Annotated in this window: 53 protein-coding genes and 3 pseudogenes; 30 read left to right on the top strand and 26 right to left on the bottom strand. The window is 69.5% G+C overall.

Annotation, left to right across the window (positions count from 1 at the left end):
- Nucleotides 1–743 precede the first annotated feature (743 nt).
- From AB0C78_RS13285 to AB0C78_RS13310, 6 genes are all read left to right on the top strand, one after another.
- Complete coding sequence (locus AB0C78_RS13285) at nt 744–1,175, top strand: ATP-binding protein (RefSeq protein WP_360746370.1); 432 nt, start codon at nt 744–746, stop codon at nt 1,173–1,175.
- Nucleotides 1,176–1,985: 810 nt separating this feature from the next.
- The gene (locus tag AB0C78_RS13290; RefSeq protein ID WP_360746372.1) at nt 1,986–2,984 is read left to right on the top strand and encodes a MarR family transcriptional regulator; all 999 of its coding nucleotides are present in this window, start codon (nt 1,986–1,988) and stop codon (nt 2,982–2,984) included.
- Nucleotides 2,985–3,215: 231 nt separating this feature from the next.
- A complete protein-coding gene (locus AB0C78_RS13295) occupies nt 3,216–4,373 on the top strand; it encodes an AAA family ATPase (RefSeq protein WP_360746375.1) in 1,158 nt (385 codons plus the stop codon).
- A gap of 68 nt (nt 4,374–4,441) precedes the next feature.
- Nucleotides 4,442–6,397, top strand: coding sequence for a hypothetical protein (locus AB0C78_RS13300; RefSeq protein ID WP_360746378.1), 1,956 nt, complete (start codon nt 4,442–4,444; stop codon nt 6,395–6,397).
- A 436-nt stretch (nt 6,398–6,833) separates the two neighbouring features.
- Nucleotides 6,834–7,196, top strand: a complete 363-nt coding sequence (locus AB0C78_RS13305; protein WP_360746382.1) for a hypothetical protein — start codon at nt 6,834–6,836, stop codon at nt 7,194–7,196.
- Nucleotides 7,197–7,274: 78 nt separating this feature from the next.
- Entirely contained in the window at nt 7,275–7,673 is a 399-nt protein-coding gene (locus tag AB0C78_RS13310) for a hypothetical protein (RefSeq protein ID WP_360746384.1), read from the top strand.
- Nucleotides 7,674–7,739: 66 nt separating this feature from the next.
- Here AB0C78_RS13310 and AB0C78_RS13315 read toward each other — a convergent pair whose 3' ends face one another.
- From AB0C78_RS13315 to AB0C78_RS13350, 8 genes are all read right to left on the bottom strand, one after another.
- Entirely contained in the window at nt 7,740–8,456 is a 717-nt protein-coding gene (locus tag AB0C78_RS13315; RefSeq protein WP_360746387.1) for a DUF2637 domain-containing protein, read from the bottom strand.
- Complete coding sequence (locus AB0C78_RS13320; protein ID WP_360746390.1) at nt 8,453–9,364, bottom strand: bifunctional lytic transglycosylase/C40 family peptidase; 912 nt, start codon at nt 9,362–9,364, stop codon at nt 8,453–8,455. Before AB0C78_RS13320 ends, AB0C78_RS13315 begins: the two co-directional genes overlap by 4 nt.
- A 41-nt stretch (nt 9,365–9,405) precedes the next feature.
- Entirely contained in the window at nt 9,406–10,338 is a 933-nt protein-coding gene (locus tag AB0C78_RS13325; protein WP_360746393.1) for a replication-relaxation family protein, read from the bottom strand.
- On the bottom strand, nt 10,335–12,854 hold the full coding sequence (locus tag AB0C78_RS13330) for a DUF87 domain-containing protein (RefSeq protein ID WP_360746746.1): 2,520 nt from the start codon (nt 12,852–12,854) through the stop codon (nt 10,335–10,337). Before AB0C78_RS13330 ends, AB0C78_RS13325 begins: the two co-directional genes overlap by 4 nt.
- Nucleotides 12,854–14,596: an ATP-binding protein gene (locus AB0C78_RS13335; RefSeq protein WP_360746396.1), complete on the bottom strand. Its 1,743-nt coding sequence runs from the start codon at nt 14,594–14,596 to the stop codon at nt 12,854–12,856. Before AB0C78_RS13335 ends, AB0C78_RS13330 begins: the two co-directional genes overlap by 1 nt.
- A 208-nt stretch (nt 14,597–14,804) precedes the next feature.
- Nucleotides 14,805–15,719: a PrgI family protein gene (locus tag AB0C78_RS13340; RefSeq protein ID WP_360746399.1), complete on the bottom strand. Its 915-nt coding sequence runs from the start codon at nt 15,717–15,719 to the stop codon at nt 14,805–14,807.
- Nucleotides 15,716–17,161: a hypothetical protein gene (locus AB0C78_RS13345; protein ID WP_360746402.1), complete on the bottom strand. Its 1,446-nt coding sequence runs from the start codon at nt 17,159–17,161 to the stop codon at nt 15,716–15,718. Before AB0C78_RS13345 ends, AB0C78_RS13340 begins: the two co-directional genes overlap by 4 nt.
- A 386-nt stretch (nt 17,162–17,547) precedes the next feature.
- Entirely contained in the window at nt 17,548–18,009 is a 462-nt protein-coding gene (locus AB0C78_RS13350; protein WP_360746404.1) for a pilin, read from the bottom strand.
- 654 nt (nt 18,010–18,663) lie between these two features.
- Between AB0C78_RS13350 and AB0C78_RS13355 the strand changes: the two genes are divergently transcribed.
- The 4 genes from AB0C78_RS13355 (at nt 18,664) to AB0C78_RS13370 (ending at nt 22,692) form a co-directional block, all read left to right on the top strand.
- Nucleotides 18,664–19,401 carry a hypothetical protein gene (locus tag AB0C78_RS13355; protein WP_360746407.1) on the top strand — a complete coding sequence of 246 codons (738 nt, stop codon included), beginning with the start codon at nt 18,664–18,666 and terminating at the stop codon, nt 19,399–19,401.
- Entirely contained in the window at nt 19,398–20,291 is an 894-nt protein-coding gene (locus tag AB0C78_RS13360; protein WP_360746410.1) for a DNA methyltransferase, read from the top strand. The genes AB0C78_RS13355 and AB0C78_RS13360 overlap by 4 nt, the downstream gene beginning before the upstream one ends.
- Nucleotides 20,292–20,763: 472 nt before the next feature.
- The gene (locus tag AB0C78_RS13365) at nt 20,764–21,015 is read left to right on the top strand and encodes a DNA-binding protein (RefSeq protein WP_360746413.1); all 252 of its coding nucleotides are present in this window, start codon (nt 20,764–20,766) and stop codon (nt 21,013–21,015) included.
- Nucleotides 21,016–22,692 (top strand): tyrosine-type recombinase/integrase, encoded by a 1,677-nt coding sequence (locus tag AB0C78_RS13370; RefSeq protein ID WP_360746416.1) that lies wholly within the window; start codon nt 21,016–21,018, stop codon nt 22,690–22,692.
- A 110-nt stretch (nt 22,693–22,802) separates the two neighbouring features.
- Here AB0C78_RS13370 and AB0C78_RS13375 read toward each other — a convergent pair whose 3' ends face one another.
- From AB0C78_RS13375 to AB0C78_RS13395, 5 genes are read right to left on the bottom strand one after another with little or no spacing between them, the layout of a single operon-like run.
- Nucleotides 22,803–23,768 carry an S-4TM family putative pore-forming effector gene (locus AB0C78_RS13375; RefSeq protein ID WP_360746419.1) on the bottom strand — a complete coding sequence of 322 codons (966 nt, stop codon included), beginning with the start codon at nt 23,766–23,768 and terminating at the stop codon, nt 22,803–22,805.
- On the bottom strand, nt 23,729–24,625 hold the full coding sequence (locus tag AB0C78_RS13380) for a CBASS oligonucleotide cyclase (RefSeq protein WP_360746422.1): 897 nt from the start codon (nt 24,623–24,625) through the stop codon (nt 23,729–23,731). The genes AB0C78_RS13375 and AB0C78_RS13380 overlap by 40 nt, the downstream gene beginning before the upstream one ends.
- Nucleotides 24,625–25,143, bottom strand: coding sequence for an HORMA domain containing protein (locus AB0C78_RS13385; protein WP_360746425.1), 519 nt, complete (start codon nt 25,141–25,143; stop codon nt 24,625–24,627). The genes AB0C78_RS13380 and AB0C78_RS13385 overlap by 1 nt, the downstream gene beginning before the upstream one ends.
- Nucleotides 25,140–25,649 carry a hypothetical protein gene (locus AB0C78_RS13390; protein ID WP_360746428.1) on the bottom strand — a complete coding sequence of 170 codons (510 nt, stop codon included), beginning with the start codon at nt 25,647–25,649 and terminating at the stop codon, nt 25,140–25,142. Before AB0C78_RS13390 ends, AB0C78_RS13385 begins: the two co-directional genes overlap by 4 nt.
- Complete coding sequence (locus AB0C78_RS13395) at nt 25,646–26,554, bottom strand: AAA family ATPase (protein WP_360746431.1); 909 nt, start codon at nt 26,552–26,554, stop codon at nt 25,646–25,648. The genes AB0C78_RS13390 and AB0C78_RS13395 overlap by 4 nt, the downstream gene beginning before the upstream one ends.
- Before the next feature lie 214 nt (nt 26,555–26,768).
- Between AB0C78_RS13395 and AB0C78_RS13400 the strand changes: the two genes are divergently transcribed.
- From AB0C78_RS13400 to AB0C78_RS13420, 5 genes and pseudogenes are all read left to right on the top strand, one after another.
- Complete coding sequence (locus tag AB0C78_RS13400) at nt 26,769–27,245, top strand: helix-turn-helix transcriptional regulator (protein WP_360746433.1); 477 nt, start codon at nt 26,769–26,771, stop codon at nt 27,243–27,245.
- Between the two features lie 2 nt (nt 27,246–27,247).
- Entirely contained in the window at nt 27,248–27,826 is a 579-nt protein-coding gene (locus AB0C78_RS13405) for an ImmA/IrrE family metallo-endopeptidase (RefSeq protein ID WP_360746435.1), read from the top strand.
- 928 nt (nt 27,827–28,754) lie between these two features.
- Complete coding sequence (locus AB0C78_RS13410) at nt 28,755–29,564, top strand: hypothetical protein (protein ID WP_360746438.1); 810 nt, start codon at nt 28,755–28,757, stop codon at nt 29,562–29,564.
- Nucleotides 29,561–29,773: pseudogene (locus AB0C78_RS13415) on the top strand (helix-turn-helix transcriptional regulator); the annotation flags it as partial. The gene AB0C78_RS13410 and the pseudogene AB0C78_RS13415, both read left to right, overlap by 4 nt.
- Before the next feature lie 132 nt (nt 29,774–29,905).
- Nucleotides 29,906–30,766, top strand: coding sequence for an ImmA/IrrE family metallo-endopeptidase (locus AB0C78_RS13420; RefSeq protein WP_360746749.1), 861 nt, complete (start codon nt 29,906–29,908; stop codon nt 30,764–30,766).
- 237 nt (nt 30,767–31,003) lie between these two features.
- Here the strand turns inward: AB0C78_RS13420 and AB0C78_RS13425 are convergent.
- Nucleotides 31,004–31,256: pseudogene (locus tag AB0C78_RS13425) on the bottom strand (leucine zipper domain-containing protein); the annotation flags it as partial.
- A 276-nt stretch (nt 31,257–31,532) separates the two neighbouring features.
- On the bottom strand, nt 31,533–31,925 hold the full coding sequence (locus AB0C78_RS13430) for an STAS domain-containing protein (protein ID WP_360746441.1): 393 nt from the start codon (nt 31,923–31,925) through the stop codon (nt 31,533–31,535).
- Between the two features lie 613 nt (nt 31,926–32,538).
- Here AB0C78_RS13430 and AB0C78_RS13435 point away from each other — a divergent pair.
- From AB0C78_RS13435 to AB0C78_RS13470, 8 genes are all read left to right on the top strand, one after another.
- A complete protein-coding gene (locus AB0C78_RS13435; protein WP_360746444.1) occupies nt 32,539–32,892 on the top strand; it encodes a metalloregulator ArsR/SmtB family transcription factor in 354 nt (117 codons plus the stop codon).
- A gap of 195 nt (nt 32,893–33,087) precedes the next feature.
- The gene (gene nuoB / locus AB0C78_RS13440; RefSeq protein WP_360746447.1) at nt 33,088–33,573 is read left to right on the top strand and encodes an NADH-quinone oxidoreductase subunit NuoB; all 486 of its coding nucleotides are present in this window, start codon (nt 33,088–33,090) and stop codon (nt 33,571–33,573) included.
- On the top strand, nt 33,570–35,669 hold the full coding sequence (locus AB0C78_RS13445) for a proton-conducting transporter membrane subunit (RefSeq protein ID WP_360746450.1): 2,100 nt from the start codon (nt 33,570–33,572) through the stop codon (nt 35,667–35,669). Before nuoB ends, AB0C78_RS13445 begins: the two co-directional genes overlap by 4 nt.
- Complete coding sequence (locus AB0C78_RS13450) at nt 35,666–36,622, top strand: respiratory chain complex I subunit 1 family protein (protein WP_360746453.1); 957 nt, start codon at nt 35,666–35,668, stop codon at nt 36,620–36,622. Before AB0C78_RS13445 ends, AB0C78_RS13450 begins: the two co-directional genes overlap by 4 nt.
- A 14-nt stretch (nt 36,623–36,636) precedes the next feature.
- Nucleotides 36,637–37,290: a hypothetical protein gene (locus AB0C78_RS13455; RefSeq protein ID WP_360746456.1), complete on the top strand. Its 654-nt coding sequence runs from the start codon at nt 36,637–36,639 to the stop codon at nt 37,288–37,290.
- Nucleotides 37,290–38,768, top strand: coding sequence for a proton-conducting transporter membrane subunit (locus AB0C78_RS13460; protein ID WP_360746459.1), 1,479 nt, complete (start codon nt 37,290–37,292; stop codon nt 38,766–38,768). Before AB0C78_RS13455 ends, AB0C78_RS13460 begins: the two co-directional genes overlap by 1 nt.
- The gene (locus AB0C78_RS13465) at nt 38,768–40,360 is read left to right on the top strand and encodes an NADH-quinone oxidoreductase subunit C (protein ID WP_360746462.1); all 1,593 of its coding nucleotides are present in this window, start codon (nt 38,768–38,770) and stop codon (nt 40,358–40,360) included. The genes AB0C78_RS13460 and AB0C78_RS13465 overlap by 1 nt, the downstream gene beginning before the upstream one ends.
- 266 nt (nt 40,361–40,626) lie before the next feature.
- Nucleotides 40,627–40,962 carry an STAS domain-containing protein gene (locus tag AB0C78_RS13470; RefSeq protein ID WP_360746465.1) on the top strand — a complete coding sequence of 112 codons (336 nt, stop codon included), beginning with the start codon at nt 40,627–40,629 and terminating at the stop codon, nt 40,960–40,962.
- Between the two features lie 189 nt (nt 40,963–41,151).
- On the opposite strand, the gene AB0C78_RS13475 is transcribed toward AB0C78_RS13470, so the two are convergent.
- Together AB0C78_RS13475 and AB0C78_RS13480 are read right to left on the bottom strand one after the other, a co-directional pair.
- Entirely contained in the window at nt 41,152–41,802 is a 651-nt protein-coding gene (locus tag AB0C78_RS13475; RefSeq protein WP_360746469.1) for a carbonic anhydrase, read from the bottom strand.
- Between the two features lie 186 nt (nt 41,803–41,988).
- The gene (locus AB0C78_RS13480) at nt 41,989–42,576 is read right to left on the bottom strand and encodes a hypothetical protein (protein ID WP_360746472.1); all 588 of its coding nucleotides are present in this window, start codon (nt 42,574–42,576) and stop codon (nt 41,989–41,991) included.
- A gap of 135 nt (nt 42,577–42,711) precedes the next feature.
- On the opposite strand from AB0C78_RS13480, the gene AB0C78_RS13485 reads away from it, so the two are divergent.
- The 4 genes from AB0C78_RS13485 (at nt 42,712) to AB0C78_RS13500 (ending at nt 44,470) form a co-directional block, all read left to right on the top strand.
- Nucleotides 42,712–42,999: a hypothetical protein gene (locus AB0C78_RS13485; protein ID WP_360746475.1), complete on the top strand. Its 288-nt coding sequence runs from the start codon at nt 42,712–42,714 to the stop codon at nt 42,997–42,999.
- Nucleotides 43,000–43,365 carry a metalloregulator ArsR/SmtB family transcription factor gene (locus tag AB0C78_RS13490; protein ID WP_360746479.1) on the top strand — a complete coding sequence of 122 codons (366 nt, stop codon included), beginning with the start codon at nt 43,000–43,002 and terminating at the stop codon, nt 43,363–43,365.
- 107 nt (nt 43,366–43,472) lie between these two features.
- Nucleotides 43,473–43,760, top strand: a complete 288-nt coding sequence (locus AB0C78_RS13495; RefSeq protein ID WP_360746482.1) for a hypothetical protein — start codon at nt 43,473–43,475, stop codon at nt 43,758–43,760.
- Between the two features lie 587 nt (nt 43,761–44,347).
- A complete protein-coding gene (locus tag AB0C78_RS13500) occupies nt 44,348–44,470 on the top strand; it encodes a hypothetical protein (RefSeq protein ID WP_360746485.1) in 123 nt (40 codons plus the stop codon).
- Nucleotides 44,471–44,545: 75 nt separating this feature from the next.
- Here the strand turns inward: AB0C78_RS13500 and AB0C78_RS13505 are convergent, their stop codons facing one another.
- Together AB0C78_RS13505 and AB0C78_RS13510 are read right to left on the bottom strand one after the other, a co-directional pair.
- Entirely contained in the window at nt 44,546–45,433 is an 888-nt protein-coding gene (locus tag AB0C78_RS13505; protein WP_360746488.1) for a Clp protease N-terminal domain-containing protein, read from the bottom strand.
- Nucleotides 45,434–45,492: 59 nt separating this feature from the next.
- On the bottom strand, nt 45,493–46,479 hold the full coding sequence (locus AB0C78_RS13510) for an alkylmercury lyase family protein (protein WP_360746491.1): 987 nt from the start codon (nt 46,477–46,479) through the stop codon (nt 45,493–45,495).
- A 90-nt stretch (nt 46,480–46,569) separates the two neighbouring features.
- Here AB0C78_RS13510 and AB0C78_RS13515 point away from each other — a divergent pair, with 90 nt between their 5' ends.
- On the top strand, nt 46,570–46,980 hold the full coding sequence (locus AB0C78_RS13515) for a heavy metal-responsive transcriptional regulator (RefSeq protein ID WP_360746752.1): 411 nt from the start codon (nt 46,570–46,572) through the stop codon (nt 46,978–46,980).
- Between the two features lie 285 nt (nt 46,981–47,265).
- Here AB0C78_RS13515 and AB0C78_RS13520 read toward each other — a convergent pair.
- The 4 genes and pseudogenes from AB0C78_RS13520 to AB0C78_RS13535 form a co-directional block, all read right to left on the bottom strand.
- Nucleotides 47,266–47,793 (bottom strand): annotated as a pseudogene (locus tag AB0C78_RS13520) (ankyrin repeat domain-containing protein); the annotation flags it as partial.
- Nucleotides 47,794–47,806: 13 nt separating this feature from the next.
- A complete protein-coding gene (locus AB0C78_RS13525) occupies nt 47,807–48,418 on the bottom strand; it encodes a recombinase family protein (protein ID WP_360746494.1) in 612 nt (203 codons plus the stop codon).
- 356 nt (nt 48,419–48,774) lie between these two features.
- Complete coding sequence (locus AB0C78_RS13530) at nt 48,775–49,203, bottom strand: hypothetical protein (RefSeq protein ID WP_360746497.1); 429 nt, start codon at nt 49,201–49,203, stop codon at nt 48,775–48,777.
- A 368-nt stretch (nt 49,204–49,571) separates the two neighbouring features.
- Nucleotides 49,572–50,912, bottom strand: a complete 1,341-nt coding sequence (locus AB0C78_RS13535) for a lysine 2,3-aminomutase (RefSeq protein WP_360746500.1) — start codon at nt 50,910–50,912, stop codon at nt 49,572–49,574.
- 823 nt (nt 50,913–51,735) lie between these two features.
- Here AB0C78_RS13535 and AB0C78_RS13540 point away from each other — a divergent pair.
- A complete protein-coding gene (locus AB0C78_RS13540; RefSeq protein ID WP_360746503.1) occupies nt 51,736–52,161 on the top strand; it encodes a pyridoxamine 5'-phosphate oxidase family protein in 426 nt (141 codons plus the stop codon).
- 44 nt (nt 52,162–52,205) lie between these two features.
- Here the strand turns inward: AB0C78_RS13540 and AB0C78_RS13545 are convergent, their stop codons facing one another.
- Both AB0C78_RS13545 and AB0C78_RS13550 read right to left on the bottom strand, forming a co-directional pair.
- Complete coding sequence (locus AB0C78_RS13545) at nt 52,206–52,646, bottom strand: hypothetical protein (RefSeq protein ID WP_360746506.1); 441 nt, start codon at nt 52,644–52,646, stop codon at nt 52,206–52,208.
- A gap of 203 nt (nt 52,647–52,849) precedes the next feature.
- Nucleotides 52,850–53,251, bottom strand: a complete 402-nt coding sequence (locus tag AB0C78_RS13550; RefSeq protein ID WP_360746509.1) for an STAS domain-containing protein — start codon at nt 53,249–53,251, stop codon at nt 52,850–52,852.
- Between the two features lie 570 nt (nt 53,252–53,821).
- Here AB0C78_RS13550 and AB0C78_RS13555 point away from each other — a divergent pair.
- Nucleotides 53,822–54,967: an acetyl-CoA C-acetyltransferase gene (locus tag AB0C78_RS13555; RefSeq protein ID WP_360746512.1), complete on the top strand. Its 1,146-nt coding sequence runs from the start codon at nt 53,822–53,824 to the stop codon at nt 54,965–54,967.
- A gap of 478 nt (nt 54,968–55,445) precedes the next feature.
- Here the strand turns inward: AB0C78_RS13555 and AB0C78_RS13560 are convergent, their stop codons facing one another.
- Complete coding sequence (locus AB0C78_RS13560; RefSeq protein WP_360746515.1) at nt 55,446–55,631, bottom strand: hypothetical protein; 186 nt, start codon at nt 55,629–55,631, stop codon at nt 55,446–55,448.
- Nucleotides 55,632–56,241: the final 610 nt, after the last annotated feature.

Here is a 56,241-nt window from a genome sequence, read left to right on the forward strand (position 1 = left end):
CTGGGCCAGATGAGTCCGATCACCTACGAACAGCAGTCACATAAGGTGGCGCAAGCCGCATAGCAACCGGTGTCCACGGTTCGGGGGGAAGACCCTCCATGGTTCGATGCGGCCGCAGTGCGGACCCGCAGGAGAAGGGGACGCCGTTCACGGTGTAGTGGACCGGCCAGAGACCGAGGACGAACGCCAGTGCCAAGAGGGCCAGGCCAGTGAGGGTAAGCAACATCGACAGCATGACCCATGGATCCTCTAGCCGAAGCGCCGTGTCTTGATGCCGCAGGCCAGAACAGGCCACCAGGCCAAGGAGGACATGGGGCCCGCCCCACCCCGACTCCCTTCGGAACTTCAGCCAGGACAGCCGGGCGGTGGGTTGCTGATGGTGGCTGCCGTCTCCGCTGCGTGGGGTGTGCGCCCGCTCCCTGCCGGCGGGAAAACCGTCTGGGCGCTGCTGGCGATCTGACCGTACCAATCGAATCGCTCACCTCTGCCCATCCTCTGGACACGTCAGGTTGATTAATCGGCGTCGCTCCTATTGCCCCTTGCTCGCGGGGTGAGATCACAGAAGGCGCACCCAATAGCGTCGACTTGACGGACAGTAGCGAGCTGAGCACTAATCAATGTCCGCCCGTCTGCCTTGCGGCTGGGAGACGGGAGGGCAACAGCAAAGGCGAGAAGGGAACAACGTGGCAACGAGAAATTGGAACCTGTGCTCGGCAGCAGAATGGATGTGGGGGCCGGAGCCGATGCGGTGGCGTCGAGTGTTCTCGGGCCGGGCAGACCAGGTGAGCTCCGCACGGCAGCTGGCGGCGGCCCTGTTCGCGGGAACCGGGCGCGAGGAGGACGTGGCGGTGGTGGTGGCTGAGCTGGCCAGCAACGCGGTCCGGCACACGCGGTCGGGCTACGACCGGGGCTGGTTCGGGCTAGAGGTCACGCTGCAGGACGTGGCCTACATCGCGGTGACCGACCTGGGGGGCGGCTGCATCCCGACCATCCGCTCGGAGCAGCCGGGCTGCGAGCCGCGAGTGAACGGGCGAGGGCTGCTCATGGTCTCCCGGCTCGCGCTGTCGGTCGGCATCCACGGCAGCCCGGAGACCGGTCACACCGTCTGGGCGGACCTCGACCTGCGCGGCGGCTCCAACGCCTCGCCAGTGCAGGAGACGCCGCTGGCCTCGTGAGGGAGGGCCCAGCCTGGGGTTAGCAGGCTGGCCCCTCGAGGACAGAGTAGAGCAGGCCGTAATGAGGCCGAGGCCTCGTCCGCACACCCGGTGCTTGCCGGGCGGCGGACGAGGCCCGTCCCTCTTCATGGCGCTTCGCCCGCTCCCGCCCCCGCAGCGGCGGTCGAATGGCGTCGCGTCTTTTCGGGGTTCTGTTCGGTCTTCTTCTCGGTCTTCTCCTCGGGGTCCTGGCTATGACAAGAAGGGTCGAGCAGCCGGATTCATGCAGGTCAGCGCGCTGTTGCATCTTCTGTTCGTGAGCCCGACTCGTCACCAGGACGACTCCTGGTAATAGTCCCCGCGGGTGTGGTCGACCGCGTGACGCAGCTTCGTTCCCAGGCTCTCTACCTGCTGATGGGTCGGCCGTCTCCCTCGTCATGCCTGCATGCATGCCGGCTCCCTGGATGCCGGATCTCGGCAGCGCTGGCGCTCGGCCTCACCTCAGTTGCGCGAGTCGCGGGGGTGCGGCGTTCCCGGATGATGTCACCGCGCCGTTCCGCCGCCTTTTATTGAGACGTATTCGCCGGAAGATTGCGGTGCGGCGCGATGATCGGCAACGGGCGCGGTTTCGTATTGTGAAATAAATGTTTGCGGTTGCTTGGGTTTGGGTGCGGGTGGTCGCGATTGGTTACATCGTTCAGCCGTCGAGGTGATTAAAAAAGTGGCCGCAGGTGCTTGCCCATCGTTGCGGTGTCGAGAAATGGTCGAGCTCCCGATGAACGGGAACGGCGCCGAAACACGGTCGCCGGAACGAATGGAATGGGAGTCGAAATGGCCGCGAAGAACATCACCACCGGAACGGCGACCGGGAACGGCGTCATTGGCGCGCAGGGGACGGTTGACAATGTGGCGGGTACGCCCGGCGGGGAGCGTCCGGCGGGGGCGGCTGGCGCGGTGTGGGACGCGCTGACGGCCAACCCGGGGGCGACGGTAGGAACGATCGCGGCGATGGCGGGTGTCAGCCGCGCGACGGTGGCGCGCACGCTGACCGCCCTGGAGGGCGACGGGCGCGCGGTGCGGACGCGCGGCGGTCGCGACGGCGGTAAGCAGCAGCCCGACACCTGGCACGCGACCGACGCCACCGGGCCCGACGACGCCGCGCCCGCGAACACGGAAGCCGACGCGGCGCCGACCGGGCCCGCCCCGGACGTGTCCGCCGACGGGCCGGAGGAGGCCCCGTCCGGCGGGGCTAACGGTGGCGGCGGCACGGACGCCGAGGAGATCGACGAAACCGCCCCTGGCGCTGCGACCACGGACGCGGACGGTGGTGAGGACGCGGAAGCAAAGTTGGACCCGGCGGCGGTCGCGGAGGCGCGGGACGCGCTGACGGCGTTGCGTGACGGGGTCACGGCGGCGCTGGCGGCGCTGGAGGCCGGGGACGGGAACGCGGCGCTGGTGGCGGCTGAGGGCGCCTACAGTGGTTCCGGGCTGGTGCGGCGGTTGGTGCGGGCGGCGGCGCAGGGACCGGTGCGGACGGCGTCGGGGCGGGTGCGGTCGCAGCCGGGGGCGATGCGCGCGAAGGTCGCCGCGCACCTGGACGCGCACCCCGGTACGGCGTTCACGCCGCATGAGGTGGCGAAGGTGATCGGTCATTCGGCGGGGGCGGTGTCCAACGCCTTGGACCGGCTCGCCGAGGCCGGTCATGCCGAGCTGGTGTGCGAACGCCCCCGCCGATTCACCACCACGCACCGTGCCGCGCCGGGCGCCGCCAACTGCGCGCCCCACACCGCCGGGCGCTCTGCGAAGGCCACCGCGTCCGCCGCGCGCTGACCGCCCACCCAACCGCCACGGGGGGCGGGCGCCCCACCGCCTGCCCCCGCACCACCAACCACCGCAGCCAGGAGGTATGTGATGACCACCGTCCCCGCCACCGCGTCCACCACCGCCCCGCCGACCACCGGCCCCGCGTCCACCGCCGCCGTAGCGTCCAGCACTGGCTCCACCGTGCCAGGCGCCGCGCCCGCCGCGCCGCCGTCAGGCGGTCGCCTGGGGCAGGGGGAGTTGCGGCGCCGGGTCGCCGGTGTGCTGGCTGACCGTCCGCAGACCGTGTTCACGCCGGGTGAGATCGCCAAAGAGTTGGGGCGGTCGGCGGGTGCGGTCGCGAATGCGTTGGAGACCCTGGTTGGGCGCGGGCAGGCCGAACAGGTGTCGGGGCGGCCGCGCCGCTACGGCGCCACGTCCACCACCCGGGACGCCCTCACAGGCAGCAACGGCACCGGTGCCGGGACGCGGCGGTCGGCGCGCACCGCGCCGACCGCCCCCGCGACCGTCGCAAGCACCACGACTGGCAGCCCGGCACCCGGTGCCGCGTCCAGCGTCGGTAGCGGTGCGGGGGCGGGTGGGAAAGCGGCGGCGCGGTTCGGGCGGGGGCCGGTGGTGCGTCCGAACGGGCAGACCTACCACCCGCGTGCGCTGGCGGACCTGCCGGACGTGGCGGCGCTGCGGCGGTTGCGTGAGGCGTCGATCGCGGCGCTGCTGTACGGGCCGCCCGGCACCGGGAAGACGTCCCTCGTCGAGGCGGCGTTCCCGGACCTGATCACGGTTGCCGGGGACGGTGACACCGCCGTCGCCGATTTCATCGGCGAGTACACCCAGGCCCCGGGCGGCGGTTACGAGTTCGTCTACGGGCCGCTGGTCACGGCGATGACCGAGGGCCGGTGCCTGTTCATCGACGACGCCACCCTCATCTCGCCGAAGGTGCTGGCGGTGGTGTATCCGGCGATGGACGGGCGCCGCCAGATCATCGTTAAGCCCCACAAGGGCGAGACGATCATCGCCAAAGAGGGCTTCTACGTGGTCGCCGGTCACAACCCGGGCGTGCACGGTGCCGTGCTGACCGAGGCCCTCGCCTCGCGGTTCGCCGCACAGATTCAGGTGTCCACCGACTATGACCTCGCGACCACGCTGAAGATCGAACCCCGCGCTGTGCGCGTCGCGCGGAACCTTTCCCGCCGCCAGGCCTCGGGTGAGATCGGGTGGGCGCCGCAGCTGCGCGAGCTGATCGCCTTCCAGAAGATCACCGAGGTACTCGGGGCCGAGGCGGCGGTTGCCAACCTGCTCGGGGTCGCCCCCGAAGAAGACCGTGACGCGGTCGCCGAGGTCATCAGCTCGGTCTACGGGCGCGCCGTCGCCCCGCTGGCCCTCGGCCGCCAACTCTGACCCGCACCACCCGCCCACGCGTGCCGCGCCCGCCCCGGCACTCATTCACCACCCACCAGGGGGAACACATGACCGCGCACATCGTCACCGCACCCGCTACCGGCCCGACCACCACCGCCACCGGTCCCGCACCCGCCCCGGGCGCGGGCGCCGCCGCCCCGGCGCCCGCCGCCGCGCCCGCCGGGGGCGGGGTGCGCGGGCAGTGGCTGCGGTTGTCGGCGGCGTTCACCGACGCCGTGGCCGACCTCAGCGACCGCGAAGACCTCACCGTGCAGTGTGCGCCCGGGCTAGGGCGCGGCGCGCCGGGGTGTTTCGTGCCCGCGCTGGCCACCATCGAACTGGACGGCGCGCACCTCCGCCAGCGGCCCGAGACGTGCGACCCCACCCGCCCCGCCGACCGGGCCCGGTACGCGGCGCTGTGGGGCGTGCTGGTGCATGAGGCCGCGCATGCCACCCACACCCGCTGGGAACCCCAGACCGGCGCGCCCGCCGCTGCGATCGACGCGGCCATGGCATTGGAGGAGTCGCGGATCGAGGCGGCGCAAGTACGGCGCCGTCCCGCCGACCGGCCCTGGCTGCGCGCCTCAGCCACCCACCTCATCCTCAACGACTTCTTCACTCCCACCACCTCAACCCCCACCCACCCGGCGCCCGCCGCCTCGACCGGTGCGACCGGCACCCCCGGCCCGGCCGCCGCTTCTGCGAGCGCACCGTCCGCTAGTACGCCGTCCGGCGCCGGTGCCGCTGCGGGGGCGACGGTGTCCACGCCAGGGGCCGCGATGACGCCATGGAACGCCGGACGCGCCGCCGCGCTGCTACTGGCCCGCACCGCCGCCGGAATCCTCACCACCGCCGAAACCGCGAAGCTACGCACAGTCGTGGTCGAGGTGCTCGGTGAGTCGCGGCTCAGCGCGCTGTCGGCGCTGTGGCACATCGCCCATACCACCCCCGACACCGACGGCGAGGCGATGCTGGAACTCGGGCGCCGGTGGTGCCGGATCATCGGCACCCGCCCCGACCACCCCGCACCCACTCCGCCACCCGGCACGCCCGGCGCCTCCGGCGACCCCTCACCTCTGGTCAAGGCGGTCGGCGACACTCTGATCGCCGTGCACAACGCGCCCGACACCGCCGCCACCGCACCCGGCACCGCGCCGGAAGTCACCGCTACCGACCGAGGAGAAGAACGCCGGCAAGAGAAGAACGTGCGCGAACAGGCGCAGCGGGCGGCGCGGCGGGTGTTCGCACCCAGCACCACCTCGACCACCCGGCGTGGCGCCACCGCCATCACCGGCACCCGCACCCCCACCCCCGCCGAACAAGCCGCCGCCCGCCGACTGGCCCGGCAACTGCGCGCCGCCGCACACCGCGACCGCGTCACGACCCGCAGCACCTCCCCAACCCCGCCCGGACGCCTCAGCATGCGCGGCGCCCTCGCAGCCGACGCGCAGCGCGCCGCCGGGGCCACCCCGACCGCCGAACCCTTCACCCAGACGATCCGGCGCCACGTGCCCGCCCCGCCGCTACGAGTCGGGATCGCCTGCGACGTGTCCGGATCCATGAACGCCTTCGCCGCTCCCGTCGCCTCTGCCGCCTGGATCATCTCCCGTGCCGCCGCACACGTCTCCGACGCCGTGTCCGCCTCCGTCATCTTCGGCGCCCGCGTACGGGCCCTCACTCACCCTGGACGTGCCGCCGCCGCGGTCCCGGTATTCGCCGCCAACGACCCGCGAGAGGACTTCACCACCGCCATAGACGCCCTCGACGCCGCCCTGGACCTGACACGTCCCGGCGCCGCCCGCCTGCTGGTGATCGTCTCGGACGGCCGTTTCAAAGACGACCACCCCGCCTTCGGGCAGAAACGCCTCGACCGGCTCACCGCCTCAGGGTGCGCTGTGCTGTGGCTCGCCCCCGACCAGCACCCCACCGTCATGCGCGGCGCCCACCGGCTCACCCTCACTGACCCCGCCCAAACAGCCGAAACCATCGGCACCGCCGCCACCCGCGCCCTCCGCAGCACATAGACACCCCGCCGCGTCCCCGCCCGGGTGCGAACCTGGGCGGGGCGCGACCAGCACACCGATCGCACCCCGCCGAACCGCACACCTGCACGGAGATTCCAAGGCCGACCACACGGCGCACATGGCACCCGCGTACACCGACCGGTACCCGGCCGCAGGGCCCGCACAACGCAACCAGGTGACCGCCACAACGTGCGCGTGCGCCCCCGCCTGAATGGAGTTACCGGTGGTCAGCGCAGGTCGCCGCTATGCCAAGGGCCGCGTGGCGCCTGGAAGGCGGCGCGAGCCGACACCCAGCATTGACCCCCACGGATTGGCTCTCCAAGGATTCACCGCCCGGAATAACTCGACGGCAGCACCACAGGCCAGCAGGCGGCTCAGCCGAAGGACGAGTTGGCCTTGCCGCCGTCGACCTCACCGATCAATGAAGGGATTACCGATGGACACCACCCCGACTACCGCCTACGGCCCCGAACCCCACTCACTTCTCGACCACCTTGAACTGTTGGGCGAAGCCCTGCAGCGCGTAGTGATCACCGACCGTGCCCGGCACCCGAACGCCTATCGGCAGATCAGCGACGAGCTGATCGTCGCCGTCCGCAACACGCTGGGCGCCGCCGAGCCGATTCTGGGCGCTCGAGACGTCCTGGCCGCCGCACTGCGGGATACCGCCGCGCGCCAAAGGGCGGCCCGACACTGCCCCCACACCGGCACGGCTCCTTGTTGCCACCACGCGCACCGGGTCTCGACGTCCCCGCTGGACATCGCCACCCGCGCCCTGGTCGGAGACGACAGTGCGTGAGCTGAACCACCGGGCTCGTGCAGGCCAGACGCTGACATCACGCACGACCCATCGCATCACCACGGAAGACAGACACCGATGACCAAGACCCTCAAGGACATGGCCCGCGCCCTGGCCGGCGACTTCGACTTCGATCATGTCGACTACGGATGGGATGACAAGCGCGAACGGAACGAGCTGACCATCGTGGTGGCGGGAAACAAGTACGAGGTGCTGCTGCAGTACGTCGTTGCGGCCCGCGCTGACCCGCCGCCGGTGCTCGGCGATGAACTCGCCTCGTCCGGAAGCAGCGAGTTCGCCTACGAGGTGTTCGCCGATTGGAACGACCAGGGCCGCCGTGGATACAAGCGCGTCGCCCTGTGCGACGACGACACAACGGTCCTAGCGCTGCTCCGGGGGCTCCGCGCCGAGTACGCCGCTCGCGAGGGCTTCCCGCTCAACGTGCCTGAGCAACCGGGCTGGGCAACAGACGGCTAGAGCCGGAGCAGAAGGGAAGAGCGTCGGCGGCCCGAGCAGGCCCTGCGCCGCGGGGCGGGTCCTTGATCATGGTGAAGTCTGCAACGGGCCGTCGCTCGAAGACGAATCGACTGGGGATGGGCTGTTCTCGGCGCTGATGATCTGCTTGACCTTGCGGCGGTCGAGGCAGTACTTCTCAGCCAGATACCGCTGCGACAGAGGGCGGCCGGGGCCGTTGAGGCTTGCCTGGTATTCGGCCAGTACCGCTTGCTCCACGGTCTGCTCCACTTCGGCGCGCCCGGGAACCAGTTGCTCCGGCGTGGTGCACTGCTGGGGTTCGGCATCGGCACGCGGTCGTATCGCGTTGCGGATAAGGATCATCAGGAGTTTGAAGGAGCCGATGAGGGCGAGCGCGGGCCATGCGCTGATCAGGGCACCGATGACGCCGTGCGCGGCGCCGTGTACCACGTTGGCACCGACGGTCGCCACGATGCCCGCTGCCAGGCTCCACCACGCCAGCGCGGGCGCCGGACGGCTGCGGCGCCCGGCATCCAGCACGACCATCGACGCGGCCCAGATCAGCCCGTCCACGGTGACGGGCACCAGCCGCGCCGTCAGGCCGTCCTCTCCGTGGGAGCGGGTGAGTTCGAGGATGTGCTGGTAGGAGATGACCGCGGCGACGCCCGCGACCGCGATCACGGCGAAGGCCGTGGTGGCCTGCGTCAGACGGTCGGCCCATATCGCCGCCTGCTGTGCCCGCTCGGGGGAGCGTGCCCGGTCTTCTTTGCGGTTGTGTGCGTTCATGAGCGTGTTGCGGTGGGGCGGGTGAAGCCGAGGAGGCTGGGACGGGTGTAGGGCTGGATTTGGACGACGGTGCCGGTGTGGGGTGCGGCGACCATCTTTCCGGCGCCGATGACCAGGCCGACGTGTCCGGGATTGGTGGTGGAGGTGCCTGGTCCGGAGTTGAAGAAGACCAGGTCGCCAGGCTGTTCTTGGCCGTTGGTGATGTGGTGGCCTTGGCGCCACTGGTCGCCGGAGACGCGCGGGAGGGTGACGCTGGCGGCGCGGTAGGCGGCATAGACCAGGCCGGAGCAGTCGAAGGCGTTCGGGCCTTCGGCGCCCCACCTGTACGGTTTGCCGAGTTGCCCACGGGCGAAAGCGATCGCCGCAGCGGCCGCCTTCCCCGGCGGCATCGCCGCGAAGGCTCCAGGGATGGCGCATCTGCCGCCAGCCGTCTCGTCTCCTTGTGCCGCGTAGGCGCTGGCTTGGCGGAGGACGAGGTCGACGTACTGGTCGGAGTGGTTGTACTGGAAGAGCGCGGCGCGGACTTTTCCGGGTGCGCCGTTGTGCTTGAGGTAACGGGCAGCGGCCGGGATCGCGTCGGCCGGGTCGTAGATGTTCGTTCGTCCGTCTTTGTTGCCGTCGACCCCGAATGCTTTCCAGGTCCCGGCGAGGAACTGCATGGGTCCTGCGGCGCCCGCCGGGTTGGTGCCCGAGCGGATGCCCGAGCCGGGCCCGCGACCGTGGTCGGACTCGACCTTTCCGACGGCGGCCAGCACGTTCCAGCCGATTCCGTACTCGGCTCCGGCCTTGCGGTAGAGGACCAGATACGCAGGCGGAATCGCGGCGGCGGAGCTACCTGGTGGAGGCTGACAGACGGTCTGTCCGGAGCTGGGGATGACGGCGCTGATCACCGCGACGAGCATGCCCATCAGTACGAGGACGCCGACAAGTGCTCCGATTGCCAGGGGCATCAGTGGCCCGCCGGGTCATCGTTGTTGGGTCGGGGTTGGTCGCGCCGGGTGATGATCGTCCACAGATCCGCCAGGTCGACAAGGCGGTATCGGGGACCGGTGGCGTCGGCGGGCTGCCAGACGGCCCCGGCGGGCCCGTTGACCGAGGTCGTGGGTGTGTGAACAGCGGTGGCGACCGGTACCTCGGGTGTGCCGAGAAGGCGCCGGAAGTTGGCTTCTCGTTTTGGTGAGGGAAGCCAGAACAGGACGGGTGTAGTGGTGCCGGTGGCTTCGGCGAGGTCGGCGTAGCTGCCGAGCTTGGCCGCCACCCGGGCGAGGGTTTCGGTGCCGGTGTCGTGCTCAAGGAAGAAGTCCAGCGTGCTCGATACGCCGTCGGCGCGGGTCTGGGTCCAGCGGCCGAAGGCATCTGGCCGGGCGAGATCGCCCCACAGGGCCGCGCAGCGTTGTTCCGACCACCACTGCTCCACAGCGCCGGCTTGGTGCCGGGCGCAGACATGGAGCGAGACGAAGAACTCGTTCACGCCGATCTGGTGTGCGAGGCGCGGCGAGACGGCAATGGCGGTGGCGGTGTCCTGCCGGTATCCGAACTCGGTGATGTTCTGGCCGTGCTCGACGGCCAGGACGTGCGCGCCGACGGGCCCGAGGACCCAATGCCAGGGTTTGGAGCCGACGGGCGTCCAGGGACGGAACCGCAGGAGTGCGTGGTGGCGGTGCAGGTGGTTAAGGCGCTGCCGTGCCCGCTCCGGGGTGGGAAAGAACAGCCGGGTGAGTTGCCCGGTGGTCAGGACGCGGTGTTCCCAGACCAGGGTCAGCACCTCCCGGTCGCGGGCGGTCAGCCGATAGGCCAGCTCCGCGACCACCTCTGCGGAAACACGTGGCGCACGGATTTGGCTTCCGCGCAGCCGAGTGCTCGTCGTGTGCGGTCGGGTCATCGCCGCTCCTCCGCAGGCGGTATGACACGCGCGGTCACTGTGGCCGCTCCATCAGGCAGTTCAGGGGAAGCGGACGGTGCGAGCGTTGAGGCGTCCAGGTCCCGCAATCCGACTTCAGGGATCGAGCGTGCGGTGTGCTGCGGTGAGAATCGTTCGCGGGATGCGTGGCGGACGGCGGTTGCTCGTCCGGGGATGGGGTCGGGGAGCGGGCGGGTGCGGAAGGTGAAGGCCGGGGTTGGGGCGTTGCCGTCCATGAGTCGGGCGGCGGCTTGGTAGGCGCCCAGGTGGGAGAGGTCGTGCGGGGACAGTAATGGCGTGGTGTGGCGGGCGAGGTCGGCAGCGTCTTCGGGCGAGGCGGCGAAGTAAATCTTGTTGCGGGCGTCGGCGGAGACGGCTTCGCGGAGATCTTTAGGGAGCTGGGAGAGGTGTTGGTGGGCGATGGTGAGGCTGAATCGGTAGGCGCGGGCTTCGGCGAGGATGTCGCTGATCGAGCCGGGCAGGTTGAGGAAGTTGTGGGCTTCGTCGATGTAGGCGGCGGCGTCGGGGCGGTCGTGCTCGGCTTGGATGGAGCGGGGCGTGATGGCCTGCCAGGTGTGGGCTAGCAGCAGCGAGCCGAAAAGGCGGACGGCGTCCTCGCCAAGGACGCCTTTGGGGAGGCGGGCGAGGATGAGGCCGCCGGAGGCGAGGGTGTCTGCAAGGTCGACGGTCGACGCGCTGCCCGAGAGGGTGTCGCGGATGAAGGGGCGAAGCAGGACGGCGCGGAGTTTGTTCATGACTGGGCTGATCATCGAGGCGCGTGCGGCTGGGGTGAGTTCGTCGTAGGCGGCCCAGAAGCCGCGGAGGAGTTCGTCGGTGAGGCGTGAGGTGACACGGGCGCGGTAGGCGATATCGGTCAGCAGGGTGGGGATGTCGCCGAGGGTGGCCCGGGTCCCGTTGACGCGGGTGAGGGTGAGGCAGGCGGAGCGGAGCAGGTCGTCCAGGCGGGGTCCCCAGGCGGAGGTGAAGCAGCGGCGGAAGGTGGTGACGATCGACTCGGCCGCGAACGCGGCATCGTGGCCGGCGAGGACGTTCAGGCATGGTGGCCGTCCTGGTGCGGCGGGGTCGAAGACCGCGGTTCGGCCGATGGCGCGTTCGGGGAGGCGTTGGAGGACCTCGGCGATCAGGTCGCCCTTGGGGTCGATCACCAGAGCGCCGCGTCCGGCGGTGGCGTCGGAGAGGATGAGGTTGGCCAGGAAGGTGGATTTGCCGACGCCGGTCTGGCCGAGGACGTGCAGGTGCTGGCGGGCGCCTTCCACGGTGAGTCCGACCGGCCGCGGTGCACCGGCCTCGGAGTCACCCAGGATGCGGACGCCATTGCCGGAGACAGGGACGGCCGGTGAGGGCGCGACCGGGCGAGCACCGGCCCGGGTGACGCCGGGTGCCGCCAGGTCGTAGGGCAGGTGCGCCATCGCGGCGAGTTCGTCGACCGACAGCAGGTAGCCGCGGTGCAGGCGCCGCTCGGCCAGCCGTGCGGCCGGGTTGTGGAGTCGGCGGCGGCGCAGGTACTGGTGGCCGGAGGTGAACAGCGCGAAGGTCGAGGCGGTCTCATGAGCATGCGCGCGCAGCCATCCGTTGTCGATCTGGTCGGGGTGGCGGCTGGCGACGCCGTACAGGATCTGCACCTCGAAGCGGGGCCGGGTGGCTTTGCCGAGGATGGCGCGCACTTGTTCGGCGCGTTCGGGATGCTGGCGGGTGAGTTCGCTGGGGTTGCGATGTCCGGACATTCCGGGCGTGAGCAGGTCGAACAGGTGACCTTGCGGCGCGGTGGACCGTGCACCGCGCAGCGCCGAGGCGGCCCGGTAGGCCTTGGTGAGGCGGTGGCCAGTGGCGGGGCGGGCCAGGATCTGCACAGCCAGGTGCTCGCCCTCGGCCAGCCCGGACGCGGCGCCGAGGAGCCCTCGTAGCGGGTCGGCATCGTGGTCGCTGGCGAGCGGGAAATGCTCGGGCCGGGCTAGTACCAGACGCCCGCCTGCTGCCTTGTGCTCCTGGTCGCGTGGGAGTGGCGAGGTAGCCGGCTGGGTGGTGAGTGTGGCGCCGGGCCAGGACGCCCGGATGGTCTTCTCGACCAGACCAGGCGGGATGACGCCGGGAACCCAGACGTGGAAGCGGACACCGTTGTGGTCGGCGCGATACTCGAACGCCAGGTGCGGCTGCCCGAAGACCAGGCGCTTCCAACAGGGCAAGGTGAGGCCGATGAGGCGGGCCCACCAAGCGGCGGCGCTGGCCGGCTCCACCTTCGGTGGCACTGCCACCTCGACCAACCGCGCGCCCGGGGCGAACCTGCTGTTGCGCCAGTCCCACAACAGCCAGCGGGCACTTGTCCAAGCGGCGGCAGCTCCCACGATGCCCAGCGCGGCGATGGGGCCGTACTCGGCCGCCAGCTCGACGAGCCTGTGCGGCGGGTCTGCGAGGTCCGAGAGCAGCCTGTACACGCCGGTACCGCTGGTGGCGTCCGGCAGGATTGCCGTTCGGATCATCACTGGTCGGCCTCCGTGTTCATGGCTGCAGGGGTCTTGTCGTGTTCGGTGCGCATGGCGAGCTCAGCGGGGTCGGTGGTGACGAGCCGGTGTTCGTTCGGACTGGCGATAGCGGTGAAAGCGGCCCGGTCTGATCCGGCACCGGTGCCGCACAGCAGTCCCTGGCCTCGGTCGGCGGACAGCAGAAAGGTCTTCTCACCGTCAGTGAGGTCGAAGGCGTCGGTGATCTGGTCGATGGCCTGGGGTGCTTGGCGGAGCAGGATCTGGGTGGCGGAGTTGGCGATCACGGCACGCCCCAGGTCGGAGGAGAGGAGGTCGCCGGCGTCCTGCGTGACGACGGCGAGTCCTGCCCAGTGTTTGCGGGCGGACTTGGCGAGCCGGTACAGGAACCGTGCGCCCTCGGTCTCGCGCATGAGCGTCCAGGCTTCGTCGACCACAACCAAGCGGCGCCGCCGGTCGTCGGGGTTGGCGACGGCCCGCCAGATCGCATCCAGAGCCAGCAGCATCCCGACGGTGCGGACCTCGTCGGGCAGGTCGCGCAGCGAGAACACCACCAGGTGCCCGGCGGGGCGGGTGGTGGTGGGGCCGGCGAACAAGCCGCGGTAGGAGCCGGTGACGAACGGCACCAGCCGCGCCGACAGATCGGCTGCCGCGCCCGCGTCCGGCGTCTCCGTACGGGCGAGGACGTCGAGCTGGGTGGTGAGGTCACTCAGCACGGGTGCGGGGCGCACCCAGGTGCGGGGGTCGGAGTTGATGCCGCGGGCTCGATAGGCGGCAAGGACCGCGCGGTCCAGCACCGCCCGCGCCACCGGGGTGAGCGGCTCTGCCAGCATGGCCGCGATGAGGGTCTGCAGAAACAGGGCGCGGCGGATGAGAGTGTCGTCGTCCTGGTCCTGCGGGAGGTCGAAGGGGTTGAAGCAGACGCCGGGAGCGCCGAGAGCGATGTGGGTGCCGGCGACGTGGTCGCACAGGCGCCGGTATTCGTCTTCGGGGTCGATGACCGCGACGTGGACGTCCTGGTAGAGCAGCCGGAGGGTTTCGAGTTTGGTGAAGTAGGACTTGCCGGCACCGGAGCGGGCGAGGGTGACGGAGTTGTAGTTGTCCTGGGCGAACCGGTCCCAAAGCAGGACTCCGGCGGAGTAGGCGTTCAGCCCGTACAACACTGGTGTGTCGCCCAGCGCCGGTTGCAGGTCGGGTGAGGTGAAGGGGAAGGAGGCCGCCAGGGCGGCGGTGTCGAAGACCCGCCGCGCCCCGACCGTGTCGCAGGCGAGAGGCAGAGTGGTGGTCCAGCCCTGCAACGCGCGGAAGGTAGTGGGCTGTGCGTCCAACAACAGGGACGCGGCAAGCGCGCGCACCCGCTGCACCTCGCCCTCCAGCACGCCGGCGCCCGGAGCGTGGACGGTGAGGTACAGGCCGACGCGGAAGAGGCGGCCGTGGCCGCGAGCGAGAGAGGCGGCGAGTTCGGCGGCGTCGTCTGCTGCGGCTTCGGCGGCGAAGTCGGCCAGTCGGCCCTGCTGGGCGTTGGCCCGCGACGTCGACTCCAGGCGGGCGAGTTGCCGACGCAGCCGCTGTGCGGCGACCAGCGGTGGAACCGGGTCGATGTGCAGGGAAACGTCGAGGCGTCCGGGGTAGGTGAGCAGCGGTTCCAGCCAGCCCGCGCCGACCTCTCGCGGGTAGCCGGTCACGGCGAATGACGCGCACAAGCCGGCTGGCAGCTCCAGCGACCGGGCGTTGACGCGCACCGCCGACGGACCCACTCTCGGAAGGCTCAGGCCATCTCCATGGCCGTCTTCCACAAGGCCATTTCCGGGGGCGGCCGGGGCGGTGAGGCCGAGCGTGTGTGCGAGTGCGCTGAGTGAAGGTCGCATCATGCCTCCTGCCGGTGAGTGATCACGTCACCCAGAGCGGAGTTATCCACAAGATGGGCCTCTCCTGGGGACAGCGATTCGGTTAGGACGGCGATGGCGCTGTCGGCGTCGAGGACCTCGGCCGGGACGGCAAGGGCGGCCAGGCTTTGCACGGCTTCGGTAGCGCGTCGCAAGGCGACTGCAGCGGCTGAGTCACGTCCCACCGGCGCCGTTCGTGCTGCCGCCACGCCAGGACGGAAGCAGGGGGTGAAGCTGGGACATGGCCGGTGATGACGATGAGGACGTGCCGGATGAGCAGGTCGTGCGTGTCGCCGAGGTCGGTGAGGAACGCGGAATGCTCGAACGCGGCCTGCTCCAGAGCCGGATCCGGAAGGGCAGGTGCGTGCTGGCTGATGTGGTCGGCCAGCCCGGTCAGGTCGACTGGGCTGGCTTGGATGAGGATCTGGACTGGCGCGTCCAGGGAGTTGAGCCAGCGGCCGAACACCGCCACCAGCCCGGCCTGCTCGCGTGGTGTCCGCAACCCGAAGGCGAGCGTGCCGGCGCGGACGATGATTGCGACACCGCCGTCGGCCAGTTCCAGTGCACCGTCTTCGCGGACGGCACGCACGGGTAGCCGCAAGGGTTCGGGCAGGCGTCCGCGCATCCGGCACCAGGCCGGTGGCGGCTGTACCGACTCTGCGGCGGTGACGTGTTCTTTGGAGGCGCGCAGGTGACGTAGGGCGGCCAGGATGTAGCGATCGAGGTTCATGCCGTCGTGGCGGGCGACCGCCAGCACGAATCCGACCGCCGCGACCGGGACCAGCAGCGCCGCTAGCACTGGGAACGGCATCAAGGGGCCGAGGGTGAAGAAGATCCAAAGGGTGGTGGCGGCGGTGCCGGCCAGGATCGCCAGTTGCCGGGTGGTGAGTCCGTAAAGGATCTTGTCGGGCTGGTCGACGTCGGCGGGGATCTTCACGCTCATCGGCGTTTCGGCATATTGCTGGTGGCGAGCGGTCATCGGTGCCTCCGGGACTTCGGCGGGTCGATCCACAAGGTCAGCTGTCGGCGCGGGACAGGCCGTCTGGGCATGCCGGGGATCATCAGCTGTCGCGACCGCGCTGGCGCATTCGACGGCGCTGGCGTGCTCGGAGCGGACTGCCGGGGCACTCGGGTGGCGGGGATCGGCAGAGCCAGTTGCCTCGGCCGACGCGCTCTGGGCGTGGTGGCAGGCGCGGGTTGGGCGGGGATCGGTAGCGCCAGCTGCATCGGGTGGCGGGCTCCTTGCCTATCGCTGTTGGACTCGGGGCCAGACGGTCGTCCTGGTGGCATCGAGATCGCTCCTGGTGGCATCGGGATTGCCCCGCCGGGCAGCGCCAGCGGCTCCACGGAACTCGGTAGCTCCAGCGGTGTGCGTGAAGCACCGGGCAGCGCCAAGGCAGCGCGAGACGGGCTGGGCAAGGCCGGTCCTGGACGAGGGGCCGGCGGCGGGAACGGAGGCGATGGAGGTGGCAGAGTCGGTGGCGGTGTTGGTGGAGCAGGCGATGGGGTTGAGAAGTTGCTCGCGGGGCCGCGGCGGTTCATCAGGGCGCCCAGGCCGCGGTAGAGGATGAGGCTCTTGACTAGTCCGGTGAGCAGGCGCGGCTGGGCCTGCCGCCAGATGGTGCGGGCGACCCAGGCGGGGACGCGGACCATCACCCACAGCAGGCATAGCGCCAGCAGCAGGTCGACGGTGCTGTTGGAGGCCAGGCCCGGGAAGTGGCCGTCGGTTCCCTTGACGCTGGAGAACATCAGCCGAAACGCGGTCGCCAAGATCAGCGACTGGCACACTCCGATGGCCAGCACCCCGGTGATGCTGCGCCACCACAACCGCGCCAGCCCGTCGGTCGCCGGCAGGGCATGGAAAATCAACGCCACCGGTGCGGCGGCGATCAACACCATGGTCAGCGCGACGCGGACGATATAGATGAACCCCACGCACAGCGCCAGCACCACCACGCCCAATCCGATCAGGATCGTGAACGGCTGCGCCGGGACCAGATTGGCGACCACGTATCCGGCGATCACCTTGGCGACCCGGCCGGGGGCGACCGCCTCGGCCCCGGCTTTGAGGAACGCGCCGGCCAAGCCGTTGGCGAACGTGATCCCGTAGCCGATGACGATGAGGCTGAGGTTGGAGGCCAAGAACGCCCCCAGCAGCCGCGCCACCAGTTGCCCGGGCGTGAGCTCGCCGCCGGGCAGCGAATGCCCGGCCATGAGCAGCACTCCGCCGACGGTGATGATCAGCACGTAGCAGGTATTGGCGATGGTCTGCGCCACACCCCACAGGTCCTTGGCGCGCGCCATGTCCGGCGAGTCCAGCGGCGGGGTGGCCAGGACCGTCTCGGCCAGCAGGTTGAAGATCGGCTTTGCGGCACTGGTGACCAGATCAGCGAACCAGCCGTTCACCGCCTGCTTGGCCATGCACCCCATGTCCATGAATCCGCACCCGGAACCGTCCTCGCCGTTGGCCGGGTCCTGACCGCCCGGAGTCGCCGGAGCCGGCGAGCGCCCCGGCGTCGGTGACGGCGCCGGACCGCCGGGCGGCGGAGCAGGCTCGGAAGGCGGCTGCGATGCGGGCGCTGGAGAGTGCGGCGGCGCGGTCTGCGGGGACGGGGACTGTGGCGGCGGGGTCTGTGGTGCATCCGGTGACGGGTTGACCGTCGGATGTGGCGCAGGGTCAGCGGCTCCCAGGGCCGGACAGGCTCCTGCATACACCAGCGCGGCGGCCATCAACACGATCAGCGGCGCCGCCGCCAGGGTGAACGCCGCAGACCTACGCGTCCAGGCGGGTCGGCTAGCGGTTGCGGTCACGAGGGCGTACCGACGATGCTCTGGAGCATCTTCACCAGCAGCGGCGCCAGCACCGCGACCGAGTACCCGATCGCGGCGTACCGCAGGGTCTTCTTGGCCGCCTCCACCTCGCCGGGGTCGCCACCGGCGAGCATGTAGCGGACCCCGCCGATCGTGGCGAACAGTGTCGCCAACCCCACCAGCAACCCCACGATCACATTCCGCAGGTTGTCGATCACCTCCTTCAGCGAAGCCGCTGCGGCGAGGTGCGTGCTGGCATCGGCCACTCCGGGCACCAGCAGCGCGGTCGCCGCGCATCCGGCCGTCCACACCAGCGACGCGGCCACCAGCCGCCGCCGGGATGGTCGGGGCCTGCGTTCGGCACCGGGGGCGATGAATGTTCGGACGGTGGTGGACAGGCCTGCGGCGGGCCGCCGCGGGTGGCGGTCGACCGGCTGTGGGCTTCTGCGGGTGCGCATGGCAGCGTCTCCGGGACGAGTCGGTGCGGATTCGGCTGCCAGCCGGATCACCAGGAGCGGTGCGGCCCTGGGCTTCGGGTGTCCTCCTTGGCTGGACACGAGTGACGGAATGGTGCGGCGGGGACCGGGTTCTGGCCGGCCGCCCGAGGCCCGCACCGTTCACCGGTGATCTCGACTGGCACCCATGAAGCACCGCCCAGCAGCCCAGAATTCAGAGATCGGCCGCATTTCTTGATCAATCTTTGAAGCACTGATAGAGCGGTTCCTTCACCCGGAAACCCCAGCCGACAACAAGTTCACAGCTTCTCGGCGGCCACGCCCCAGCGAGCACACAGCCCAAAAGCCGGTCCCGTCATCTTGACCAGATACTGACGCAGCAGATCCTGAAAACCAGGCTGTTCAGCGGTGCTTCATAAGTGCACGGGGATCGGGTGGCCGCCACGGGTCACCCAGCACATGAACTGCACACCGTCCGACCCGAATCGCTTGCCGAGCAGCAATAACCGCCCGATTCAGCGGCGAATGGTCCCATTGACCGTCTGGCTGTGCTCGGACTCTCCCGAAAACAACCCGACGGCTCGAACCGACGCTCACCCGAAACGGCCCACGTCAGCCACCATCTGCGTCCGGCACCGCCAAGCCGTCGGCCGCGAGTTGGCCCGCCACCTCATCGGCACCTGCACGCGCGAAGGCGACCTGGTCGCCGAGGGCTTCACCACCAGCGAGGCCACCCTGACCGCCGCCGCAGAACTGGACCGCCGCGCCATCGCGCTGGTCCCGCACTTCCCGCTCGCCCAGCACATCGGCACCCGCCTGCGCGCCACCCTGAACACCGCCCAGCTGGGACGCGTGCAGATGCGCCCGACACGGCCCGACCAGATCACCCGCGGGCTGGCCGACCGGCTCGGCGACGTCGCCCTGGTCATCGCCGCGCCACCGCCTTATGAGACCGGCGGACGCCCGCCGCGACAGCCCACCGAACGCGAGTGTGCGGCGTGCCGGGCCGAGCTGTGGATGCTGACCAGCCAGCAGCTCGGGCTGTTCCTGGCCGGAGCGTGGCGAGTCCTGCGGCCCGGTGGCGTCCTGGCGGTCATCACCACACTCCACCACCACGCCGGACGCCTCATCGACCCCGCGCCCCGCATCATCGGTCACGCCCAACGCGTCAGGTTCCGCTACGCCCAGCACGTCATCGCCCTGCGGGTCCCCATTGACGACGACGCCTTGGTCGTCCAGGCCGGCCCCGCCGATCTGGCCCAGCTGCGCGACACCGGTTCGGCGTCGCTGCCGCCCACCGTCAACGTCCACGCCACCGTCTCGCTGTTCACCAAACCACCAAGGACTGCGGAATCGGACGGTCCCGAAGGCCCGAACGGCGGGAGGACGCGATGAACCACCAGCCGACCCGCAACGAGTTGACTCGACGGGAGTTCCTGGCATCGGTGCTGGCGACCGGGCAGCGCCCATCCCGGCTGCAGCGCCACGGCCGCTACACGCCCGAGTCGATGCGTCACCCGGGCAAGATGCTGCCCGCCATCGCCTCCACCGTCATCGACGCCTTCACCCAGCCCGGAGACCTGGTCATCGACCCGATGTGCGGGATCGGCACCACCCTCGTCGAGGCCATCCATCTACGCCGCGACGCCGCCGGCATGGAGTACGAACGCGCCTTCGTCGACCTCACCCTGAACAACCTCCGCCACGCCCACGCGCAGGGCGCCACCGGTCGTTACCAGCTGGCCTGCGGTGACGCCCGCACCATCGCCACCGTCTATAAGGAACTGCGCGGAAAGGCAGCGTTGGTCCTGACCTCACCGCCCTACGGCTCCCACACCCATGGGCACATCCGTTCCAGTCGAGACAACGGCGGTGGCAAGGTCCTCAAACGCCACCACCGCTACTCCACCGACCGCGGAAATCTCGCCCACCAGCCCCTCTCGGGCCTGCTGGACGGCTTCGGGCGCATCCTGGCCGGCAGCGCCCTGCTGTTGCGTCCGTGCGGTGTGGTCGCGGTGACCGTCCGCCCGATCCGGGTCAAGGGCGAGCTGATCGATCTGCCCGGCATGGTGATCGACACCGCCGCCCGCAACGGCCTGATCCTGGCCAGCCGCTACGCGGCGCTGCTGGCCGGGCTGCGCGGAGGCCGACTGGTCAACAGGACCTCGTTCTTCCAGATGCTGGAGACCCGCCGCGCCCGCGACCGCGGTCTTCCCGCCTGCGCCACCGCCCACGAAGACCTGCTGCTCTTCCACCGAGCCGCCGACCTTCAGGGAGACCGGTGATGGCCCGCACAACCGACCACGACCGGAGACCCGATCGGGTCAGCGAAATGCTGGCGGTACTGCAGCTCGGCCTGTGCGCGCGGTGCGGGCGAGCCCGCTACGCCACCCGAACCGATGCCCGCCGGGCCGCCCGAATCGCCGCTCCGGGGACCCGGCTGCGCGCATACCGGTGCGGAAACGCCTGGCACCTCACCTCATCCAATGCGCCGCAGTTCGTCGCTCCTCCCGTCACTGTCGTCCGGGTCTTCGGACCGCGTCGGCAGCGAGGGCTTGACCGGCGACCCGGAGACAAGGGTGCATACCGACGCTCCGGACTGCATGGCCACGGGCGTCCGCAGGATGTCCCGTGCCGCCCTAGCTACCCGGACGACACCGATCCGCTGGAGGACCCACATGCACCCCGCACCGCCGCCAGCCGCCACCAGGGGCGGCGCACCCGCCGCCGGGGCGGCCCGGGTGCCGGTGGTGTGCGGTGAAGGGACTGACGGCGGCGGAGATCCGTTCGCTGCCCGCCACCATCGACCTGGTCACCGCGGGACGGGTGTTCGGGGTCGGACGCACCAAGGCCTACCAGCTCGCCCGCACCGGCCGCTTCCCCTGCCGGGTGCTTCAGGTCGGGCGCAGCTACCGCGTCTGCACCGCCGACCTGCTCACCGTCCTCGGGCTCGCCCACGACCGGCCGATCCCAGGCGGGCCGCCTGCACACCATCAGAAAGAGAACTGAATGACTGCCCAAGGAAGCACGTTCAAGACCTGCGGATGCCGCAACGACGAGGGCAAACGCCTGGGTAAGAACTGCCCGAAGCTCCGGCGCAGCAACGGCCGCTGGAGCAGCACCCACGGAACCTGGAAATACCAGCTGGAACTCCCGCTGACCGCCGCAGGCGTCCGCCGCAACCCGCTCCGGAAAGGTGGATTCGCCCGCCAGGAGGACGCCGAGACCGAACTGAACCGCGCCAAGGAACTCCTGGCCATCGCCGGTGCCGACGAGACCGCGCGAGTGCAGATCGCCGACCTCATCACCGCCACCGTCCGGGCCACCAAACAGCTCCCCGAACCAGAGGAGGTGCGACGTAAGATCCGCACTGGGCAGGACCTGTCGCGGTCGGTGACGGTGGGGGAATACCTAGACCAGTGGCTGGCCGGGCGCCGCAACCTGCGCGAGGGCACCCGCCGCAGCTACGCCCAGCACATCCGCCTCTACCTCAACCCCCACCTCGGGCACATTCCACTGAACCGGCTGCGCGTCGGCGACGTCGACCGGGTCTTCGACGCCATCGACGAACGCAACCAGCAGGTCGCCCGTGCCCGCCAAACCCTCGACCCCAAACTGCGGGCCAAGGTCAAGGGACAGCGGATGGTCGGCGCGGCCACCAAGCACCGCATCCGCGCCACCCTGCGCTCGGCGTTGGCCAAGGCGGTCCGCGAGCGCCTCATCGACATCAATGTCGCCGCCCTGGTCGAACTCCCCTCGGGCAAGGCACCCAAGGCGCTGGTGTGGACCGACGAACGCATCACCCAATGGCAGCACGACTTCGCCGCGCACATCGAGACGATGAACGCCCGCCGTCGGCGCCTGTCCCAACTCGAGCCGCACAAACGGATCGGCCAGAACATCAACCGCCTGGACGCCTACATCGGCGCCCCACGCCCGTCGCGCGTCATGGTGTGGACACCAGCCCTGACCCGTACGTTCCTGGACCGCGCCCGCGGGCACCGGCTGTACGCCCAGTTCCACCTGATCGCCTTCCGCGGGCTGCGGCGCGGGGAATCATGCGGCCTGCGCTGGGCCGACCTCGACCTGACCTCCGGCACCGCGACGATCCGCTGGCAGATCACCCAGATCGGCCCCGACACCTTCGAAGGCAAACCCAAGACCGACGCCGGAGAGGCCACCATCAACCTCGACAAAACCACCATCAAAGAACTCCGCGCCCACAAAGCGAGACAGAACACCGAGCGCCTCGCCGCCGGCGACGCCTGGACCGAGACCGGATTCGTGTTCACCACACCCACCGGCGGCCCGGTCGACCCCAACGAGGTCACCGAGCAGTTCGAGCAACTGTCGATGGAGGCCGGACTGCCGCCGGTCCGGCTGCACGACCTGCGCCACGGCGCCGCCACCTTCCTGCTCGCCGCCGGATACGACCTCAAAGTCGTCCAGCAGACCCTGCGCCTGTCATCCCTGGCCATCGCCGCCGACATCTACACCAGCGTCCTGCCGCAACTCGCGCAGCAATCGGCCGAAGACGCCGCCGCCGTCGTCCTGGGCGCCCACCGTCCGCGCCGTCGGCCCAGCGCCAAGGTCACCGAGATAGCGACACCACCGACCCCAGACCACGAAATGGCCGAGAACGAAGGCGACACCACCGAACCAGCGGCCGCAGCCGACGCGTCCTAACCAGCAACTCGCTGGCCGCCTGGCCGTGGGTGCGCGGGTATTTCGGCTGACGCCGGTCAGCCGAAATACCCGCGCAGCGCCGACACGGAACGCTTCGCCGTCGGTGCCGTTCAGTGGGCGTCGGCGGAGTCATTGAGGATGGCCTGGGTGCCGGCTGCGGTGCTCGCTGACGAACGTTTGCGGCGGATTCTGTAGAAGAAGTTCGGGACTCGTGGCCCGTCCCGCCGCAATAGAAAGGCGGCGTCCTGGATCTGGCGGCACTCGCCTGCGGGGAGCGACGCAGGCGTGCTCCGATAGTGGTCCCATAGGTCGTGGATGTCATTTTCAACCTGCTCACGGGCCACTGCATGGCGCCAGTGCTCGCGGGCGAGTTCGACGGAGTCGAGGAATGCCGGCGAGCTCGGTAGGAAGATCTTGATGAGGTAATCGGCGAGGGTGAGTTCTCCGACGATGGCGATGGTCGCTCCAACGAGAAACCAGCCGAGCCCCACGAGCAGGATGGTGGTGCCGTAGGCCTGATGGTCCCTGCGGCTCCAGACCGCGCTTTGGCGCTGACAGAGAAGCACGTCTGCTGGCCAGGGGGTGTTGCCGAGGTTGACGCTGAACCAGCCCCGATAGAAGGTGTCGTCGCTGATGTGGCTGGCGGCGGCGGCGATGTCATCGGGGACAGGCGGTCGTCCCGCGAGGGCCGTGTTCCACGGTAGGTGGAACAGTTTGGTGTCGTATAACTCGTGGGCGCGGACGGCCTTTCCGACGCCACGGCGTTCCAGCCCGCTCAAAACGGTTCTGCCGAGGACCAGCCATCCCGCGCTGATGGCCGCGAGGATGTCGGTGGTGGCGGGGATGGCGAAAGCGAAGATCGGAGCGGCGATGGCCAGGGTGAACGTGCCCGTAGTCCGGATCCTCCGCCACCATTGGGCATTCTTATACAAGTGGCTGTAGGCCAAGAGTCGCCGGAGGTGCTCGGGCTCGTCTTGGCGCTGGCTGATATGGGCGCTCTCCCCCGAGGGGACGGGCCGCAGGGGCGGAACGGCATTCACGACAAAGGGAACAGAGGGCCGAAGAGGTCCCGCCATGCCTGCAGGGCCGCGCCGGTACGCCCGGCCTGCTCCAAGCGGATCGCGTTCGTGCAGGTCACTTCCGCCTCCTTCAGCGCGAGCATCGCTCCCTCCATCATGGACGAATCGGCGTCGAGGACGCCGGAAATGTCCGGGCCCAGGCCTGCCGGGTCCGGCCAGACATCGGAGATCCGATGGGCGGCGGTGGCGAAGAATCTACGGAGCTCCCGTGGATGGCTGCCCGTCCAAGGCCCGCCGAGCAGTTCCAAGGCCATGACCTCGATCAGGAAGGACGGCTGGATGGGGTGCCCGGCGCCGGCGTTCCACTTCTTGAGCATCTTGACCAGTGGCTTCCACTGCTCGCTGAACTCCTTGTTGGCGGTCACGGCGAGGTCGTAATGGATCTTCGGATTGGTTGCGATCCACTCGCCGGTGACATCGTCGGGGATCAGGTAGTGGTCGCCGCTCCGGAAGGCCGGGACGACGTCGAACGAAACGACTTCGGAGTTCTCGCTGACGTCGTCGACGATCTTGATGCCGAAGTCAACGCGGACCGCGAATCTGTCGCAGGTCACACGGGCCTCTCCGTACAGGGGAGCAAGGATCGCCCGTATCGCGAGCAGGATCTCGCGGGGGTGGAGTTTGAGGTAGGCCGTGTCGTCGATGACGATCATGATGTCGACGTCGCGCAGCGGTTTGGTCTTGGTCTCGCGCCGATACGCGCCGGTGAGGAAGGTGTCGAGGACCTTCAGCGTCCCGGCGGCTTCGACCTGCTGGCGGATCTTGGTCTGGCGGCGGCTGGCGGAGTCGTTCTCGGTCTTGGTGGTCTGGAGGTTTGTGCGGAACTTGTAGAAGGCGTCGTTGGGCGTGAGCATCAGGCGCTCCTGGTGTGGTAGTCCAGGCTGGCTCCGAGGCTCCCGCCGGTCATCGCCGTGCCGATGCTGTGGCGAGTGAAGCCGTCGGTGGAGCGCAGCGTCGTGGTGGACCAGCCGGGCACGTCCGGGCGGCCAGGGGATGTGGTGGCGATGATGTGGTAGTCGCACCGACTGGGGTAGGAGCCGTTCTTCCGGATGGTGAAGTCGACCGCGTCGCTGTCGAGCCACAGGTCCCCGTCACCGTCGGCGTGGTAGCCGTAGTCGATCGTGAAGTCGAACCGACCGACGAGATCGTCTTCGGTCGGGCGGCCCGAGTCGTAGACCTCCAGGACGAGGCCCGTGAGGTGACGAGAACGGAGCCACTGCGTGATGCCGAGTTCCAGGACGTCCCATCGGCGGTTGATGTACGCGGGCTCCAGCCCGGTGCCCCGGATGATCTGGCGCAAGCCTCGAAGCATGCCCGTGGCTACGTGGGTGGCCGCATGGGTGTGCAGGTTGACGTGGACGCCGGTGCTCATGGACGCCTCAGTTCGTTCAGGTTGATGGCCGGTGTCGCCGATGTCGCTCCCGTGGTCACATCGGCGGAGGATGAGGCAGTGAGGCCCTCAGCAGTGAGGCCTTTACTGGTGTCGCGGACGGTGATGGCGGCCGTGTCGGCGAGCGCGGCGGCGGCCTCGTCAAGGTCGTCGGGGCCGCAGGGCAATGAGACTGACCAGCCAGGCTCGTTCAGACGTCCGCCGTACAGGGGTGTCTCGTCGTTGATCGCCTCGATCGCGGCCATTCCGTGGATGGTGTAGACACGGATGCGGGATCCGGACACGGGCTTAATAACGATGGGCGACTCGCGCGTGTACTCCTCACTGATCAGGATGCCTGCGATGCTCGTCACGTCGGTCAGCTCCCGGTGGGCGGCGCTACCGGCCTCTGCGAGGAGCTCGATGATGGCCTGCCACGTCTCGGTCGAGGTGCGGGCCGGGACTGAGGCGATTCGCCGGGCGATCGTGCTCGCCGATTCGTTGATCACAGCTGCTCCCTCGTCCTCTGCAGGGAGGCGTAGAGATCGTCCGCTGTCACCCGCTCGGGATCGCAGGAGTCGTTGGCGCAGGCCGCCGCGACGGCTTTGCGGAGGCGTCGACCGTCGATGCCCTCGGAGATCTGAGCGGCGTGGTCCAAGACCGCACCGCCCAGGAGAGGGGCGGCGCCAGGGAACGCGGCGACGATCGCTGCGATCGTGTGTTCGAGGATCGCGCGCCGGCCGTGACGGTCGGGCACAGGAATCTGAACGACCATGTCGGCGCGAGATGCCAGCGCTGGGTCGATGGCGTCGGCGAAGTTGCTGGTCGCCAGGACGACCACGTCCGGATGGCGGCGAGCGAGCCGATCCAGGCCCACCAGCGCGGCGTCCACGGCCCGGTGGACGTCGATCGGGTTGGCCTCCATTGACAGCGCCGCGCGGTCAGTCAGGAGTGTCTCGACCTCGTCCAGCAGCACGACCAGCGGCCCCTGCCCCGCCTGCTCCTCCAGTAGCTGGCCGAACAGCGCCTCGACGCTCCGCTGGCTACGGCCGAGCGAGGAACTGGCCAGTGCGTGCGGGTCGACCTCGATAAACGCCCAGTGGCCGAGTCCGCCCACCACCCGTGCGATCTTGTCGGCGAGCCCGCGGGCGAGTGTCGTCTTGCCGACCCCCGGACGGCCGGTGAGCAAGACCACCCCGTGAAGGGGCAGAGCCTCGAACGGCACGGTGGCACGGAGCCTGATGTTGGAGGCGACGGTCTGGAGGAGACGATCCTTCAGTTCGTCTGCCAGGAAGACGCTCGACCAGGCGGCTTCAAACGAGTCGTCGGGCAGCACGCGGGCGTCCGCGACGCCAGGCAAACCGGCCTCCGGCAACCTGCGCTTCGCGTGACCAGCATGAATAGAATCGGGCACGGAGCTACACCTCCAGAAAGGACTGTTTTCGCACGTCATGCACCATCAGGTGCGGCCGTTCACCTCGGCCTCACCCGTCATCTTGTATCTGAGCCTAAGGCATGTATCAATCTAGGTACAAGCAGATTGAGTCACCTCGGCTGATCTTCGTGTGCCCCGGTGCGCTACCGTGCCCCGACGATCATGAACCGCCCGCGAGAGGGGGAAGGGACGAGTGGACGAGCCACTCGACATCGACCAGTTGCAGGTCCTGGTGAAGTCCCATCGCGAACAGCTCGGCCTCAGCCTGCGGGCCGCCGCAGAACAATCGGGCGTACCCTTCAACACGCTCGCGCGTGTAGAGAAAGGGCATTTGCCCGACCTGGCCAACTTCCGGCGACTCGTCCTCTGGCTCGGACTGCCGGCAGAACGGTTCTTCCAACCCGCGATGTTCCGGGTGGAGACCACCCCTGAGGTCATCGCAACCAGGCTCGCGCAGGACCCCAACCTCACACCAGCCGCGGCCGAGTCGATCGCCGAGGTCGTCCGCGAGCTCTACGGGACGCTGGCCAAGAAGGACGCGGAGGTGACCGTGCACCTCCGCGCGGCCAAGACCTTCACCCCCCGCGCCGCGAAACTCCTCGGAGACATCCTGTCGGAGATGCAGCACCAGCTCGAATCAGGCTCTCCGCGCCCAGGGCGGGGGGCATAGCGATGCGCCGGGGCTTCAAAGCCGAGGCCGAACGGTTGGCTGACAGGACCAGAAGCGACCTGGGCCTCACGCCCACCACGCCCGTCGATGTCCGTGTACTGGCCCGCCACCTCAACATCGAGGTTGTTCCTGCGGACCAGCTCATCGACATCCGAAAGCTCCAAGAGCTCATCGCCGAACAAGACGGAGCCTTCTCCGCCGCCTCGTTTCACCTTCCCGACGATCGCGTAGTTATCGTCTGCAACCCGCTTAACGACTCGGCACGAACAAACAGCGACATCGCCCACGAGATCGCCCACATCCTGCTGCGCCACGAGGTCAGGGAACTGCAGACCATCGGGGGGAACGTCTTCTTCACCTGTGACCCTGACCAGGAGGAAGAAGCCAACTGGCTGGCAGGCTGCCTCCTCCTCCCGCGCCAGATCCTTCTCCGCGAAGCCTTCGCCAACGCGTCCGCCGACCACATCGCCGCCAAGTACAAGGTCAGTACACAGATGGCCCGATTTCGCCTCAACACCAGCGGTGTGAACCTACAGGTGCGCCGCGCCCAGCAATCGCGATCTCGGAGGCCACGGGCGTAGGCGGCCCATGTCGCGTTTTTGATCATGGCTTCTCTTCGCGACCGGTCTTGCTGGGGAGTGCTCGATGGTGCCGCCTGCGCCGGATGCGAGCCCGCGGACTCACGCCTGCGGAAGTGTGCTGCTGACTGGCTCCGCAGCTCTGGCCGCCGGTTGATCGGGCGACATGACCGGCTTGGGCGGGCGAAGAGTACCCGGTTCGAGGCGCTACCAGGGTGGATGCAGGGCCCGGATCGAGCCGCCGAGCCGCCATCGAGCTGCCAGGGGGACGAACCGGGGCATGTCGGGCGGGCGACAAGCCGGGCAATCTCGCGTTTTCCCTGGTCAGGGGTGGTGGGTCGCGTGGGACTCGAACCCACAACCTACGGATTAAAAGTCCGGAGCCCTGGTGTCAGGGCGGCGCTTTCAGTGTCAACCCGTGCCTACTTGCCCGCATGGCAGCCCGTTCTCGTGCTGCCCTATGCCGCTGCGTGCTGATGCGTTTCGGAACCGCCGAGCCGACAACGAGCCGACATGGGTCGCCGATGATCTTGTGACTTCCTGCTGCCACCTCCCTTGACTTGCCGGACAAAGCTGGGCCGCTCACCGTCGCGCCCGCCGGCAGCTCGAACGTCAGCTTCCAGCCGGTCACGTCGGACGTCCCGAAGTTCCTCGCGAAGTACTTCCCGGTCGTCCCTGGCAGGCTGAACGCCGCCGTCAGCCGCGCCGCCGCGTGTGCGGAGCGGCCGCCAACGCCGCGACGACCTTCGGCATGTTCAGTCGACGTCGTGTCACCATCCGCGCCGCGTGCCCTCCGAGCTCGATCCAGAGCCTTGGAGCCTAGATCTTTTTCTCGGTGCCGGACGCCTCTCCAGGTTCACTTCCAGAAGATCCCTACTGTTACTGGTTCATTCCCGTGCGCTCGCTACTGAGATCGGCTACTATCCTCGGTATGACAGAGAAGGATGATGCTCTGGGGGATCTCGGAGGTGCGGGTGTGCTCGATGCCCTCCGGTGGGCCTGGGAGAGTGCACGGCGGCAGACTCTCCAGGCCTATGACCCGGAGACGGGCCACGATCAGGGATGGGTCGGGTACAGCGCCTTCAAGGTGCTCACCGATCGACTTGATCGTGTCTTCTCGTGCAACAAGTACGCTCTCCGGCCTGGTGACGCTCCCACTGCCGGACAGGACTTCCTGGTGGCGGGGCTTGGGCCCCAGGAGTTCATGACCATGCCGCGTCTCGCGGCGGATCTCGTTGAATATGACGAGCTGAACCAGTCGCCCGGTTGGCGGCACGGGGAGTGGCGGATCCTTCTCCAGTCATATTCCGGCCACCACATCGATCGCATTCCGTGGCGGCAGAAAAGCCGGACCAAGCAGCGTGTTGCCATGCAACCGGACCCGGATCAGCTTATGATCCCCTCTCCAGAGTTGAAGGCTTTCGATGCTCTCTTCGATGCTGAGGAGGGCCAGCAAGAGGGAAGAGCCCCTGTAGTGACGCTGGTTGGCGCTTACGCTCTCGACGGGGCCACTGCGGAGTCGGCTTTCTATCTGGGCCGCCCTAGGCTAGTGAAGGGGCGTCGCGAGGCGGCTTGGTTCTGGCGCGAGTTGCTGACGCGCAACGATGGTGATGGCTCCCGCCTCACCGGTGCGGAACCAGTCGCTCCTCCTTCTCCTGCGCCTACTCGCGGGCAGGTTGAAGATGTGCCGGTGCGCGTCCGGCGAACGCCGCCGGCCCAGTCGCCCGAGAACCGGAAGTGAATGCCTCATCGAGCGCCACTGTACGGGAGGTCGCGCGACTCTTCGCAGGCAGCAGGCTGACGCTGGCGCGCCAGTTGGCTGGACTGCGGAAAGTTGAACTCGCTGCTCGTGTGGGAAAGACGCCGACCGCGGTCGCCGCCTACGAGTCGGGTCGTAAACGGCCGTCGACTTCGACGGTTGCGGAACTCTGCATTGCGCTCGGCGTTGAGCCGTCCTTCTTCCTGCCAAATGCTGGAACAGCTCACTCGGTAGGAATAATTCCTCATTTTCGTTCCTTGCGTTCTACTGCTCAACTCGTTCGCGACCAGGCTCAGGCGTATGGGCGCGTCGTATACGAGGTAGTGGAGGTCTTCGAGCGGCATGTCGAACTTCCGGACCGGGATGTTCCCTCCTACGCGGTGATGAGTATGCACCCCGACCAGTCAGGGGAGCCTATAGACGCGGCCCAATTGCTTCGGAAGCACTGGGATCTCGGGAACGGTCCAGTAGGACATCTAGCCCGAACTGCCGAACTGCACGGGGTGGTGGTAGTGTTCAGCCCTGCGCAAGCGGCTGCGGTCGACGCATATTCCTTCGACACGGATTCCAGGCCGATCGTCATCCTCAATCCTCTTAAGGATGATTATTACAGGCAACGATTCGATCTGGCGCATGAACTTGGCCACTTGGTGATGCATGCCGATGTCGAGCCTGGGAACAGGGTTGTCGAGGAGCAGGCGCATCGTTTTGCGGCAGAGTTCTTGATGCCGGCGGATGAGTTGGCCAAGCAACTTCCCCACCGCGCGAATTGGCCCCTCCTTCAGGAACTGAAGGAGTACTGGGGGGTGAGTCTCCAGGCGCTTCTGTATCGTGCTCGCGAGCTCGGCGTCATGAGTGGCGTGACCTATCGTAACGCTATGGCCCGCATGTCAAAGGAGGGGTGGCGGAGACAGGAGCCGGGGGCTCGCCCGGAGGTGGAGCAGCCATCGCTTCTACCGCGATCACTGAAGGTCCTGGGTGAAATCGGTGTCGATCCTGACTCGCTGGCATCCGAGGCCCGGGTCCCGGCTAAGCTCTTTGAGATTGTGACTGCTCGTACACCGCGACTGCACGTGGAGAGCGGTGATGTGTCCGATGACCGCAAGTCAGTGGAGCAAACGCCGAGACCTTCCGGCGGGCAAGTGATATCTCTCTTCGAGCAAGGGCGCCTTGAGTTGGACTGAGCCTTCCGAGTCGCCGCAAATTCGGTATGCGCATCGAACGGTGCTCGTCGGCCGGCCTCCACCGACCTGTCGCAGTTTGCGAGCTTGCGGATCTGGCCGGAGTTCGGCCTCAAGTCGCACACCGTGCAGCCCCGGAAGCTGTCGACCGATCCGCAGATCGTCGACAAGGTCCGCGACGCGGTCGGCCTGTACCTGAACCCGCTTGAGAGCGTCCTGATCCCGGCCGTCGATGAGAAGGGTCAGGGCGCGGTCCACTGTGGCGAGTTTGGCGTCGAGCAGGTAGCCGATGCTGGCCGGTCCCCAGCGGCGGATCACCCGAACCTTGATGATTCGCCGTCCGGTGCGGGTCGAAGTCCGGCGGTGCCGCGATGCGGCGTGAGGACCGGTCGGTCATGCCCGCCTGACTCAGCTCGCGGTACCGACTGGCCCAGCGTCGGGCCGTGGACCCAGAGACCTGAGACTGCTGAGCCGCCCGACGCGGCAGCCAACCGTTTCCGCGAGCGCGGAGCCCCATCGCCGCTTCCACCTGCGCTTCACTCCCACCGGGTCGTCTTGACGCAACCGGATCGAGCGCTGGTTCGTCTTCCTCATTCCCAGCTCACCCGACGCGGCGTGCTCTCAAAGCGTCCACGCCCTCAAAGGCGACCTCGGCGCTCGGGGCTAGCGGCGGGTCAAGGGGCGCGAGCCCGACGCGTGGACCAAGACTGCGGACAAGATCCTGGACTACCCTCGCCCGATATCCGCAACCGACTTCGGAAACCGAACACTAGGCGGACGCTTGGCCTGCGGTGTTGGTGAGCGAGGCGACTGCTTCTTCCACGCTGGCGTAGTGGGGAAGAAAGCGGGTGACTCCGTAGAAACGCAATCGTTTCATCGGCCGGTCGTGGATGCCGGCGAGGACCACGATGGTGTCCTGCTCCTTGGCTCGGTTGTGGGCTTGGCACAACAGGTACGCGCCCTCCAGCCGGATCTCGAGTACCGCGCTGAGATCGAGCACCAGGGCGCGGTGACCGACCTCAAGCTGGGCGGCTTTGATCGTTTCTCGCACCGCCCCGATCGTTTCCGGGGTGGCTGGGCAGAGCTCTGGGTCCAGTGCCCCGCCGACGGCGACGACCGTTATTCCCTGCTGGACGTGTGTGGTGCTTATCCGCGATCGCATGGCGGACGGTCCCTCCCGTCTCTCCGGTCGTGAACGATGGTGGTTGTGGCGCTTCGTGCCGTTCGGTGGCTGCTTTGGCGCATGCTGCGCCGCACACGGGCCCAGAACTCTAAGCTAAAAGACAGTCGCAGATCGTAGTTGCCAAATGGACGGTTTGCCGCAGGCGAGCAGCGGGATGGATCGTGTCCAGCGCGGTCAGGCAAGAGGCCTCGGGCTCTCCGTTGCCGGCGCTTCGCGGGCGGGGGGTGCGGGAGGGATGCTCGGGGAGAGGGGCTGGCCCTCGCCTGGATCTTTGCTCGGCGCCGCCCGCGGTCGCCAGGCTGGGCGTCGCTATCGTCGCCGCCCCATCCGGCCTATGTTGCTAATATTAGCAATTGCCTATGTAGTTAGGGTGAAGGGGCACTGTAGACTGCGCGATCATTCAGGCTCGCCTCCGTTGAGGCTGTCCATCAAGACGTACCTTGGAGCTTGGGTGACGACGCCTGGGGTGGCCGTTGACCGCGGTAGCGAGCCGCTGGGATGTGGCGTGCCAGCGGGCGGGCAGGAGAGCATGCCGCACTTGGCCGTGTGGTGACGCTGTCGGCTTCGAGCCGGCGAAGGGAGATGGGGCACTGTGAGCGCGCCGCTGTACCAGTTGAAGGCGGAGTTCTTCAAGACGCTGGGGCATCCGGCGCGGATCCGGGTGCTGGAGCTGCTCAGCGAGCGTGACCACGCCGTGTCCGAGATGCTTCCCGAGGTGGGGATCGAGCCGGCGCACCTTTCTCAGCAGCTGGCGGTGTTGCGGCGGGCAGGCCTGGTGGTGTCGCGCAAGGAGGGGTCGACGGTGATCTATTCGTTGACCAGTCCTCGGGTGGCGGAGTTGCTGGCGGTCGCTCGGGCGATCCTGACCGGGGTGTTGTCGGGGCAGGCGGAGTTGCTGGACGATCTGCGGGCCGGTGCCGGCGGCGACGGCTCCAAGCAGGCCTAGGGTGACGGTGCAACTCCGGTGAGATGCCGGTAGTCCGCCGGGTCGGGTTTGCCTCGCCTGGGTGTGATCACCTCTGAAGCGGCAGCCCCGCCTCGGGCGTGGCCGCATATTGTGGAGTTGCCAACGTTGGCAATTGCGCAGGGCGGTAGTCTGCTTGCGGGTTGATGTCATTTGGGGCTCACGTAGAGGAAGTTCGTGAAAGATCTGCTGCGCAAGATCGTTAAGGCCGGCCGGGTGGCGGAGGCCGCGCCTGACCGCCCGGAGGCCGCCTCCTCGGAGCGGGCCCGTGCGCTCGCTGGTTCGGTGCAGGTCCGGCACGTTGACGCGGGGTCGTGCAACGGGTGCGAGGTGGAGATCGCATCGGCGTTCGGGCCGGTGTACGACGCCGAGCGGTACGGGGTGCGGCAGGTGGCCTCGCCGCGGCATGCCGATGCGCTGATGGTGACCGGGCCGGTGACCCGCAACATGGAGATGGCGTTGCGCCGCACCTATGAGGCCGTGCCGGAGCCGAAGTTCGTAATGGCGGTCGGGGACTGCGCCCGGAACTGTGGGGTGTTCGCCGAGGCGTACGGAGTGGTCGGTGCGGTGGGTGAGGTGGTTCCGGTGGACGTTGAGGTGCGTGGGTGTCCGCCGGAGCCGGAGGCGATCGTGGCGGCGCTGCGGGGACTCACCGGCCGATGAGCCTGACGGGTGCCGCGTTCGCGGTGGCGATGGGGGGCAATGCGCTCGCCGCGGTGGCGGGGACGACGCTGCCGCGGCGACCGCGCCGCCTCGCCACCGGCGTGGGCATGGGCGCCGCCGGTGTGGCCGCGGTGGTGGCGGGGGCGGCGGCGATGGCCGGCCGCTCCTGGGGGGTGTGGCTGCCGGACGTGCTGCCGCTGGCGGGGGTGCGGTTGGCGGTCGATCCGCTGAGCGGGCTGTTCTTGGCCGTCACGGGCGCGGTCGCGTTGTGCGCGGCGGTGTACGGGGTCGGGTACGCCCGCCCCGGCCCTGCTGGCCACGACCTCGCAGGTCACGACCCCGCAGGCCATGGCTCGGGCGGGCACGGGCTGGAGGGCCGGATCGCTCAGGCGATGGTGCCGCTGTTCGTGGCGGCGATGCTGCTGGTGCCCGCGGCGGCGAGCGTGAGCACGTTCCTGGTGGCGTGGGAGTTGATGGCGCTGGCCTCGTTGCTGCTGGTGGTGGCCGAGCATCGGCGGCGGGCGGCGGTGGCCGAGGCCGGCTTGTGGTACGCGGTGATGACGCATTTGGGCCTGGTGGTCATCCTCGCCGGTCTGGCCGGGTTCGCCGCCGTGGCGCACGGTGAGACGTTCGCGGCTATGCGGGCGGCCTCTCCGGGGCTGTCGCCGGCGGTCCGCGGGGTGGTGTTCGTGGCGACGTTCGCCGGGTTCGCGTCCAAGGCGGGCATCGTCCCGTTGCACGTGTGGCTGCCGCGCGCTCATCCGGAGGCGCCGAGTCACGTGTCGGCGCTGATGAGCGCGGCGATGGTGAACATGGGCGTGTACGGAATCGTGCGGGTGGGGTTGGACCTGCTGGGCGGCGGACCGGCCTGGTGGTGGCTGCTGGTGCTGGCGGCGGGCGCGGTGTCGGCCCTGTACGGCATCCTCCAGGCGGCGGTGGCCACCGATATCAAGCGGCTACTGGCGTACTCGACCTGCGAGAACATGGGCTTGGTACTGATCGGTGTCGGAGCCTGCGGGTTCTTGGGGTCCTCCGGTGCGCGGGTGCTGGCGGCGCTGGCGTTGACCGCCGCGCTGCTGCATGTGGTCAACCACGCCGGCTTCAAGACGTTGCTGTTCCTGGCGGCGGGATCGGTGCTGCACGCCACCGGGACCCGGGATCTGGACGCCCTGGGCGGGTTGCGGTCGCCGATGCCGGCGACGACCGCGTTGTTCGGGGTAGGGGCGTTGATGGCATCGGCGCTGCCGCCGGGCAACGGGTTCGTCTCCGAATGGCTGCTCCTGCAGAGCCTGATCCACGCCCTACCGTCGGGAGGGACGCTCGCCGCGGTCACGATGCCGGTGGCGGTGGCGGTGGTGGCCTTGTCGGCGGGGTTGGCGATCGCGACGTTCGTCAAGGCGTTCGGGGTGGGGTTTCTGGCTCGTCCGCGCACTCCTGCGGCCGAGCGGGCCCACGAGAGTCCCGCGACGATGGTGACGGGCATGGTGGTGGCGGCGGTCTGCTGTGTCGGGCTGGCGCTGGTCCCCGGCCCGGTGGCCGACGGTCTGTCGCGCGCGGTCGCGGTGGCGGCACCGGGGCCCAAGGCGGTGACCGGCCCGATGGCCGATGCGGGCACGCTGCATGTGGCGGGGTTGCCGAGCACGATGTCCCCGCTGGTGATCGCCGGCGCGTTGCTGGTGGCGGTGGTCGCGCTGGTCGCCGCGCTGCGCGGTGCCGCGTCGCGGCGGGCGCAGCGGCTGGCGCGGAGGCGTGCGCGGTTGTGGGATTGCGGGGCGGGGCCGATGTCGGCGCGGACGGAGTACACCGCGACCTCGTTCGCCGAGCCGCTGCAGCGGGTGTTCGACGATGTGCTGGCCCCCGAGACCGATGTGGACGTCACGCCGGTGGCCGAGTCGGCATATCTGGTGGACAGCGTGACCTACCGGGCCCGGGTCGCCGACCGGGTCGAGCATCGGCTCTACGAGCCGGTGATTGCGGCGGTGGCCTGGGCTGGTCGGGCGGCCCGGCCGCTGGCCAACGGCAGTGTCCACCGTTACGTCGGGTACGGCTTTTCCGCCTTCACCGGCGTTCTGATCGCGTTGGCGGTGCTGCGATGAGCGTGACGGTGGCCGGTACGGTCGGCGCGGCCGCGCAGGTGCTGCTGGTGGGGGTCGGGGCGCCGCTGCTGGTGGGATTGATGCGGCAGGTGCGGGCCCGGTTGGAGGGACGCGCCGGGGGCGGCGTGCTGCAGCCGTGGCGGGATCTGCGCAAGCTGCTGCGCAAGCAGCCGATCACGCCGGAGGGGACGGGGCCGGTGTTCCGGGTCGCGCCGCTGCTGCTGGCCGGGACGGCGCTGGTGATCGCCGCGGTGATCCCGATCGTCACGACGGCGTCGCCGCTGGACGGCGCCGCGGACCTGTTCGCGGTGACGGCGCTGCTGGCGCTGGGCACGGTGGCGCTCGCGCTGGCCGGGCTGGACACCGGCACCGCGTTCGGCGGGATGGGCGCCAGCCGGGAGATGACGGTGATGGCGCTGGTGGAACCCACCATCCTGGTGTCGGTGTTCGCGCTGTCGGTGCGGGTCGGCTCCACCAACCTGGGCGCGATCGTCACCTCCACGCTGCACGAGCCGCAGCGGGTGGTCTCCCCGGTGAGCCTGCTCGCCGCGATCGCGCTGGCGGTGGTGACCATCGCCGAGACCGGCCGGATCCCGGTGGACAATCCCGCCACGCATCTGGAACTGACGATGATCCACGAGGCGATGGTGCTGGAGTACGCGGGCCCGGACCTGGCGCTGGTGGAGTGGGCGTCGGGGATGCGGCTGACGCTCCTGCTCGGTCTGGTCGCCAACCTGTTCGCGCCCTGGGGCATCGCCGGCGCCTCGATCGTGATGCTGCCGGTCGCGGTGGCGGCGTACGCGGCGAAGGTCGCGGTGCTGGGCGGGGTGCTGGCGGCCGGTGAGGTGTTCATGGCTAAGCTGCGCATGTTCCGGGTGCCCGAATTGTTGGCCGGCTCGTTCGTCCTGGCCCTGCTGGCCGTCGCCGCTTCCTTCTTCCTGGTGGGCACGTGAACCACACCCTATATGTGCAGCTTCTGGACCTGGCGTGCGGCGCGTTCCTGCTCGCGGGAGTGCTGGTGCTGTGGCGCCGCGACCTGGCCGCGATCGTGCGGCTGTTCGCCCTCCAGGGCGCCGCGCTGGGCGCGCTCGTCCTCGTCCTCGGAGTCCACGAAGGCGACGCCGAAGTGATCGGCCTTGCGGTGGGTATCGGGCTGCTGCGCGCGGTGCTGCTGCCGTGGCTGCTGCGGCGTGCCCTGGCCGCGAGCGGTGGAGCGGGGGGCGCGAACCGGGAGACCGAGCCGCTGGTGAACGTGGCCGCCTCGCTGGTGGTCGCGGCGCTGCTGGCGCTGCTGGCCTACGCGGTGACCCGTCCGGTGGTGGCGCTGGATCCCTCGCCGGCGGTGCACGCGGTGCCGGTCGCGCTGACGGTGGTGCTGATCGGGTTCTTCGCCCTGGTGACCAGGCGGCGTGCCCTGTCGCAGGTGGTGGGGTTCCTGCTGATGGACAACGGCATCACCGCGGTGGCGTTCCTGACCACCTCGGGAGTGCCGCTGATCGTGGAGGGCGGCGTCTCCTTGGACGTGCTGCTGGCGGTGCTGGTGCTGCAGTTGCTGACGGCCCGGATCCGGGCGGCGTTCGGCGACACCGATCTGGACGACCTGCGGGAGCTGCGGGACTGATGACCGCGATGTTGATCGTCCCGATCGGGGCGCCGGTCCTGGCCGCGGGCGGCTACGCGGCGCTGGGATGGCGGCGCACGACGGCCTGGCTGGGCGCCGTCGCCGCCGCCGTGCTGCTGGCCTCGGGGGCCGCGCTGGCCGGATGGGCCGTCGACCGTCCGCGCACCGGTCTGGGCGGGCTGCTGCGGGCGGACGCGCTGACCGCGTTCATGCTGATCGTGATCGGCGCGGTGGCGCTGCTGGCGATGCTCGCCAGCCCCGGGTACCTGGCCGCCGAACAAGCCGCCGGACATGCCACCGGCCGGGACATGCGCCGCTACGGCGTCCTCACCCAGGGGTTCGTCGCGGCGATGGCGCTGGGCGTGCTGGCCGCAAGTCTCGGCGTGCTGTGGATCGCGGTCGAGGCGACCACGATCTTGACGGCGTTCCTGGTCGGCCACCACCGCACCCGCAACGCCACCGAGGCCGCCTGGAAATACGTGGTGATCTGCTCCACCGGCATCGCGCTGGCGTTCCTGGGCATCGCGCTGCTGCACTTCGCCGCCCAGCACGCCCAAGTGCCCTCGTCGGGGTCCCTGGACTGGACGCAGCTCACCGCACACGCCGAGCGACTGGATCCGGGTGTCACGCGCATCGCCGTCGCGCTGCTGGTTCTGGGATTCGGCGCCAAGGCGGGCCTGGCCCCGTTGCATGCCTGGCTACCCGACGCGCACAGCCAGGCGCCCGCGCCCGTCTCCGCCCTGATGTCGGGTGTGCTGCTGTCGGTGGCCTTCTACGCCGTACTGCGGGTGAAGGTGGTCGCCGACATCGCGCTCGGCGCCGGGTTCGTCCGGGCGCTGCTGCTGATCACCGCGCTGGCCTCGCTCACGCTCGCCGCGGCGCTGCTGCTCGCCCAACGCGACTACAAGCGGATGCTCGCCTACTCCAGCATGGAGCACATGGGCCTGCTGGCGCTCGGCGCCGCGATCGGCTCGCGGCTCGCCGTCGCCGCGGTACTGCTGCACGTCCTCGGGCATGGGCTGGCCAAGTCCGTCGCCTTCCTGGCATCCGGGCAGATCCAGCAGGCCATCGGCGGCAGCCGCATCGACGCCGCCCGCGGCCTGGCCGCCCGCGCCCCGCTGGTGGCCGGCGGGTTCGGTGCGGCCGTCCTGGCGTTGCTGGGCTTCCCTCCGTTCAGCCTGTTCGCCAGCGAGATCGGCATCTTCCGCGCAGGATTCACCGCCGGGCTCGGGTGGGCCGTCGCCGCCGCCCTGGCGTTGCTGCTGCTCATCACCGCCTCCCTGGCCGCCCGGACCGGGCGGATGCTGCTCGGCGCCCCCAAGACCGGCCCCGGCGCCGCCACCGCCCCCTTCCCCCGGGCCGCGGTGATCGCGGCGGTTCTTATCCTGGGACTGGTGGCCTGCGCCATGATCGGCATCACCGACTGGCCGCTGCACACTCTGCTGGACCACGCGGCCGCCATCCTGGAAGCACACTGATGAACTCGCCTGACGACACCCCACCCGACCAGCCCGCCGACCAGCCGGGTGACCGGCCCGCAGGTCCACCGGCCGACCCGGTGGTCGACCGGCCCGAGCGGGTGAAGACCGACGTCGACGCCGGTGTACTGCCCGGCCGGGCCGCCGCGCTGCTGGGGGAAGGGTTCCGCCTGGCTCTGACCGCGGCGCACCAGGACTCCGACGCCCTGCGCGTGGTCTACCTGTTCACCAAGGCAAGGGGCAGCGAAGGCGAGCCCGAGCGCCGCACCGAGCTGCACGTGCGTCTCGATCCGGCCGACCCGGCACTGCCGAGCCTGGCCCGCTTCAGCTTCCCCGCGGGCCGCTTCGAACGCGAGATGCACGACCTGTACGGCATCGTCCCGCAGAACCATCCGCTGCCGCGCCGCCTGGTCCGCCATCATCATTGGCCCCGCGGCTGGTACCCGATGCGCGACGACGCAGGCGCGCCGCCCCGGTTCGGCGACCCGGAAGGGCCTTACCCCTTCGTCCAGGTCGAGGGGCCGGGGGTCTATGAGATACCGGTCGGGCCCGTGCACGCCGGACTGATCGAACCCGGCCACTTCCGGTTCTCGGTCGTCGGCGAGACCATCCTCAAACTCAAGGCCCGCCTGTGGTTCGTCCACAAGGGCCTGGAGAAGCTCTTCCAGGGCAAGTTCCCCGACGACGCCATGCCGATCGCCGAACGCGTCAGCGGCGACACCACCGTCGGTCACACCCTGGCCTTCTGCCTGGCCGTCGAAGACGCCCTCGGCTTGCGGGTCTCCCCGGGCGCGCAGCGCATGCGAGCGATCCTGCTGGAACTCGAACGCCTCTACAACCACGTCACCGACCTGGGCGCCCTGTGTAACGACGTCGGCCACTCCATCCTCAACGCCCAGTTCGGCCGTGTCCGAGAACAACTCCTGCGCTTCAACGCCCGGGCCACCGGCCACCGGCTGCTGCGCGGCGGAGTCATCCTCGGCGGCGCCGTCCTGCGCGCCATCCCCGACCCGCAGGCGCTGCGAGCCCTCGAGGCCGACATCGCCGAACTCGTCGACCTGGCGCTCGGCCACACCGTGGTCGCCGACCGGTTCGCCGGCACCGCCCCGCTGACCGCAGACGCCGCCCGCGACCTGGGCGCCCTCGGTTATGTGGCGCGCGCCAGTGGCATCGACGCCGACGCCCGCCGCGACCACCCCTTCACCGACCTGCGCCCGGCGCTGACCGTCCCGACCGCCGCGACCGGCGACGTGCTGGCCCGCTTCCAGATCCGCGCCCGAGAGATCACCACCTCGATCGCCATCATCAACGACCTGTCCTACGGCATGTACGCCGGCGCGGTCTCCTACTGGCCGGCGCTCACCCCACCGGCCGGGCCCGTGTCCGGTGTCGGCATCGTCGAGGGGTGGCGCGGCACCATCGTCCACCGCGTCGAACTCGCGCCCGGCGGCGCCCTCACCCGCGCCAAGATCGTCGACCCGTCGTTCTTCAACTGGCCTGCCTTGCCGATCGCTCTGACCGGCGTGATCGTTCCCGACTTCCCCCTGGTCAACAAGAGCTTCAACCTCTCCTACGCCGGCAACGACCTGTGAACGACCCATCCAGCGCAGTGGTGATCTTCCGGCTGCGATCTTCCCAAGAGGCGCAGCGCGCTAGTTTAGGAATTACGCAACTACGAACGTAGGCAACACGAAAACCGGGCGAGAGGAGGGCGGTTGCATGTCGCAGACGGACGGATGCGGCATCCACGCTCTCACCGCCAGGTCGGGGAGAGCCGTTGACTCCCGCGAGCCGGACGAAAGGCACATGGGTGAGCTCATCTCAGCTGTCGCACCGCCACCCCGCCGAGGGCGTCACGGTGATCACCGTGACCGGACAGGTCGGTACCGCGCTGGCTGACGACTTGGCCGCCTACATCCAGCAGGTACGCCGCCGGCCCAGCGACCAGCTCGTGTTCGACCTGTCCGATGCCTTGTTCGAGGAAACAGGGGGGGTGCAGGCCCTCATGGAGGTGTCGGCCTGGTCCCAGGAGCACGGTGGTGAGGTACGGCTGGCGGCACCGCCGAGCGATTTCGTGGGCCGGATGCAGGTGGCGAAACTCGATGCCTTCGTCCCCGTCCACGCCACCGTCGACGACGCTGTGCACGCTGCCGCGGCCGGCGCCCGCCAGGTGCCGCCGACCCGCGGTGATTAGCGCCGGGACCGGCAACCACGGCAGGTGCCGATCCTGTCTCGCCTTCGCCACCATCCGGCCCGGCGGCCGGGGAGCCATCACAGCCGGTCGCCCGAGGCGGCTCGACACGGCCGAAGCCGTCCCACGCCGCCCTCCGAGCCGGTCGAACCGGTATCGCGCCGCCCGGCCGGTCACGCGATCGGCAGGCCTTCAGGCGTCCGAGCCTGACGTCACTGCTTCGGCCGGCAGGCCTCGGGCCGTGACAAGCCGGGCGCTTCCGTCGGCCAGCCGGTAGGACAGGCCGACCACGGCCACATGCCCGGCGGCGACCTGGTCCGAGAGCAGCCGGGAGCGGTCCAGGAGAAGGCCGACGGTGTGCCGGATGTGCTCGGCGATGATGTCGTCCTCCTCGGTGAGCCCGGCGGCGCGGGCGGCGAGCACGCTGGGGGTGACACGCTGGATCACGTCGCTCACGTATCCGGTGGCGGCGACGCCGTCGGTCACCGCGGCACGGGCCGCCGCGACCGCGCCGCACCAGTCGTGGCCCAGTACCACCACCAGCGGAGATCCCAGCACGCTGACCGGGTACTCGATACTGCCCAGCACCTCCGGTCCCGTCACGTGGCCGGCGGTGCGGACCACGAACAAGTCCCCGAGGCCTCGGTCGAAGATGATCTCGGCCGCCAGCCGGGAGTCCGAGCATCCGAACAGCGCGGCGAACGGACGCTGGAGGGGAGTGGTCTCAGCGCGACGCACGGCATCCTGATTCGGATGCTGCGGCGCACCGGCCACGAAGCGCTGGTTGCCGGCCAAGAGCAGATGGAAGGCTTCGGACGGAGTCAACGGCGGCGCATCGGTCATGAGGCGCATGCTATGGCCGCGTCCCGCCCGGGGGTGCGGGCGCCCCGCCCTCAGCCGAGGACCTGCTCCGCATCCGAGGCCCCGTGGCGACCGCCCGCCTGCGGCGGGTCTCATTAGGCGGTTTCCCCGCGAGGGGCAGCGGAGGCCACGGTATTGGTGCGGCCGGCGCCCGCGGTCCTGTATCGGTCAAGGCCATGGGGGAGGAGGCCGGTGCCGGGTCGACCAGGGCGGCTCGATCTCGGCCCAGAGGCGCTCCCAACGCTCCGACCGGCGCCGATCAAGCCTCAGCCGTACTGCCCGGCGGACCTCCAACAGCAGGAACCCGATCCCTGCCATCGTGATGAGGCAGTACGAAAGCGCCTGATTCCACGTCTGGGCCCGGGTACGCGGCGGCGCGACCTCGCGGCCGCTCTGGTCGATCCACAACCGTACCGACGAACCGGGACGGTGCCCGCCGTTCACCGGCACCTTCGCCATCCGCCACATCCCGTCCGAGCCCCGCCACCGCGCCACTGCGACCAGGCGCCTGCTCTCACGCCCGCCTTCCTTGACGATCTTCGCCATCACGTGGCGGCGGTCAGCCTCCTGGCTCTGTTCCGCCCGCACCCCGGCACGGAAGGCACATCCTCCGACGGCGGCCGCGGCGAGAGGAGTGAACACGGCGAACACCACCACCAGGATCAGGGTGACCCAGCCCTCGACCCGATCGACCGGACGCCGCAACGGGTGAGCGACCACTCCGCTGCGCCGGAGCGCCCTGATCACGCGGCGCATCACACCACCATCGACTTGAGAAATCCTTCAATTAAGAATGTATGCTAGAGAGCATTCTAAGGCGAGGGTCGTCAGGCCTGTCGCGGCACCAGCACAGCCATACCAGCACAGTCACACCAGCGAGGAGACAGCGTCGTGGGTGATTTGGCCAGCAACCTGCGCCGGCGCGTGCAGCGATCCCGTGAGCTGCTGCGGGCAGCCCGGGAGGCCGACAACGACTACGAGATCGACATCTATTCGGCCGAGTTGGAGGACCTGCTGCGGCGAGCCGCCATGCACGGCGTTCACATCGATGATGCCGAGGACACCCCACTTCAAGCTGAGGATCCCCGGCCGCCGGGGAGGGCCGCTGAGGTGTCCGGCGTGGAAACCGGAACCGCCGAACCTGATTCGGTGCCCAGGGTCCGGCCAGGGCGGGATTAAGTGCCCGCACGCGTGGAGGACGCCAACGCCGAACTGTTCAAGACGTTGGCACATCCGGTACGGATCCGGGTCCTGGAACTGCTTCTGGAGGGCCCGCGCCCGGTCGGGGACCTGCGGGCCGGTGTCGGCGTGGAGGCCTCCAATCTCTCGCACCAGCTGGCCGTGCTACGGCGCTCGGGCCTGGTGAGCATGGCACGCGATAGCGGCAACGTCACCTACACGCTGAGCGCCCCCGTCATCACCGATCTCCTGCAGGCGTCCCGGCGCGTGCTGACCGCGCTGCTGGACGGCCGCACCGGCCTGCTCGCCGAACTGCAGGGCCCACCGCCGCAAGAACGGCGACGGCCGGACTCGCAGCCCGGCTGAGCCCGTCCGGCCGCCGCCGGGCAGGCCCCTTCGTTGGAAGACCTGTTGCGATCGGCTGCGGGCCGGAGGCACGATCGGGCTGGACAGGCTTGGATGAGGGGGCCGGTATGACACGGCACTACCTGGTGGGAGACCTGTCGCGGCTGCTAGGCCGGCTTCAGGCCGCGACCCCTGACGCCGCCCGTGCGCGTCAGGTGGCACGCCTTCGCCAGGAGACCGAGGCCAGGACGCCCGAGGAGTTGGGGCCGGTGGCGCACCGCGCCCTGGACCTGACCGAGGTCATGTGCTGGGAGTCGCTGACGCAGTGCGACCTCGGCGCATTCGAGGAACAGGCCGAGCTGTCAGCCGAGCTGTATGAGCTCGGCGTTTGTGGAGGCCTCCTGGAAGGCGACTGACCTGGCCCGGTCACGAGAAGTCGCACGGGAAGACCAGCTGAGGCGGGGAACACCGCTGCGGGCTCGGGACCGGCCCTCCGTCTATAAGGCGGTGCTCTCGCCGGGTAGCCCCGGTGCATTGCTGCACCCCGGGCCCCCTCAGAACCGTGCGTGCCACTCGTCGCGGCACACGGCTCAAGCAAGCCTCGAAGGGCGGTTCAGGTTCGCTGTGCTGTGCTCCTGCGTTGGCGGACGCGCTGCCCGCGGTGGCAGGAGGCGTGAACAAGGCGGGTTTGGTCACCGTCCGGTGAGCCGGGTCGGCCGTGATGCACGAGATAGTCGGCGACGATCGCGCGCTTGACGACCTGGAGCCACCATCGTTCCCACTGGTGGGGGGATTGCGGTGGTTGCTCGGCGGTCAGCAGATGGTCTCCGCAGAGCGGGCAGCGTGCATCCTGCCTGGTGAGCAGCCGCAACGTATACCGGTCGACGGGAGGTTTGATCCGCTTGCGCCGCGCGGCCCAGTAGTCGGCCTGGGTGGGGTCGTCGGGGGACGCTGCGCCGGGCGCGGTTCGAGCGGTCGTTCGGTGAGCAGGTGGCGGCCCCGGTTGGCGGCCGAGTCCGACCGCCGCGCCCTGCTCCTGTTGTTCTGGTCGCACGCCAACCTTTACGGCACCAGCCAGATCGACATGGACGCCCACCTCGACCGCGGTCTCGGCCTGGCCGCCTGAGACAGCCGCCTGAGTTCGGGGCCCAGGCCGGACGAGTCATCCGCAGGCATCCCGACCGGCGCTGTGCCCGCCGCGTCAGCCGGTGCGCAGACCGCGTGGTTCGGCCCGCAGGATCTCCATCGCGGCTTGGGCGCAGCTACCGCAGATCCAGACTCCGGGGCCGGCCACCAGCGGGCCGAGGTCCTTGCAGCCGCAGAAGGAGCAGGCCCGGCTGGTGTCCTTGGTCCGGCCGATGAGGCGAGGACGTCGGCGCTGGACCGGGGCGATCCACTCCTGGAGTTCCTTCTTGACCCGGGCGGTATCGACGTTGAGATCGTTGAGGACACGGCGGGCCGAAGAACCGGAGTCGGTGGCCAGGCAGTGCAGCAGGTGCTCGGTCCGGCACTGGGATTGGCCGCGGCGGGCGGCCAGCCGCCGTGCCCCGGCGATGGCTTGGTCGCCCTCACCGTCGCCGACGATGCGGCGCTCCTGCCCGTCGCCGTCGATGATCGTGGCGGGTTCGAACAGGCGGGTGTTGGCCTGGCGGACCTTGTCCCGGGTGACGCCGAGCTTATCGAGGATGTTCGCGGCGCCGCCGACGTGCAGGAGCCCGAGCAGCAGGTGCTGGGTGCCGGGCACGCTGTCATCGGCGTCCGCGGCGGCCTGGGCGGCTTGCAGGCACGCGGACAGGCGCGGGGCCATGACCAGCTGATCGGCGGTGTCCCCGATGACGTCGCTGACTTCCAGGCGGTGGGCGAACTTCTGCCTGGCGGCCTGCTTGGACACCCCGAGCCGTTCTCCGATCAACGTCCAGGACACGTTCGCGGCCCGAGCGGCGCCGACGTAGTGCTCGATGACGTCGTCGGCCGCGCCGCTGGTCTCGGTCGCGACGATGACCGCGGTCTCCAGCAGCACCAGCGGGTCGTCGCTGGTGGCTCGTTCCTGTACCGCCTCGACCAGGGCGCGTGCGTTCACTTCGTCCATACGACAACCTTAGATTGTCGATTCAATTTCGACAATGCCGGGTTGTCGAAGGGGCTCGGTTAAGCCTCGGAGGTGAGGGAGGGGCCGAAGGTCTGCGTGCCGAGGTCGAGTGCGGCCTGCTGATCGAGGATCGGGCCGGTCGCCTCGGGGTGGGCTTGGAGCCAGGCGTCCGCGCCGGCGACGGAGGCGAAGAAGTTGATGTGGTCGCAGCACACATCCGCTGCCGCGCGCCGCGCATCGGGTTCCTCGCAGGGGCCGCACCCCGCCTGCTGGCCGACGAGCACCACAGCGGTGACGGGATCCCAGGCCGCGTGAAGGCCGTCGGGCTCGACGACGACGGTGACAATCTGCCCGGTGTGCGGGTCGGTGGAGGTGACGCTGGCGGCGGTGGCCAGCATCGCGGCCATGCCCAGGGCGTCGATCGCGCACATCGCCTGCACGCTGGCCAGCCCGTCCAGGTCGACGGCGTGGGCGGTGGGTGTCACCGAGAACGGGTAGGCGGCCCTGATCCGCCCGGCGTCGTCCAGCCGCAGCAGATCCAGGGCGTGCAGGTCGGCCAGGATCGCACCCGCGGTCCTGCCGAAGGGCGCGGCGACCTCGGCCAGCGCTGCCCGATCAGGGGCGGGGCCGCCGGCGGCCAGGGCGCGCAGGACCTGCTGGTGCACCGCGCGCAGACCCCCCTCGACGGGGGCGATACGGCCCAGCCCGGACCGCCCGACCGCACCGGGAACCGCAGTGCCGTCCTCGGCGGCCTGCAGGGCGCGGCGCAGTCCGGTGATCGTTGGTGCCCCCTCCAACGAGCCGTCGTCGGTCCGGTACATCCGGCAGGACACGCTGAAGGGGGTGCCCGCCGCGGCGAACGGGTCGACGCCGTTGACCAGCAGGGTCGGCGAGCCGCGCATCCCGAACCGGTGGGCGTCGGCCTCCGAGCCGATCTCCATGCGGGTCACGCTCACGCCGTCGCGGCCCGCCAACGCCTGGGCCAGGCGGTCCTCGATCAATGGCCCGTTCGGGCAGTCCGCGACCGTCAGTACCGTCACCTCCACCGAGGCACTCCTCCCGCCAGCAGGTTCGTTGTTCCTCTCGCCACGGTAGGGGTTCTAGTGCACTGGAAGGTCAAGGGTAGAGTCCGCATCATGCGCATCGGGGTCCTAGCAGAGCGGGTCGGCCTCACGGCCAAGACCATCCGTTTCTACGAGGAGGTCGGGCTTGTGCCATCGCCGCCCCGCACCAGCGGCGGGTATCGCGACTACCCCGAAGAGGCGATCACCCGGCTGCGGTTCGTCCACGACGCCCAGGCCGCCGGTCTCAGCCTCGCCGACATCCGCCAGATCCTGGCCGTCCGCGACTCCGGCGCCGCCCCGTGCGGGCACGTCACCCAGTTGATCGAGGTGCACCTGGCCCAGGTGGAGCAGCGCCTGGCCGAGCTCGCCCAAGCCCAGGTGGTGCTCCAGCAGTTGCGGGAGCGAGCGGCCGCGACCGACCCTGCGACCTGCGCGGGCCCGGAGGTATGCACGATCTTGGCGACGCCTCCGGTCGTCAGGTGAGGTCGGCCGTTGAACGTGCCCCTGGGTGCGCAGCCACCTCACGAGGTCGTCGGCGCCGGAGCGCATCGCGGCGTCCAGGGGTGTCAGGTCGTCGTATCCCACCCAGTTGATGTCCCCTCCGCGTTCAAGCAAGAACTGCGCGGTCTCGCGCTGGCCCCCATGGCAGCACGACCACAGGCCATGGGTGATCTCATCAACCGGCGGGCGCCCGGCGGCGAAGTGCTGGGCGATCCGGTCCATCAGCCCGAGCGCGGCCGACTCCCACAGCGTCGTCGTGGCGCCACTTTCGATCAGGCGGCGAGCGGCGTTCCACTGACCGAACGCGCAAGCGTCGGTGATCGCGGTACCGCCGGCGCGCATACACGATCCGGGCGCCTCGATGTCCGCGCCGGCGTCCAGCAGAGCGTCCAGAACACCGACATCGTCGCGGCTGGCCGCCCAGTGCAGCGGAGTCTCGGCATGGCCGCCCTCGAACGGGGCATCAACGTCGGCTCCCGCCGCGACCAGCACCGCCACGCATCTCGGACCATTCTGATAATGGCCGGGCCAGTCAGTCACCACGTGCAGGAGAGTCCGCGACATCCCGCCCTCATCCCCAAGACGGGAGGTCGCCAGCTCCGGATGCTCGCCTAGGAGTCGCCGTAGTTCCTCGGCGTCGCCGTGGTGGATCGCCTGCGCAGCCGCTACGGCGAGGGGATGCCCGGTGTCCAGGTAGGCCATGGCCGCATCCTGCAGGGCCGGACGGGGGGCCAGGGGCAGGGTCTCGCCGAGCTCGCCGGGCTCCTTAAGAAAGGGATCACCGACCAGCGTCATAGCTGTTTGATCGTCAGCGTGGCTCGGTCGGCGAGCGGTGGATGATGCGGTGGATGGTGGAGCGGCCGACGCTGTATTCGGTGGCCAGATCGGCGAGAGACACCTCGCCCTCGGCGTAGCGGCGGCGGATCGACCGCCGCGCCGGCTCGGGCAGCTTGGGCTGCTTGCCCTTGAGCTTGCCGTTCCGCTTGGCCAGCGCCATGCCCTCGCGGGTGCGCAGGCGCCCCAGGTTCGCCTCGAACTCGGCGACCATCGCCAGGGTCTGCAGGAACAGCCGGCCGAACAGGTCGTTCCAGTCGTAGATCGACCCGCCCAGCCCGAACAGCACCTCCAGGTCGGACAGGTCGGTGAGGATCTGGTTGGCCTCGGCCATGTTGCGGGCGAACCGGTCGAACTTGGTCACGGTGAACACGCTGGCCGGCCACACTGCGGCCAGGGCCTGGTCCAGGCCGCCGCGGTTGCGGCGGGAGGTGCCGGAGAAGCCCCGGTCGATGTAGATCCGATCGGCCGGGACGCCGAGAAGGAGAAGCTGCTCGGTCTGGACCACGACGTCCTGCTCGTCGGTGGAGCAGCGGGCGTAGCCGACCCGAACGGTGCCTGGATCCGGGGCGTTCGCGGCGTTCACGCCCTTCGGTGTTCCGGATAGGGGCCCGTCACCGGAACAGTTCGCGGAACACTCTTACGGAACACTCTGACCTGGGGAGCCGTCCGGGCTGGACGGTGTTCCGGTGAGGGATCCCCAAACGGAACGCCCACCCCCACCCTGAACGGCCCTGCGCAACCCAGACACCGACCAGCCAGCTACTTTGGCCCCGGGGGGTCACGTTCGGGAGAACACCCCCTATAAGGATGGGCGCGGAACCGGTGACCTGACCTGTCGGCCTCTACCCCTTCGGCGAATACCTCCACTGGAGATGCTCGGCCTTGCTCTGGACGTAGTGGGCCGCTCCGTCCGGGCGCGGGGGTGTTCGGCCGTGGAGGTCATGGACCTGGCTCCTGGATGAGCGGATGGGGCGGGGCGCCGGCGTCGAGGCTGGTCACCGCCCTCAGTGCGGCGGTGAGGTCGTCGTTCACGGCTATTCCGGTGGACTGCCGCGCTGTCTGCGCCGGCAGGGCCGGCAGGTCTCCCAGTTTGGGCGGTCTGCAGATCGAGACCAGGCGTCCCCTGGTGAGGATGCGGTGGGCGGCGTCCCGCAGGCGGCTCTTGCCGGTGTCGCCCAAGCCGAGCAGATGGGTGAGGTCGATGACGATGGGGCCGCTGCTGCGTGTCAGTGCCCAGTCGACCGCGCCGTCCAACTGCTCGAGGTTCTCCTCGCCGAGATAGCCGCGCAGGTGCAGGATGCCGATGGTGCCCTCGCCCGCGAAGTGCTGGTCCTCAAAGTGCCACTGCATCCTCACCGCTGCGGTCATCTCCTCGAGGTGATCGTGATATTGGTGTCCCCGACCGTCTCGCGGCCGGGCCGGGCCGGCGTTGCTGCTGCGGATGAAGGCCGGTCCCGTAACGGCTGGTCCCCGCGCTCGTTCCGAACTCTTCTCACGACTTGCCGAAATTAGCAATTGCCAATGATTGTAACGGTTGCCGGTGGGGCTCACCAGGTGCTCCGGCGCGGGGGCCCGCGGCGGCAGGGAGGCCCACCGTGCCGCAGCCCGCCGCCTCGGTCGCCGCGCCTGTCCGCTGTGCAGGGAGCGTGGGAGGGCGGCGTGCCGACCGAGGGCGATGTGCCGTCGCCGGTTCGTTGTCGGCGGGCTGGCTTCGTGTGATCGCCGGGGCGCTGCGATCAGCCGCTCGCGGGGGGCATGCCAGCGGTGAGCGCCTCGTGGGGGAATGGGAGCCCGGCGATCGGCTCCAGAGCGGTGGGGGCGACGGCGTCGGGGTCGTAGCGGGCGAAGAACGGCTGTGCGAACAGATCGCGGTCATCGGTGCTGGCGAAGCGCAGCATGAACACCTTCTCCCCTTGGATTTCGGTGATCCCGTCGACGTAGATCACCGTCGAGGCGGTCGTCATGGCGGGGCCGCGGACGGTGCGCGCCAGACCTGACACCTGGGCGTAGGACTGCTGGAACAGTTCGCGGGCGCGGCCGAGCGGGACGGCGAGACGTTCGGTGGGACCGGAGTGGTCCTCGAGCGTCATCAGGAAGGGGATCATGCCCAGGCGCAGTTGCCGGCGCCACAGCCTCGTCCAGTCCTGTACTGAGTCGTTGATCCCGGCCATCAGCGGTCCGCGAGTGCGGATGACCGCGCCGGTGTCGCCGATTCTGCGGCTGGCCTGGCGGACCGGTTCGGGTTCCATCTCACGCGGGTGGCACAGGCGTGCCATGACGGTGAGGTTCTTGCCTGCGGTGGCCACCGTTTCGAAGAGCCGGAGGGTGTCGTCGGCGTCCGCGCCCGGCTGGGTGATCCATCGGTAGGGCCATCTGGCCAGTGCGGCGGTTTCCAGCTGGACCGTCTGGATCTGGTCGAGCGCCGTCACCGTGTCCAGGCAGCGGGCGAGCAGCGGAGCACCCGCCGTCATCGGCTCGTCTCCGTTGATCACGACGCTGGTGACGTGGGGATGCGCCAGCACGTAGGCGGCGAGGTCACGCAGCCCCTGGGGGGTGGCCGCCCACCGCGGCCGGCGGTCGGGGTGCGGGGGAGGTGAGCTTGCGTGGTCGGTCCCGTAGCCCCCGGTCGGCCGGTGAGGGTCGGGCAGCGTCAGCACGACCTCGTCGCCGGCCTGGCCACCGAGGGGTGCAAGCGCTATGGGTGCCGGTGCCGGCCGCTGAGGGGCGCCGGCCCGCTCCCATTCGCGCGCTGCTGCCGTGACCTGTTGGGGCGCAGCGTCCTGAATGAGGAGGTCACATAGCCGTGACACCTGCTCGGCGGGCAGCATGTCCGGCTGGGGAAAGGTGAGCCGGTAGATCGGATCATCGATGCCGGCGGTCCAGTCGATCAGTTCTTCCGCGACGTAACCGGTGATCGCGAACGGGACGACCGTGGCCGCCGCGCGGACGGCGAGCCGCTGATCGGCGGGCAGGCCGGCGCGGGCGGTCAGTTCGTCCAGGTCCGCTGTAGTGTAGAGCCGGAACTCGCGGTCATGGCGGCGGGAACGCGGCAACCGGCGCACCGTGTCATCTGGCACTCTGCTCTCCTTATCCGTCCTTGCGGTGAGAAGCCGCGTCCGCAATCCGACCAGGGCGCCCAGCGCCCCGTGCCCAGCCTCCGTGCCCAGCCTCCGTGCCCAGCCTCCGTGCCCGCCGCGACCGGGTGATCTCTGCATGAATGCCGCGGCCTCACAGGACAGGCGGCGCCTCCACCGGCCGGCCCCTGCCATCGCACGCGCCTAGAACGCCGGCAGGGTGGGCGCCGTCGCGCCTGCCGCTCGTCCGCGCGGTTCCGTATGGCCAGGACCTGCGGCAAGTGGCTGGCTCTTCGCCGCCAGACGACCGAACGAGACTCCTCTTTTCACATGCCTTCTTGCTTAAGTTAGCAAATGGTAAGCTCGTGTGGCTCGGGTATGGGGCACCGGAGCGTTGGGCCGTGTCGAGCGTGGAGTCGGGGTGTCGGTCCCTTGCCCGCTTCACGCTCGACACGCACGCCACCAACAGTCCGCCCAGCATCGGGCGAGTGCCGGGCAGGCGAGGCGAGATCCGCCCGATAGCACTCGCGACGTCGAACCAGATTTGCCGGCACATGCGCAGTCGCCGAAGGAACCGGTGAGCGGGGGGCTGGTGAGGATGGACACGATGCCGCCGGAGGCGTTCGACCAGATCGTCCGACCTCCGCCTCCTCAGGACCGGCCCCTCGGTGCAGGACCGTGTCACGGTGAGCCTGCCCCGGCTGCTGGTGCCCTCGACGCGCACCGTCGGCCCTGTGCAGATCAGGGACGTGTCCGAGGCCGACGCCAGTGTGATCGGGACGTTCGTCCCTGGTCGTCGCCTCGTGGTGTGCCGGATCGTTGAGAGATGCCCAACGATCGCCGTGCGTTCAGCAGCCTGGACGAACAACGGTGCCGAAGCCTCCTGCGCAGCACCCCGGTCGGCCGGATCGTCTACACCAGAGATGCGCTCCCGGCTGCGGTTCCTGTGAACTTCGCCCTCTACCAGGGAGACATCGTCGTGCGCACCGCGCCCGGCTCCGAGCTGCACGCGGCCACCAAGGGGTCGGTTGTCGCCTTCGAGATCGACCAGATCGACATCGGCGCGCGGTCGGGCTGGTCGGTCCTGGTCCTCGGCCGTGCCACCCATGTGACCGACCCCGTCGTGATCACCGAACTGGATCGCCTCGACCTGGCTACGTGGATGCCTGACCGGCGCAACCAGTACGTCCGCATCCGCGCCGAACAGATCACTGGGCGTCTCTTGAACGGACAGCAGCCGCCGCCCTGGTAGAGGGAGTCGAAAGACCGCGCGACGCCCCGGAAGCCGTCCTGGACCTACTGCTCGATGAGTGCTGCTGCCTCGATGGGGGCAAGGATGGCGACCGGGCGATTACCGGATCGCAGGACGCAGGCGCAGCGGTAGCGATGCACGAGCCGGATCAGCTGGGTCAGATGCGCTCGGGCGGCGGCCATTTCCCACTGCTGCCATACGGCAACGATGCTGGAGGGGAACCCGGTGATGTGCACACTCGTCTGGTCCTGGGCGGTGAGGTGCGCGAGATCGGCGACCGCGGCGGGTGGTACGGGGATCAGCGCGGCCCACTCCTGATCACCGCGGTGAACAAGGATCACCTGTCCGCCCTGGGCGGTGGCGACCAGATCACCGAATTCGGCCTTGGCGCGGTCTGCTGGACGGGGCATCCCCCAGCGCGCCACCGCCGAGCGGTACGCGCGTGGCACATCGGGCGGTCCTGAGCCTGTGACCTGCTCGTTCACACCTTCACGATAGCGCGGTCGAGGCCTCCCCTCTCGGATGTGGACCGGTGCGCTCCTGCGATGCCCGCCAGGCGGCTCGGCCACCTGGCGGGATCGCCTACGGTGCCGGCCTTCCACGAGTGACCATTGCAGGCGGGAGCCGACCCGCCCTCACCTCACCGCCCTCCGTGCGGTAGGCCGATCGTTCGGTGTGGCCGTGATCGTCACAGCGAGCGGTCTGTCGACTCGCTCTCGGCGGCGGATGCCGACGGCGGAAGCGCCACCGGAGCGATGCTGGCCGCCTCATCGACGGTCGCAAAGACCGGCATCAGCTTCGTGACGCCGGTGATGCTGGCGGTTCGCTGGATTGACGGCGACGGGCCGGCCAGCGCGATGGTTCCGTGGCGTTCCCGGAGCGTCTTGTAGGTCTGCAGGAGCAGCGCGACGCCGCTGGAGTCCATCAGGGTCAGCCCGCTGAGATCGAAGATCAGGTGAGGGGTGGGGCCGGCAAACGCGCGATTCACGGTGGTTTCGGCGAGATGGACCGTGGAGTAGTCCAGTTCGCCCGCAAGCCTGATCACGGCGAAGGCGCCTCGGACGGCGCAGGCTGTCTCCAGGGGTTTCATCCGCTCCGGCCCTCCCTAGTTAGTTGCTGGATGACAACTACTCTCCCATGATGCACCGTCCTCAAGGTAACGACGGGGGATCGGCCCCAACTCTCGGACGACGCTGCGGCCGCTGATCATCGCGAGGTCTTCGGTGACGGCTCGTGCCAGGTTGACCAAGGCGGCTCGGCACCAGGAGGGAAGGCGGCGCGGCATCAGGAGGGAAGGCGGCGCGGATGTGGGCACCGATGCCGATGATGGTCTTTCCGTCCCCGTCCCCGTCCCCGTCCCCGTCGCGTGGGGTGGCGTGGAGGGCGATGGCGGCCTTTGGAGGCCGCTGCGGCGGGACGGCCCGAGATGCAGGGTGTCGGATGAGGCGATCGAGAACGCGGCGACGCCCATGGGTTGGGCCAGCCGGCGGTGCGCAATGCATCCCAGGAAGATCATTTCCGGCCGCGGGGTGTCGGCCGCGGGCACCGTTGGCGGGGGTGCCCGCCGTGTTGGCATGGAGGTCAGGTAAGTTGTCACTGACAAACCGAATATAGTTCGGTTTTGGGTGGAGGGTCCGCCCTCATGGAGCTTGGAGGCGCAATGGCCGAGGCGTACATCGTCGAAGCGGTCCGTACCCCGGTAGGGAGTAAGAAGGGCGCGCTCGCCGGAGTTCACTCAGCCGACCTCGGCGCCCACGTGCTGGAGAACCTGGTCGAGCGCGCGGGCATCGCCCCGGCCGCCGTCGAGGACGTGATCATGGGCTGTGTCATGCAGGTCGGCATGCAGACCCTCGACCTGGCGCGCACCGCGTGGCTGTCGGCGGGACTGCCCGAGAGCGTGCCCGGCGTCACCATCGACCGCCAGTGCGGCTCTTCCCAGCAGGCGGTTCACTTCGCCGCGCAGGGGGTCCTGTCGGGGACCCAGGACCTGGTCGTCGCGGCGGGCGTGGAGAACATGGCCGCCGTGCCCATGGGCGCGTCCGTTCCGTTCGGCGCCGACGGACCCATCGCGGGCTTTCCCCACGGTGAACGCTGGGGCGCTCGCTACGACCAGGAGATCTCCCAGTTCCGCGGCGCGGAGCTGATGGCCGAGAAGTGGGGTCTGACCAGGCGGCAGCTGGAGGAGTTCTCGCTGGAGTCCAACGTGCGTGCGGGCAAGGCCGTCTCCGCCGGCCGCTTCGACCGCGAGATCGCCCCGCTGGCCGGGCTCGAGCGTGACGAGTGCGCCCGCCCCGACAGCACCCTGGAGAAGATGGCGACGCTGAAGCCCCTGCGTGAGGGCGGCGTCATCACCGCCGCGGTCTCCTCGCAGATCGCGGTCGGTGCCTCCGCGCTGCTCATCGCCTCCGAGGACGCCCTCCGCACCCACGGCCTCACCCCGCGGGCTCGGATCCACACCCTGGCACTGGCGGGCTCGGACCCGGTCTACATGCTGACCGGCCCAATCCCCGCGACCGAGAAGGCCCTGGCCAAGGCCGGGCTGAAGATCGACGACATCGACGTCACCGAGATCAACGAGGCGTTCGCCCCGGTCGTGCTGGCCTGGCAGAACGACCTCGGCGCCGACCCGGCCAAGGTGAACCCGAACGGCGGCGCGATCGCCTTGGGTCACCCGCTCGGCGCGACGGGCGGCATCCTGATGACCAAGCTCCTGCACGAGCTGGAGCGCACCGGCGGCCGCTACGGCCTCCAGACGATGTGCGAGGGCGGCGGCCAGGCCAACGCCACCATCATCGAGCGCCTCTAGACAAGCGGTCGGCGCCCTTCCCGGCGCCCCATCGTGGGACTGGGCCGGAACCCTTCCGAGCCGGTCCTTCGGTCGGAAGGTTCGGTGCCCGCGTGGGCGCCATCTCGTGAGGACCCGCCAAGCGATGACCAGAACGACACGCGGATCCTCCCTCCGGACCATGCGCGGTATCACCATTCCCCGGGTCGCCGCCTGCAGATGCCATGCAAGCCGGCGGAGGTGCGTCCATAAGCACGCCGGCGGGCTGGACACCGTCCCCGGTCACCACCCGGCTCGCTCGATCTAGGTAACCGCTCGGGACACAAGCCGAGGCGGGAGGCTGATCCGGGCTGGTCGTCCACCAGACACCTCAGCCGTGGTCGTCGCGGTCGGGCCGCCACGTGGACGGCTGCGCCTGACCCGGTGCAGCCCACCTCATTCGTTGCCGTGCCCAGGTGCACCGCCCGCTGGCAGCGCCTCGGCGTCAGCCGTATCGGCCCTAGTGCGCCCACCACAGGGCGGTCAGAGCGATCACGTGCGTGACCACCACGACGCCGACTCCGAAGAAGAACAGGAACTTGGCCGGTGCGTGCGGGAAGACCTTGCCGGGCTTGAGTGGACCGAGCTCGCGTTGGCGTGCGGCAATCCGTTCCTCGATGGGCGGGCGTTTGAAGATCATCGACATGACTCCTGGGGGCGTGCCGCTAGGGCGGCAGGTGACCGTGAGGGTTTCGTTGGCGACAGCGAAGTCACCGGCCGAAAGGGCGCGGCCGGCAAGAGGCTCATCGCTGCAACCTCAAGCGCGCGGCCTTACGGTCTCAGATCGGCCGTGACCCCGCGGTGAAGGCAGATCACGAAGGCACCTCAGACCTCGCTCGGCGGATCTGGACACGTGGCGATGGCCCGGGGAGGGGCGGCGTGCATCTGCCGCCTCAGCCGGGACGTACTCGGTCGTTCTCACCCCGATCCGCTCACCCCGATCCGCTCACCGTGAGCACTCGCTCCCCGGCGCATGGACCGTGGAACTCGTGACCAGGCGGTCAGGACGTGGTGAGCCGATCTCTCAACGCCCCCAACCGGCCGCTCGCTGCTCTGTGACAGTTTCGTCCCCCTCTTCGCCATCGATTTGCCAATATTAGCAATTGCCTATCCTGTCAGCGGCCTGGGGGTGCTGCAGTCGAGGGATCCATCGCCTCCTGCCGGCTGCCGCTCCGACGAATCGCATTCGCAGTCGAGGTCGTCCGATCGGAGGCCGGGCCGGGCTCGTTGCGGCAACAGCGGCTGCGGCCTGGAGA

The sequence above is a fragment of the Actinomadura sp. NPDC048394 genome (genome assembly GCF_040651755.1).
Taxonomy (GTDB): Bacteria; Actinomycetota; Actinomycetes; order Streptosporangiales; family Streptosporangiaceae; genus Spirillospora; species Spirillospora montaniterrae.

What these genes read in the sequence shown, in the direction of transcription:
- AB0C78_RS13285 (WP_360746370.1), top strand. Translation starts at nt 744, where the DNA reads ATGCGGTGGCGTCGAGTGTTCTCGGGCCGGGCAGACCAGGTGAGCTCC.
- AB0C78_RS13290 (WP_360746372.1), top strand. Translation starts at nt 1,986, where the DNA reads ATGGCCGCGAAGAACATCACCACCGGAACGGCGACCGGGAACGGCGTC.
- AB0C78_RS13300 (WP_360746378.1), top strand. Translation starts at nt 4,442, where the DNA reads ATGACCGCGCACATCGTCACCGCACCCGCTACCGGCCCGACCACCACC.
- AB0C78_RS13305 (WP_360746382.1), top strand. Translation starts at nt 6,834, where the DNA reads ATGGACACCACCCCGACTACCGCCTACGGCCCCGAACCCCACTCACTT.
- AB0C78_RS13310 (WP_360746384.1), top strand. Translation starts at nt 7,275, where the DNA reads ATGACCAAGACCCTCAAGGACATGGCCCGCGCCCTGGCCGGCGACTTC.
- AB0C78_RS13315 (WP_360746387.1), bottom strand. Translation starts at nt 8,456, where the DNA reads ATGAACGCACACAACCGCAAAGAAGACCGGGCACGCTCCCCCGAGCGG.
- AB0C78_RS13320 (WP_360746390.1), bottom strand. Translation starts at nt 9,364, where the DNA reads ATGGGCATGCTCGTCGCGGTGATCAGCGCCGTCATCCCCAGCTCCGGA.
- AB0C78_RS13325 (WP_360746393.1), bottom strand. Translation starts at nt 10,338, where the DNA reads ATGACCCGACCGCACACGACGAGCACTCGGCTGCGCGGAAGCCAAATC.
- AB0C78_RS13330 (WP_360746746.1), bottom strand. Translation starts at nt 12,854, where the DNA reads ATGATCCGAACGGCAATCCTGCCGGACGCCACCAGCGGTACCGGCGTG.
- AB0C78_RS13340 (WP_360746399.1), bottom strand. Translation starts at nt 15,719, where the DNA reads ATGACCGCTCGCCACCAGCAATATGCCGAAACGCCGATGAGCGTGAAG.
- AB0C78_RS13345 (WP_360746402.1), bottom strand. Translation starts at nt 17,161, where the DNA reads ATGGCCAAGCAGGCGGTGAACGGCTGGTTCGCTGATCTGGTCACCAGT.
- AB0C78_RS13350 (WP_360746404.1), bottom strand. Translation starts at nt 18,009, where the DNA reads ATGCGCACCCGCAGAAGCCCACAGCCGGTCGACCGCCACCCGCGGCGG.
- AB0C78_RS13360 (WP_360746410.1), top strand. Translation starts at nt 19,398, where the DNA reads ATGAACCACCAGCCGACCCGCAACGAGTTGACTCGACGGGAGTTCCTG.
- AB0C78_RS13370 (WP_360746416.1), top strand. Translation starts at nt 21,016, where the DNA reads ATGACTGCCCAAGGAAGCACGTTCAAGACCTGCGGATGCCGCAACGAC.
- AB0C78_RS13375 (WP_360746419.1), bottom strand. Translation starts at nt 23,768, where the DNA reads ATGGCGGGACCTCTTCGGCCCTCTGTTCCCTTTGTCGTGAATGCCGTT.
- AB0C78_RS13380 (WP_360746422.1), bottom strand. Translation starts at nt 24,625, where the DNA reads ATGCTCACGCCCAACGACGCCTTCTACAAGTTCCGCACAAACCTCCAG.
- AB0C78_RS13385 (WP_360746425.1), bottom strand. Translation starts at nt 25,143, where the DNA reads ATGAGCACCGGCGTCCACGTCAACCTGCACACCCATGCGGCCACCCAC.
- AB0C78_RS13405 (WP_360746435.1), top strand. Translation starts at nt 27,248, where the DNA reads ATGCGCCGGGGCTTCAAAGCCGAGGCCGAACGGTTGGCTGACAGGACC.
- AB0C78_RS13410 (WP_360746438.1), top strand. Translation starts at nt 28,755, where the DNA reads ATGACAGAGAAGGATGATGCTCTGGGGGATCTCGGAGGTGCGGGTGTG.
- AB0C78_RS13430 (WP_360746441.1), bottom strand. Translation starts at nt 31,925, where the DNA reads ATGCGATCGCGGATAAGCACCACACACGTCCAGCAGGGAATAACGGTC.
- AB0C78_RS13445 (WP_360746450.1), top strand. Translation starts at nt 33,570, where the DNA reads ATGAGCCTGACGGGTGCCGCGTTCGCGGTGGCGATGGGGGGCAATGCG.
- AB0C78_RS13450 (WP_360746453.1), top strand. Translation starts at nt 35,666, where the DNA reads ATGAGCGTGACGGTGGCCGGTACGGTCGGCGCGGCCGCGCAGGTGCTG.
- AB0C78_RS13460 (WP_360746459.1), top strand. Translation starts at nt 37,290, where the DNA reads ATGACCGCGATGTTGATCGTCCCGATCGGGGCGCCGGTCCTGGCCGCG.
- AB0C78_RS13465 (WP_360746462.1), top strand. Translation starts at nt 38,768, where the DNA reads ATGAACTCGCCTGACGACACCCCACCCGACCAGCCCGCCGACCAGCCG.
- AB0C78_RS13475 (WP_360746469.1), bottom strand. Translation starts at nt 41,802, where the DNA reads ATGACCGATGCGCCGCCGTTGACTCCGTCCGAAGCCTTCCATCTGCTC.
- AB0C78_RS13480 (WP_360746472.1), bottom strand. Translation starts at nt 42,576, where the DNA reads ATGCGCCGCGTGATCAGGGCGCTCCGGCGCAGCGGAGTGGTCGCTCAC.
- AB0C78_RS13495 (WP_360746482.1), top strand. Translation starts at nt 43,473, where the DNA reads ATGACACGGCACTACCTGGTGGGAGACCTGTCGCGGCTGCTAGGCCGG.
- AB0C78_RS13505 (WP_360746488.1), bottom strand. Translation starts at nt 45,433, where the DNA reads ATGGACGAAGTGAACGCACGCGCCCTGGTCGAGGCGGTACAGGAACGA.
- AB0C78_RS13515 (WP_360746752.1), top strand. Translation starts at nt 46,570, where the DNA reads ATGCGCATCGGGGTCCTAGCAGAGCGGGTCGGCCTCACGGCCAAGACC.
- AB0C78_RS13530 (WP_360746497.1), bottom strand. Translation starts at nt 49,203, where the DNA reads ATGACCGCAGCGGTGAGGATGCAGTGGCACTTTGAGGACCAGCACTTC.
- AB0C78_RS13540 (WP_360746503.1), top strand. Translation starts at nt 51,736, where the DNA reads ATGCCCAACGATCGCCGTGCGTTCAGCAGCCTGGACGAACAACGGTGC.
- AB0C78_RS13550 (WP_360746509.1), bottom strand. Translation starts at nt 53,251, where the DNA reads ATGAAACCCCTGGAGACAGCCTGCGCCGTCCGAGGCGCCTTCGCCGTG.
- AB0C78_RS13555 (WP_360746512.1), top strand. Translation starts at nt 53,822, where the DNA reads ATGGCCGAGGCGTACATCGTCGAAGCGGTCCGTACCCCGGTAGGGAGT.
- AB0C78_RS13560 (WP_360746515.1), bottom strand. Translation starts at nt 55,631, where the DNA reads ATGTCGATGATCTTCAAACGCCCGCCCATCGAGGAACGGATTGCCGCA.